The sequence below is a fragment of the Rheinheimera riviphila genome, from assembly GCF_004005945.1.
GTDB lineage: Bacteria > Pseudomonadota > Gammaproteobacteria > Enterobacterales > Alteromonadaceae > Pararheinheimera > Pararheinheimera riviphila.
On the sequence record NZ_SACS01000001.1, the window covers coordinates 1 to 57,671 of the forward strand.

Sequence of the window (57,671 nt, forward strand, 5' to 3'; positions counted from 1 at the left end):
ACCTCACCAACTAGCTAATCCCACGTAGGCGCATCCGATAGCATGTGGCCCGAAGGTCCCACACTTTGGTCCGTAGACATTATGCGGTATTAACAGTCGTTTCCAACTGGTATCCCCCTCTATCGGGTAGCTTCCTACGCATTACTCACCCGTCCGCCGCTAGGTCCGAAAACCCCGCTCGACTTGCATGTGTTAGGCCTGCCGCCAGCGTTCAATCTGAGCCATGATCAAACTCTTCAATTAAAGTTTTTTCTGTCACCGAAATGACATGCTCAGTATTACTGACTAAATATTTTACTATCTGGTCACTCATACTCAGTTAATTCGTTTTGCGAATCTTCTTTCACGAGTGCCCACACAGATGATTGATTGCTAATTGTTAAAGAGCGTGCTTCGACTACGAAGCGGGAGGCGAATAATACACTTCCCAGAATTTAAGTCAAGCAGCAGAATTCACTATTTGAATGAGCTCTGCTGCTCAACCTGACTTACCTTGAAAACCCCGAAGGCTTTTCTGCCTCACTTCGACTTTCGGGTCTTTCAACCCCTCGTCGCTGCGAGGCGGCCATTTTAGTCAGTTTTCAGTTCGTGTCAAGCGTCTTTTTATCGACTATTTTCACTTTCTTCAAACTCACTCAGTTCGCTGCTTTCGCTGCTCACCGTGGCATGGCGCGCATTATAGGGCGTATTTAAAATGGCGCAAGCGGGAATTTGAAGAAATATGACATTTTGAATTCAACCGCACATTAAACAAACAATTTGTATTTTTAACCGGCATTTTCAACACAAAACCCGGTACAAAACTGCAGTTCAGTGAGAAATCCTTTTCTCAGCGCTTTATATAAAGCACAACTTCTCAGCGTAAATTAGGTGCCAGCCACATTTGCGCTTGTTCTTTAGTGAAGTTTTTGCGGGTAGCGTAATCCATCAACTGGTCGTCATCAATTTTACTGACTGCAAAGTACTTACTATCCGGATGGGCAAAATACCAACCTGACACGGCTGCACCTGGCCACATGGCGTAACTCTCAGTCAGTTCTAAACCAATCTCTGGGGTGACGTTGAGCATTTCAAACAAAGTGCCTTTTTCGGTGTGCTCCGGACAGGCCGGATAACCAGGTGCTGGTCGAATCCCCTGATAAGCTTCGCGGATCAACGCTTCGTTATCCAATGTTTCATCAGCGGCATAACCCCAATAGTCTTTACGCACTTGCTGATGCAGATACTCAGCTAACGCTTCGGCCAGACGATCCGCCAGAGCTTTCACCATAATACTGTTGTAGTCATCGTGCGCGGCTGCAAACTCAGCGGCAAACTCATCAGCACCAAAACCGGTGCTGACAGCAAAGGCACCTATATAGTCGGCAATGCCAGAAGCGGCTGGCGCGACAAAATCCCCCAGACAGCTATTCGGTGCATTGTTACGCAGCTGCAGTTGCTGGCGCAGATTATACAAACGGTGTTTTTCGACGCTGCGGCTTTCATCGGTATAGACAATAATGTCGTCACCTTCACTATTGGCAGGGAACAGACCAAAAATGGCCCGCCCTGTAACTTTACGCGAACCAATCATCAGATCCAGCATGTCATTGGCATCTTGGAATAGCTTACGCGCTTCGATACCGACTTCCGGGTGATTCAAAATTGCCGGATACCGACCGGACAACTGCCAGGTTAAAAAGAATGGCGTCCAGTCGATAAACTCGCGCAATCTCTGCAGATCAACATCGTGCCAGATATGAATGCCTGGCTTTTTCGGCGCTGGCGCAACTTTGGTTAAATCCAGTTTGAACTTGTTTTCGCGCGCCTCTGACAACGTTAGCATCTTCTCACCAGGGCGGGCCCGTTGATGTTGTTCTACCGCACGGCGGTATTCGTCATTCACCCGCGCCAGATAATCTGGTTTTTGCGTTGCGCTAATTAAAGATTGCACCACCGAAACACTGCGGGAGGCATTCGGCACATACACCACGCCATGTTGATAATTCGGCGCAATTTTAATAGCGGTGTGGGCTTTTGATGTGGTGGCGCCACCTATTAATAGTGGAATGGTAAAACCAAGCCGCGTCATCTCTTTGGCGACATGTACCATTTCATCCAAGGACGGCGTAATTAAACCCGATAATCCAATGATATCAACGTTCAGCTCTTTGGCTTTTTGCAGCAAGGTCGCACAAGGCACCATCACGCCAAGATCAATCACTTCGTAGTTATTACACTGCAGCACCACACCAACAATATTCTTCCCGATATCGTGCACATCGCCCTTGACGGTCGCCATCAGCACTTTGCCTTGCGCTCTGGCACCGGTACCGGCTTTTTCCAGCTCTATATAAGGTTGCAGATAAGCCACGGCTTTTTTCATTACCCGCGCCGATTTCACCACTTGCGGCAGGAACATCTTGCCTTCACCAAATAAATCGCCGACCACATTCATGCCGTCCATCAGCGGACCTTCAATCACATGTAGTGGCCGTTCGACTTGCAGGCGTGCTTCTTCGGTATCGATATCAATAAAATCGGTAATACCTTTGACCAACGCATGTTCAAGGCGTTTACTGACCGGCCAACTGCGCCAGGCTTCGTCTTCCTTGACAGCAACGCTGCCATCGCCTTTAAACTGCGCGGCAATTTCCAATAAACGTTCAGTGGCATCATCACGACGATTGAGGATCACATCCTCGACCCGCTCCCGCAGCAACTCAGGAATATCGTCATAAACCGCCAATTGACCAGCATTGACAATCCCCATATCCATGCCGGCTTTGATCGCGTGATACAAAAACACTGAGTGAATAGCTTCGCGCACCGGATCGTTGCCGCGAAACGAAAATGAGACGTTGGAGACACCACCAGAGATTTTGGCGTATGGGCAAAGCTTTTTGATTTCACGGGTGGCTTCGATAAAATCGACGGCGTAGTTATTGTGCTCTTCGATGCCTGTCGCAACCGCAAAAATGTTCGGATCGAAGATAATGTCTTGTGGCGGGAAACCAATTTGCTCGACCAGGATTTTGTAGGCGCGTTGGCAAATTTCGACTTTGCGTTTTTGCGTGTCGGCCTGCCCAACTTCGTCAAACGCCATCACCACCACGGCAGCACCGTAACGACGCAGCAATTTCGCCTGATGTAAAAACTGTGCTTCACCTTCTTTGAGTGAAATGGAATTGACCACAGCTTTGCCCTGAATGCATTTCAGCGCAGCTTCAATCACTTCCCATTTCGAGGAATCGACCATAATTGGCACCCGGGAAATATCCGGCTCGGACGCCAGTAAATTCAGGTAACGGACCATGGCGGCTTTGCTGTCGAGCATCGCCTCGTCCATATTGATATCGATAATTTGCGCGCCGCTTTCGACTTGTTGCCGGGCGACCTGCAGTGCGGCTTCATATTTGCCGTCGAGAATAAGTTTTTTAAAACGGGCAGAGCCGGTGACGTTGGTGCGTTCACCAATGTTGATAAATCTGACTTGTTGCATTACCACTCCAACGAAAAGGCTTCAAGGCCGGCCAGATTAAACTGATGCGACACCGCTTTCGGCTGGCGCGGCTTCACGCCAGCAACCACGTCGCTGATGGCTTTAATATGCTCAGGCGTGGTACCGCAACAACCACCGACAATATTTAAGAAACCTTGCGCCGCCCAGTCTTTAATTTCTGCCGCCATCTCAACGGCGCCTAAATCGTATTCACCAAATTCATTCGGTAGTCCAGCATTTGGGTGCACTGAGACATAACATTCTGAAATGCCGGATAAAGTTTCGACATAAGGCCTTAATAAATCCGGGCCTAATGCGCAATTTAAGCCAAAAGTGACAGGCTCCACATGCGCCAGCGAATTGTAAAAGGCTTCGGTGGTTTGGCCGGATAAAGTGCGGCCGGAAGCATCGGTGATAGTACCGGAAATCATCACCGGCAATTTATAGCCAATTTCATCAAACACTTGCAGTACTGCGAACGCCGCAGCTTTAGCATTTAGCGTATCAAAAATGGTTTCCAGCATAATGATGTCGGCACCACCTTCAATTAATGCATGCGTCGACTCAGTGTAAGCAGCAACCAAAGTATCAAAATCGACATTACGATAACCCGGGTCGTTGACGTCTGGCGAAATCGATGCTGTTCTGTTGGTTGGGCCTAACACGCCAGCAACATAACGTGGTTTATCCGGCGTTAAAGCAGTAAATTCATCACAGGCTTTGCGGGCTAAAGCCGCCGATTCGCGGTTAATGCGTGCCGACAGATGCGACATGTCGTAATCAGCCATCGCAATCGGTGTGGCGTTAAAGCTGTTGGTTTCGAGAATGTCTGCACCCGCGGCCAGATACTGGCGATGGATTTCCAGAATCACGTCTGGTTTGCTCAGTACCAATAAATCGTTATTGCCTTTGAGATCGGACGGCCAATCGGCAAATTCTTCGCCGCGATAATCGGCTTCCTGTAACTGATATGACTGGATCATCGTGCCCATGGCGCCATCCAGCACTAAAATTCGTGTCGATAATAAAGTGGAAAGCGCCTGCGGCGTCAATCTGGCTGTTGTTGGCTTACTGCTCATTACACCCGCTCCTGGCCAATTTGTTGGATATCAAATGGCGTTGCCTGATAGACATAATAGTTCAGCCAGTTGCTGAACAATAAAAAGGCATGACTTTGCCACAGTTTCTGCGGGCCTTTTGATGGATCGTTCTGTTTGAAGTAATTTTCAGGAATTTTTGGATCCAGACCAGCACCGACATCGCGTTGATATTCGTCGTTTAAGGTCGTGAGATCATACTCAGGGTGCCCGGTCACAAACACCCGACTGCCACTGCTGTTCTGTAATAAATATGCGCCGGTGACATCGGCTTCCGCCAACACATGAATATCGGCGTGTTGCTGGTATTTTTGTTTTGGGACCTGGGCATACCGTGAATGTGGCACTAAAAACATATCGTCAAAACCGCGCACTAGCGGGCTTAACGGTTGCACTACGTCTTGCCAGTAGACGCCGGATAATTTGTCGCCGCGAATTTCCCGTTGCAAACCATAGTAGTAGTACAAAGCTGCATGCGCCGCCCAGCATAAGAACAAGGTCGAAGTGACATGCCGATCAGCCCAGGCCAGAATTTCTGAAAGCTGTGGCCAGTAACTGACATCTTCATAGTCCACCAACCCCAAAGGTGCGCCGGTAATTATCAGGCCGTCGTAATTTTGCTGCTGCACATCAGAAAAATACTTATAAAAACAATTCAAATGACTTTCCGGCGTGTGTTTACTGACATGATTATCCAGCCGGATCAAGTCGATATCGACTTGCAGCGGACTATTCGCTAACAGCCGTAACAACTGAATTTCGGTGGTCACCTTATTTGGCATTAAATTCAGAATAGCAATTTTCAACGGACGAATATCCTGCTGCGCCGCCCTGCTTTCAGTCATCACAAATACATTTTCCGCAGACAAGGCTTCGACGGCAGGTAATTGATCAATAACTTTAATTGGCATAACAGCTCCACGCAGGATAAAAAGTGCTGCTACTTTGGCGAAAAATGACCAGGAAGTCAACTTCTACACGTTTAGATGGCTAAATAAAAATTGGCAGATAGACAACTCAGCTCTATGCTTTGGACAGGTCATTCAGAGAAAACTATCGATGTCCCATTTTCGTAATAGCTTGGCGATTGCACTGTTTTTTTGGCTGTCTGCAGTTACAGCGACAGAGCAAATCGATATTTATATCCGGGATGATGTGTATGAAGACTATCTAAAATTTGTCGATGGCCGTGATGTGCTGTCGATCACCGAATTTAATAGTCCCTATCTACGGCGGGATGTCGCCGATATGGTCGTGCTGCAACAGGCATTGGCCTTAGGTGGGTTCACAAAAAAATTCAATTATATTCCCGGCAAGGTCAATTTTCGAAATACCAAAATGCTGGAAAATGGCGAGTTGCTGTTAAGTTTTGACAGTTATTGGCTGACTGATGCCAAGGCGATTGCTGACAAAATTTACATCAGCGATCCGGTGATCAAAAAAGGTCAATATCTGGCGGGACTGTTTGCCAGCCCAAACAATAAAAAAGTATTCGCTGTGACATCGGTTGGCCAATTGGCAGAACTGACCGCAGTGTCGACGCCAAAATGGCAAACGGATTGGCAGACATTATCAACCTTGCCTTTAAAGCAGTTGGTCCGTGAAGACGAGTGGTTAAGCCAAGCCAGGATGGTGCATATGCAGTGGGTTGATTTTATGCTGATGCCATTATTTAACGCGCCGAGCGGTCATTATCAGCTGGAAAAAATCCATTTAAAAATGGTGCCAAAACTAGCCGTGCTGTTAAATGACAGCCGTCATTTTGTGATCAGCCGCAACCATCCACAAGGGAAAGCGGCTTTTAGCGCCTTAAATTCTGGCTTAAAACAACTGCGAGCCAGCGGGAAAATAGAGCTGATTTATACCAGAGCCGGTTTTTTAGTGGACCATGCGCAGTACAACATTTTAAATACTCCAAAAACCGTCGACTGACGCTTTAACCGATCTGCACATTTACTCGTATTCAATTTTGCAGAACGTAAAAAAACCAGCCGCAGCTGGTTTTTTATCAAAGGTTAAAGTGTCAGTCCACTGCAACCCAATCCGACCACTGTGATCGCGGCCTAAAAGTTTTTACAGCTCTTCAAACTCTTCAACTTCCGGCGATACTTCTTCAATCACCGCCGCAGTACCTTTTTTCGCAGCTAACAACAAGCGGCTACGTAACTCAGTTTCGATTTCAAGCGCAATGGCTGGGTTGTCTTGCAGGAACTTCATCGAGTTCGCTTTACCCTGGCCAATTTTGTTGCCTTTATAGGCATACCAGGCACCGGCTTTATCAATCAGCTTCTCGTTGACACCTAAGTCAATCAACTCGCCATTTTTGCTGATGCCAGAGCCATATTGAATAATAAATTCGGCTTGTTTAAACGGCGGTGCTACTTTGTTTTTCACCACTTTGACGCGGGTTTCGTTACCCACCACTTCGTCGCCTTCTTTCACCGAACCGATCCGACGGATATCCAGACGCACTGAAGCGTAGAATTTTAAGGCGTTACCGCCGGTGGTGGTTTCTGGTGAACCAAACATCACCCCAATTTTCATCCGGATTTGGTTGATGAAAATAACTAAAGTGTTCGAACGTTTGATATTACCGGTCAATTTACGCAGCGCTTGTGACATTAAACGCGCTTGTAAACCCACGTGGCTGTCGCCCATGTCACCTTCAATTTCTGCTTTTGGTGTCAGTGCAGCCACCGAGTCGACAATAATGACGTCAACTGCGGCAGAACGGACTAACATGTCACAAATTTCCAGCGCCTGTTCACCGGTGTCTGGCTGCGAGACCAGTAAGTCTGCAACATTGACACCTAACTTAGCGGCATACAGTGGATCTAAAGCGTGTTCAGCATCGATAAAAGCACAGGTTTTACCCATTTTTTGCGCTTCAGCGACAACTTGCAATGTTAACGTCGTTTTACCAGAAGATTCAGGGCCATAAATTTCGACGATCCGGCCGCACGGTAAACCGCCAATACCAAGGGCGATATCCAGACCTAACGAACCTGTTGGAATGAAATCGATCTCAAGCGCGGTGCTGTCACCCAACCGCATAATAGAACCTTTACCAAACTGACGTTCAATTTGACCTAAGGCTGCGGCCAGTGCTTTTTGCTTGTTGTCGTCCATCTGAATCTCCGGCTAAAAATCTGAAAAGGCATGAAATGCTGTATGCTCATACAGTAGTTGAATGCGTTTCCTCTGTCAACAATAAAATCAGTTGCTGCAGGGCAAAATCAATCGACTGCTGCCGCACTGCACAACGATCACCGTGAAACAGCATCCGGGTCGTCACGGTGTGACCAAACAAATGAAAGCCAAAACAGACAGTGCCGACCGGTTTTAGCGCACTACCGCCGTCAGGCCCTGCGATGCCAGACACTGCCACCGCCACCTGCGCATTGGCAGCGAGTGCCGCGCCAGTGGCCATTTCGGCGACAGTTTCCAGGCTTACCGCGCCAAACTGCAGCAAAGTCGCGCTTTTAACCGCCAACAATTGTTGTTTGGCTTTATTGCTGTAGGTGATAAAACTGCGATCCAGATAAGCAGAGCTGCCGGCAATGGCGGTCAGGCTATAAGCGATACCACCGCCGGTACAGGATTCAGCAGTGGTGATAGTGGATTTTTTCCGTAATAATAGCTGACCAAGTTCAGTCGCCAATAGCTGGGTTTGGGCAGGAACCGTCATCTTTAGTCCAATGCAGGAATACAGAACCTCATTATGCCGTCAGAACTAAAAACCGAGCAAGCCTCCAGCACATTTCTCCCCGCTCACACGCCGATGATGCAACAGTACCTTGGCCTGAAGGCCGAAAATCCGGACATTCTGCTGTTTTACCGGATGGGTGATTTTTACGAATTATTTTACGATGATGCGAAAAAAGCCTCGGCCTTGCTGGATATTTCGCTAACCAAACGTGGTCAATCGGCAGGCTCGCCGATCCCGATGGCCGGCGTGCCACATCATGCGATGGAAAACTATCTGGCGCGGCTGGTAGCGCTTGGCGAATCGGTGGCGATTTGCGAGCAAGTTGGTGACCCTGCGACCAGTAAAGGCCCGGTCGAACGCAAGGTAGTGCGGATTGTGACGCCAGGTACGGTCACTGACGAAGCCTTATTAAATGAGCGGCAGGATAATTTATTAGCGGCTTTGTATCAGCAGAAAAACCAATTTGGTTTGGCTTATCTTGATTTAACTTCTGGCCGCTTTCTGCTAACCCAAGTGTCACAACTCGATGACTTATATGGCGTATTACAGAGATTAAATCCGGCAGAATTGTTATACAGCGAAGATCATCAGCTGCCGGACAACATTATTAAAGGAAAAGGCGCCAGACGCCGACCACTGTGGGAGTTTGATCTTGCCAGCAGCGAACGGGCGCTTTGCCAGCAGTTTGGCACCCGCGATTTACAAAGTTTCGGTGTGAGCGACGCTCCAGTTGCGTTAATGGCCGCCGGATGCCTGATGCAGTACGTCAAAGATACCCAGCGCAGCGCGTTGCCGCATTTGCGATCGATTGCGTTGGAACGCTCACAAGATCACATCGTGCTTGACGCCGCTACCCGGCGCAATCTGGAACTGACGCAACGCTTAAACGGTCAGTTTGAACAAACGCTGGCTTCGGTACTGGATCAATGTCAAACGGCGATGGGCAGCCGCTTATTAAAACGTTGGATCCATGCGCCGCTGCGGGATCAAGCGCTGGTCACCAAACGTCATCAGTCGGTAGCAGAGCTACAGCAATATTGGCTGGAACTACAACCGCAGTTAAAACAAATCGGCGATATCGAACGGATTGTCGCACGCTTGGCGCTACGTTCAGCCCGGCCGCGTGATTTCGCCCGATTACGCCAGGCGCTGCAGCAATTGCCGCAGTTGCAACAAGCGTTATCGCCACTGCAAGCCAGTTTATTAACGCAAATCCGCCAGCATTGTCAGCCATTACCAGAGCTTTGCACTTTGCTGGAAAGAGCCATTATTGACGCGCCACCGGTATTGATCCGCGACGGCGGCGTGATTGCCGACGGTTATTCAGCAGAATTGGATCAGTGGCGCGCGCTGGCAACCGGTGCCACCGACTATTTAGAACAGCTAGAACAACGCGAAAAAGCCCGTACCGGCATTGCCTCGCTCAAAGTTGGTTTTAACCGGGTTGCTGGTTATTTTATCGAAACCGGTCGTGCCGCCGCCGATGCAGTACCTGCCGACTACATTCGCCGGCAAACGCTGAAAAACAACGAGCGATACATTATTCCGGAACTGAAAGAATACGAAGACAAGGTGCTGGGCAGTCAAAGCAAAGCCTTAGCTTTGGAAAAACAGCTTTATGATCAACTATTTGATTTAACGGCGCCTTATCTTTCTGAATTGCAGCTATTAGCTTCGCAATTATCAGAGCTGGACGTGCTCAGCAATTTTGCCGAGCGCGCTATTACCTTGAATTATCAACAGCCGAAGCTGGTGGCAGCCACCGGATTAAACATCGAAGCTGGCCGCCATCCAGTGGTGGAAACCGTCAGCAGCGAACCTTTTATCGCGAATCCGTTGTCGATGCACGAAAAACGCCGGATGTTATTAGTCACTGGCCCGAATATGGGCGGTAAATCGACCTATATGCGCCAAACCGCATTAATAGTGTTGATGGCTTATATTGGCAGTTATGTGCCGGCGGCCGCTGCAACTTTGGGGCCTATTGATCGCATTTTTACCCGTATCGGTGCTTCAGACGACCTGGCGTCCGGCCGTTCGACCTTTATGGTCGAAATGACCGAAACCGCCACCATTTTGCACCACGCTACGGCACAAAGTTTGGTGCTAATGGACGAAATTGGTAGAGGCACCAGTACTTACGATGGTTTGTCGCTGGCCTGGGCTTGTGCTGATTATCTGGCGACCCGCCTTAAAGCGCTGACGTTATTCGCCACCCACTATTTTGAACTGACCGAACTGGCCAGTTTGTTGCCGGGGGTGGTGAATATTCATCTGGATGCAGTGGAGCACGATGAACATATTGTGTTTATGCATCAAGTACAAGATGGCGCTGCCAGCAAAAGTTATGGCTTGCAGGTGGCGCAGCTCGCTGGTGTGCCGAAAAAAGTGATTGAACAGGCGAAACAAAAGTTGGCACAGCTGGAGCAAGGGACCTCTGCATTGCCTGCTTCATCAGCGCAGCAAACAGCTACCCCGCAACCGCTGCAACAAAGTTTGTTATTGGAAGCGGCTGAACATCCGTTGCTGGAACAATTACGGCAACTGGCGGTGGATGATTTAACCCCGCGACAGGCGCTGGAATTGCTGTATCAGTTGAAACGTCAGATCTGAAGAAAGTTTAAGGCAGTGGCATCACGTCCACTGCCACTTCCAGTAAATGTTCGCCTAGACCCTGCAACACCCCTTTGAGCGGCACCACATCGGCGTAATCGCGGCCGTAAGCCAACGTTAGATGGCGCTCGTCCGGTAATAAATTATTAGTGGGGTCAAAATCGACCCAGCCTAACTCTGGATCATAAACCGCAAACCAGGCGTGGGAAGCATCAGCGCCAACCAAGCGCTCAAAGCCTTCTGGCGGCTGGGTTTCCAGATAACCGCTGACATACCGCGCCGGAATACCCACTGCGCGCAGGCAACTGATCGCAAGCTGGGCAAAATCCTGACAAACACCACGTCGATGCGCCAACACTTCGCTGACTGGTGTAATCACTGAACTGAATTCTGGATCATAACGAAACTCGTTAAAAATCAACGATGTTAATGCTGCAACGTTTTCCAGCACAGTCCGGTGTGGCTGCTGCACTTGCGCCCACAAAGCAGCAGCATCAGGCAGCAACGGGATCATCCGAGTGGCAAAACGACATTGCCGGGCTAATAACAGATCGGTGCTGGCTGGGTTCAGCTCGAGCTGCGACTGGTTAGAAAAACAGTGCTGCAACTGCTCAAAACCCACCCCATTTGCTAACTGTCCGGCTAAATAACGTGGTTGCACTTCCACAATCGAAGACGCCAGCACCGACAATTCCTGATGCGGGCTCTGCAAATGAATAAAATGCCGCACATTGCCAAAACTGTCCTGATGCGAATACAAACCGCTGGCAATGGGAGTGACCTGTATTGAGCTTTGCAGCACCTGTTGATAAGGTAATTGCCGTGGCTGTAGACAGGCCAGATTATAGCTATTTGCAATCGGCTGCTGGTATTGGTAGCGGGTCAGATGGCTAAGCTGGTACTTCATGCACGCTCCGGTTACTGGCTGCTCGCCGCTTCATCTGCTTCTTCAACAAAAGCTTCATCAAAAACTCTGCCAGGCGCTGTGCTGCTGCGCATGATTAAAATACGACAAGGTAATGCTGTCCGACAATTGGCGCAATCGGTGCTGCAACTGATTCAGCAACATGCCAAGCGCCGGTGTAGCCTGCTGTTCACTATCAAACAAACTTTGAGGGTCCGCCAGTTGCAATAGCGACACCAGCTCCAGCGCAATCCGTTGCTCCGGACTAAGCATCGTCGATGCGGCCAGTTGCGGTAATTTGGCACATTGGCGTTGAATGCGGGCACACTGATAACCTACTGATCTTGGAGTACTATCGTCCAGCAATAACAAATCAATAATCGCCAGCGGGTGGAGTTCGCTGCGATAACGCCGCCGGTAGGTCATTAAGGTATCGGCCATCCGCAGCACCGCTTCCATTAAAGCGGCACTAGTGGCTGGTGCTGGTTGCAGCGGCACAAACACCGTTTGCAGTAACGCCGAGGTTTGCAGCGCCCGCTCCAGATGCTGGCCTAAGTCCATCATCCGCAGCGTTTGGGTGCGGCTCATCGTTTCATTGTTCAGGCCATAAATAGCGGTTTGCAGCAGAATGATTTCATCTAATTGGCGCAATAATGCTGCCGGTTGCTGCCATTTTAATTGCTGCGGCCACTGATAAATGGCGCTTTGTAGTTTATCTAATACATACCAGGTATCTTCGCCGAAATACTCCCGCACCGACTGCGCATTAAACAGCAGATGTTTCAGCACCGCGACAATGCCGGTCGAATTTTGTGGCTCGAACATTTGCTCCAGCAAATCCGGCAATGACAAATGCGCTGCAGCGACCAACTGACTGCCATTGGCTTTCAGGCAAAATCTTAATAACGCCAGCGCATCTTCACCCGCTTCCGGCGCATACTGTGAATTGGCCTGTCGATTGGCCTCTGGATTGGCAATAAGTGGCAACGCCGAACGCAGCGCGCGACAAATCAGATTTAACCTTTCGTTGTAACGGCCAAGCCAAAATAGATGGTCAGCCACCCGACTTGGCACCAAACCGCTGTGCCGCGATAACGACAATTGCTGGGCACTGCTTTGCAATAAACTGCTGGTTTGACCGCGATCGGCCAGCACCCAGACATCCTTTACCGTGAGCTCGGCTTGTGGCACTTCGGCGTTTTGTAGTGCTATTGCGTCCAAGGCAAGTCTGGCATAAGCACCCGGCAGTACACTGACTTTGTCCGGCTGCAACAAACTAAATAAACGCAATTGCCCGGCCAGCATTTGTTCGCCCCCGGTCGGATGCCAGCAGGCTAAGGGACTGAGTGGTTGTAATTCGATGGCAATAAAAGCGGCGGGTTGTTGCTGAATTTGGGCTTTAAGTTCAGAGAATGAACCGTCAGAAGCGCTGTCAGCCGCCAGCTGGTTCAGGTGGCCGTTTAGGTGGCAGTTCAGGTGATAGCGCCGCCCATCCCGCTGATCCACCAACCGATAATTCGCCGGTGCCGCCCAAAACTGTTGCAACTGCAGGTCATCACCAAGCCACAACGCCGGCGCCGAAGGCAATAATAGTGGCTCGCCCAATAACGTCTCACACAAGGCTGGCATAAAGGGCAATAACAATCCGCTATCTAGCAAACTGGTACCCGGCGGATTGGCGCAAAATAATTGCTGCTGGCGAATACTTTGCAGTAGTCCGGCGCAGCCACTGCCGGATGCATCCAGTTCCAGCGGATCGGTTTTAGCATCGGCCAGATACCGTAATAAACTCGCCACCGGCTGCAAACCGGTCAGCGTTTTTAGCCAGAGCCGACCATCTTTAAACATCAAATCCGCGCCATGCACCAACGCGATATCCAGATAATTGGCCAGGAATGCCTGTTCAAAATAACCGGCGTTTTTCGCCACCGGCGCCAATAAACCCACCAACGTACTGCGATCGGCAGCCGGTTGTTGTAACAGCTGCAATAACTGGCGAAAAAATCCGGCCAGCTGGGCTTTTGGAAGTGCCGGTAATTGACTGCCGCAATGGTTAAACGCCAGCCGGTGTTCCAATAAATAACCCAAGCCATCCGGCAACTGACTAAAATCAGCCAGCACACAGAATTCACCGGCAGCATTTTTGCCGACATCCGCAGACAATAACGGCAACCAGGCGCAGGGATCAGCTCCTGCATTGGCAACGTTGAATAGTCCACAGGCTGGCAACAGATAATTGCCTGAAAGATAAAGTAAATCCGCTGGGATGATATGGTCTTGCAGCAATTGCTGCGGGCCATATAAATCGGCCAATACCGCCGCCAGCAACCGGTGGCGCTGCGCCAGCCCGTGTTCCAGCTGTTGCCACTGCGCCTCATCTATCAGCCAGGGCGAACCATCCAGCGTCCGGGCGCCACTTTGCCATGGCTCACCGTCAATGCCGTTTTCCCGCAGTTCATGTTGCAGCTGCTGATGGAACTGCAGACGATCCGTTGCGTTCATAGGATGGTTCCTTTTGCGGGCTGATTTGTCGGTCGCTGCTTGTCCGGCAGCATCAGGCCGACTTTTGCTGCGTTTGCGCCGCCAGTGGCGCCTGACATGATGCCTGACATGGCGCCAAAATCGCCTGATGCAAACTGATAATACCGGCCTGAATATGATCAATCAGACTATGCAGCTGCTCGGTCGATAATTCCGACAATGCCTGATGCTGTAATAACGACTGCAACTGATACACCTGTTGTAAAATACTGACACTATGCGGCAAACCACGCGCCGATGCACCGGCTCTGTTCAGACAATAAGCAATGGATCGCGGAAAGTCGGCATAAGTCAGCAGATAATCAATGGCATCCACATCGGCCGCCTGATGCGCCACATAATGTTGATACGACTCCACCCCGCCCAGCGCATTCAAAATCGAGGTCCAGCGAAATTTCGGTCTTTTAATTTGGGTGGGTTGCAACTGCTGCAACACCATCACATCCATAATGCGGGTTGTCATATCAGCGCGTTCAACATGCCGGCCAATATTAAATAAATCAAAGGCTTCACTACGTAGCATGGTGCCGTCTAATACACCAACCACCATCTGACAACGCCGGCTGACTTCACTCATCAGCTGATAACGCTGCTGCCGGCTGACCGCCATACTGCAGTTTTGCTGTAAAAATAAGTCAAGTGCATTGAGCTCTTCCCACATATCACGGGGGATCAGCGGCCGGATGGTGCGCGCATTGTATTTCAGCGCACTACTGGTATACAAAATCGACACCGGGCTGTCGGCAGCGTTAATTAAATACGCCATCACCGCTTTTTCAGTATCAGCGACACTGAGTTTACCCTGCTCGCCTTCCACCGCTGCCGCAGCTGTTCCCAAGATGGCTTTACTGTCCTGCCCCAATACTTCAAGTAAAATCGGCCAGCCAAATTGGGTGTCCTGGTGGCTGTCGATCAGCAAGTGGCTGGTAGCGTTAATCAGCCGGGCGGTGTCATCAAGCCGCTCTAAATACCGACCCAACCAGAAAATATGTTCTACCGATTTTAATAACATAAGTTACACCTCATCATTGATGATCCAGGTATCTTTACTGCCACCGCCCTGCGACGAATTCACCACCAAGGAGCCTTTACGCAGCGCGACCCGGCTTAAGCCGCCGGTGCTGCAATACAAATCCTGGCCTTGCAAAATAAAAGGCCGTAGATCCAAATGCCGAGGCTCCAGTTCGCCGTCACATAAGGTCGGAGCTGTCGATAGCGCCAAGGTTGGCTGGGCGATAAAATTACGTGGGTTGGCGATAATGGCGGCGGCCATATCGTCCCTTTCGACCTGGGTGGAGCGTGGCCCAATCAAAATGCCATAACCACCGGATTCGTTGGCCGGTTTCACCACCAACTGATCTAAGTTCGCCAGTACATAACCGCGCTCTTTTTCATCCGAGCATAAAAACGTTGGTACATTGTCGATCAGTGGTTTTTCACCTAAATAATATTCAATAATTTTAGGCACATAAGCGTAAATCACTTTATCGTCAGCCACACCTGAGCCAGGCGCATTGGCAATCGCCACCTGCCCTTTGGCCCAAGCGTTAAACAAACCCGGCACGCCAAGCACTGAATCTGGCCGGAAAACGGTTGGGTCGAGGAAAATGTCATCAACGCGGCGGTAAATCACATCGACTTTTTTCCGACCATGCAAAGTGCGTAAATACACGCCGTCATCTTCGACGGTTAAATCGGTATTTTCCGCCAGCTCAATGCCCATTTGCTGCGCCAGAAAACTATGTTCAAAATAAGCTGAGTTATAAATACCGGGTGTTAACAACACCATGCAAGGCACATCACCCGGTCTTGGCGAGAGTGAGGCCAGCATTTTCCACAGCTGATGCGGGTAATCGTCGACCGGCACAATGGTCGAATCGGCGAACAATTCCGGAAACACCCGTTTCATCACGGTGCGGTTTTCCAGCATATATGACACACCCGACGGCACCCGCAAATTATCTTCCAGCACCAGAAAACGTCCGCTCTCGTCGCGGACTAAATCAGTACCACAGATATGCGCCCAGACGCCAAAAGGAGGCGACACGCCCCGACATGGTGCAAGAAAATTACGCGAATCGAGCACTAAATCAGCCGGCACAATGCCGTCTTTCAGCACTTTTTGCTCGTGGTATAAATCGTCGATAAACAGGTTCAACGCCTGCAACCGCTGGGTTAAACCGGCGCTGGTTTTGCGCCATTCGGATAGCGGAATGGTGCGTGGCATCACATCCAGCGGCCAGCCACGGTCGATATTCTGGCCTTCGCTATACAAAGTAAAACAAACGCCCATCGCGCTAATCGTCTGATTTAACAGCACTTGACGTGCCAGTAACTCGGCTCGGCCATGTTTATCAATAAAGCGGGCAATTGCCGCCGCCGGTAATCTCGGCTGACCGGTCGCCGCGACCAGCTCGTCATAACAGCCGTCGGTAAAGGGATAACCACTAAAACTGCTGGTGTGTATCGGTGCTGTCATCGGCATCAATCTCCTGATCTTTTTATGCCAGCTACGCACATTCAGGCGAAAGCTGTTTTGGTGCAAAATGCATGGCTATAGGGACATGGAGCAAAGGATGTGCCAGCGGGGATTTTTCAGTTGTTGATGGCCAGCTTGCTATTGCCCGCTTTCAAGTGTCCGCTTTCGGACACCTTGCGTTCGACTACGCACAGTCAGCTCGATTTTCAGCACAACCAAAAATAAATATGTTGATGATTTAATTGAATAAAAATCAATAAATAAAACTGGTGCGCTTCTTGCCATTACCCTACAACTTAATGTCCTTTAGGAAGTTGTATCATGGACCAACCACTTCAACCGCAGCAGCTGCAGCGCCAACGCCGACGCGTGTTTATAACCAGTGCTTTGGTGGTGTTGAGTCTGAGTCTGGCTGGCTGGCTATTACACCGGCTGCTGACTCCGGAACTGCACCGTAGTGAACTGCGTATCGCCACCATTGGCCAGGGTGATATTGCCAATACCATCAATGGCGCTGGTCTGGTGATCCCGGTGCACGAAGCCCAGGTCGCCAGCCCCATCAGCACCCGCGTCAGTAAAATTCATGTCAAACCTGGGCAAACGGTGCAAAAAGATCAGCTGCTGCTGGAACTGGATGATCATGATGTGCAGCTGGCGATTGAAAATCTGCGCGAGCAAATTGCCCAGCAAGACAGCCTGATGCTGAGTCTGACCGTAGGGATGCAGCAACAACTGAAAAAATTACGCAGTGACATCGAATTACTACAACTGGATTTAGCCAGTTCCACAGTACGGTTATCACGTTTTCAGAAACTTGGCGCCCTTGGCATTACTTCGCAGGATGATTTACAAAGTGCCGAGCTCGTGGTGAAACGGGCCGAAGTACAATTAAAACAGCAGCAAGAAGCCATTATCGATACCCAAAAAGCCACCGAAGCCACGCTGGAAAATGCCCGGTTACAACAGTCAATTTACCAAAAACAACTGGCGCAACAGCAAAGAGTGCTGGACCGGACCCAGGTCAAAGCGCCGTTTGCCGGCATGCTCACCTGGTTGCCGACCGACGAAGGTACCGCAATACAGGCTGGCGAATTGGTTGCCAAATTGGCACAGCTGGATAACTACCGGGTGGAAGTGTCGGTGTCGGACTTTTACAGTCGTTATCTGCAGCCGGGTCAACCAGTGCGGCTAACCTACAATCAGGAAACTTTAACCGGTGAAGTGCAAACCATTTTGCCGGAAATCAACAATGGCACGGTGCGGCTGTATGTCAGTCTGCAACAACCCAATCACCCTGCGCTTCGCAATAAACTGCGGATTGAAGCCAATATTATCACCGAACAAAAACAACAGACGTTGATTGTCGAACGGGGGACTGCGATCAAAGGCAGCGGCGCACAGCAGGTATATCTGCTCAAAGACGGTGTCGCCGAAAAAACCATGCTGGAGTTTGGCCTGGCCGACTCCGGGCAAATTGAAGTGCTGAGCGGTGCGACCGCCGGCATGGAACTGATTATTTCCGAACTCGACAGTTATCAGCATTTAACGCAGATCCGGGTTTCAGACTAACGCGAGCATGACCAGCATTGTCATGCCACTAACACTTTTAACAGGGGAACTAACAATGATTAAACTCAGTGCGATCAGTAAAAACTACCAGACCGACAAAGTACAAACGCGGGCGCTGGATAATATCAACCTGCAAGTCCGGGCTGGCGAATTCGTATCCATTATGGGACCAAGCGGCTGCGGTAAAAGTACCTTGCTCAATATCATCGGTTTACTCGACCGGCCGGCATCAGGTCAGATTGAAATTAACGGCCAGCTGCTGGGTAAATACAGCGATAGTCAGGTGGCGAAACTGCGCAACCAGACCTTTGGTTTTATTTTTCAAAGCTTTCATTTAATCAACGAGCTGCGGGTGATCGACAATGTGGAACTCCCCCTGTTGTACCGCAAGATGCCAGCCGCCGAACGTCGCGCCAAAGCCAAAGCGGCGCTGGAAAAAGTCGGTTTAACGGCGCGGATGGAGCATTTCCCGAACCAATTATCCGGCGGTCAACAACAAAGAGTCGCCATTGCCAGAGCGATGGTTGGCGAGCCGCAAATTCTGTTGGCCGATGAACCGACCGGTAATCTGGACAGTCAGATGGGCGCGGAAGTGATGTCACAATTGCTGGCGCTGAATCAGGCAGGCACCACCATCGTGATGGTGACGCACAATGAACAGGAAGCAAAACATTCCAACCGCATCGTGCGGGTATTTGATGGTCAACTGGTGCAATAACGGGAACTATGATGCTAAAAAATTATCTGTTAATTGCCTGGCGCATTGCCCTGCAACGTAAGTTATTTACAGTCATCAATTTGCTCTGTATCAGCCTGACTTTATTGGTGCTACTGGTGGTGACTGCGTTGCTGGAAAACACATTTTCGCCCACCGGCGTCGAAGGCAAAAGTCCACGGATGTTGCAAATCGTCACCATGGTGTCACTGAACGAGGAAAAGGGTAATTTCCGCCATGGCCCGCTGGGTTATAAGGTGATTACCGATTACATCAAACCTTTGCCATCGGCCGAACTGGTGGCTGCGGTCAGTATGCCGGAAAGTACCGCGGTGTATCAGCAAGGCCGGATCACCGATTTGTTGCTGCGCCGGGCTGATGCAGCCTATTGGCAAATTCTGGATTTTGAAGTGCTCGCGGGCCGGGTACCGAACGCTGAAGATGTGGCGGCCGGCCGTTTTGTGCTGGTGCTGAATCAAAGCACGGCAACACAGCTTTTTGGCGAACAAAGCGCTGTTGGCCAGCTGCTGAATGTTGGCGGGCAACAATTTACCGTGATTGGCGTGGTCGCCGATGTGCTGCAGCTGAATTCGTTTGCCGATATGTGGGCACCCGTCAGTACTTATCCGTCGAGCGATTATCAGCATCAGCTGTGGGGCAATTTTTCGGCCTTGATCCTCGCCCGCTCCGCCGCCGATTTTCCGGCGCTGCGCCAGGAGCTCGCCACCGCGATTGACGGCTTTCAGTTTGATGATCCGGTGAAGTGGCAGGAAGTTAACATCTGGGCGGATAGCAAACTGGAATTTTTTGCCCGGATGTTGCTGCAGAATCAGAAACAGCCGGACTCAGGTGCTGCCAGTTTATTGCTGCTGATAAGCTTACTGATGCTGTTATTTATGCTGTTGCCTGCACTGAATCTGGTCAATCTGAATACCGGCCGGATGCTGGAACGTAGCACGGAAATTGGCGTGCGTAAGGCCTTTGGCGCCAGCCGCCAACAGCTGATCTGGCAATTTCTGATCGAAAATTTGTTGTTGTGTAGCATCGGAGGTTTGCTCGGTTTAGTTATGGCCGCCGGCACGCTTGAATTGATTGAACAGTCCGGCGTGATCCCCTATTTACAGGTGGAGATTAACCTGATGGTATTTATGCTTGGCATGGTGATCAGCATGGTTTTCGGATTACTCAGCGGCATTATCCCAGCCTGGCGCATCGCTAAACTGGACCCGGTTCACGCCTTAAAAGGAGCTCGTCGATGATCCATCATATGTTTAAACTGGTGTGGCAACGTAAGTCCCGCCATCTGCTGCTGAGTCTGGAAATTTTACTGGCCTTTTTGGTGGTATTTGCGCTCTGCGCTTCGGCAGGCCGTTATTATCAGCTGTTTCAGTTGCCGACAGGCCTCAACCATCAGGCGCGCTGGCTGGTGTCGATTGAAGGACAGGTTCAAGAGGAACTGACGCCAACCGCCACAGCAGCTACGACCGTCATCAATACCGAGTCGCTGATGTCACAGTATCAACGTGCTTTAAAACAAATTCCAGCGCTGCAACAAGTCAGTTTCACCGATATGCCGTTGTATGACTTGTCACGGCAAAACACCTTGCTGCAGCGCGCTGACACCGGGCAAAGTCTGGAAGTTGACCAGATTTCGGTCAGCGATGACTTTTTCGCCGCCGCCGAACTGCCACTGATTGCCGGTCGTAGCTTTAACCAAACTGACAATGGCGCAGCCCACCAACCAGTGGTCATTGATCAACGTCTAGCCGACACCCTGTTTCCGGGCATTGATCCGATTGGCCAATTGCTGCGCGATGACGCGACCAGTAGTAGCAGCAGTTATCAGATTATCGGCCTGGTAAAAGCATTACGGACTCAGGGCGAACTGATGGCGGTGGCGCCTACCATCATTAGCAGGCTGCCGGAACAAAGTGTGCCGTGGATTCTGCTGCTGCAACTGGCCGCTGGCACCGATCGGGCGATAGAGCAGCAACTGCTGCAACAGCTAAAACAAGTGCGCAGCGACTGGAGTTATAACATTGAACCGCTGACCCAAAAACGCCAATCCATGCTGCGTACCCAGATGATCCCGCTGTTGATTTTGGCGGTGCTGAGCGCCTTTTTGCTGTCAATGGTGGCGTTTGGGTTATTTGGCGTGTTGTGGCAGCACACCAGTCAGCGCATTCCGGAACTGGGTCTACGACGGGCGATTGGCGCCACAGCAGGTAACATTTACTGGCAGATCATCGCCGAGCAGTTAATGTTGAATTTACTGGCGGTCAGCATTGCGCTGTTATTGCTGGTGCAATTGCCACTCACCGGGGTGCTGGGCGAGCATCTGGACTGGCCGTTATTTGGGGTGGCGAGCCTCGGTGCCATTTTGATTATTTGTGTGTTATCAGTGTTATGTGCATTATATCCGGCCTGGCGTGCCAGCCGTTTAACGCCGACTGAGGCGCTGCATTATGAATAACCTGATACGAATCGCTCAGCATGATTAATACTGACTGCTGGCTACGGCAGCCAGCAATAACTTTATCCGGGAAACCAGACTGATGCAGCCAGTGGCGCGCCCTTTGGTGCTAATTGTGGAAGATGATCCAGCGGTGCAAATCTCGTTGGCGCTGTTGTTAAAACAAGCTGGCTACAGCACCTTGCTGGCTGATGACGCCGCGACTGCGCTGGCGCTGCTGACGCAACATCCGGTGCAACTGGTGGTGCAGGATATGAATTTTTCGCTGCAAACCAGCGGCGAAGAAGGCTTGGCGCTGCTCGAACAAATCAGACAGCACTGGCCGATGCTCCCGGTGTTGCTGATGACCGCCTGGGGCTCGATTGCGCTGGCCGTGCGCGGGATGAAACTGGGAGCCGCCGACTTTTTTACCAAGCCATGGGACAATCAGCAGCTGCTGGAGCTGATTCAAACCACACTGGAATTAGCCACGCCGGTGAGCGCGCCCCTCACCGGCCGGGCGCAGCTCGATAGCCAATATGACTTTAGCGCACTGATTGGTGAACATCCGGAATTTGTCCGACAACTCGCGACTATCGCCAGGGTCGCCCGCACCAAAGCGCCGGTGCTGATTTATGGCGAAAGTGGTACCGGTAAAGAGTTAGTCGCCGACGCGATACATCGCAATAGCCCCCGCCAGCTACAGCCGCTGGTCAAAGTAAATATGGGCGCTGTGACCTCATCGTTATTTGAAAGTGAAATGTTCGGCCATGTCCGTGGCGCTTTTACCGACGCCAAGGTCAATCGGGCGGGTCATATCGCGAGCGCCAGCCAGGGCACTTTATTTTTGGATGAGATTGGCGAACTGCAAAAAACCGATCAGGTGAAATTACTGCGGGTGCTGCAGGAGCAGCGTTACCAGCCGGTCGGCGCCAGCCAGAGCGAGCAGGCGGATTTTCGGCTGGTCAGCGCCACCAATCAAGATTTAAGTCAGTTGGTAAGCAGTGGCCTGTTTCGCGAAGATTTATTGTACCGGCTGAACCTGATTTGTATCCGGCTACCGCCCCTGCGCGAACGGCGTTCTGATATTCCACTGCTGGCCAAGGCATTATTGCTGCAATTGGCGCGCGACTATCAGCTGCCCGGCGTGCAACTCACCCAGGGCGCCAGCGATTGGCTGTACGCCCAGCCCTGGCCTGGTAATATCCGCCAGCTGAAGCAAACGCTGGAACGGACTTTATTGCTGGCAAGTGCTGAAGGCGACAAACAGCAATTGGATCAACAGGATTTTATCAGCGCGATGACGGATCCAGCCCCAACTGGCGCCACCACTACGATGCATGGCCGCACCTTGGATGAAGTGGAAAAACAACTGATCGAACAAGCGCTGGCGCAATTTCAGGGTAACCTGAGCCGGGTGGCGAAACAGCTCGGACTCAGTCGCACCGCCTTATACCGCCGGTTGGAAAAGCACCAGTTGAGTGTGCAACGGGACGAGCCTTGAACCAGAGTCTGTATTGATGAAAACCGAATATCGGCTGCGCAGTTATCTGCTGTTTTTACATGGCGTGTTGTTACTCGGCACTGTCAGTTTGTATCAACAACAACCGCTGTTGATGCTGGCGCTAGAACTATTGCTGGCCGCTAGTTTCTGGTTGTGTTGGCGGTTGTGCAGGCAAAGTTTGCAGCCGCTGCGCTACACCGAATGTTTTCAACAGTTATTGTCAGAACAAAGTTACAACCACCGGCTACATGCCAACAGCGACCCACAACTGCAGTCGCTGGTGCAATGTTACAACGATTTATTGGCAAGGTTGCAGCAGGAACGGCTAAGGATTGGCGAACAACAAGGACTGCTGGATCAGTTGCTGGAAGCATCGCCGGTGGCGGTACTGGTATTTGATTTTGACGACCGACTGAGTTTACTCAACGCCAGCGCCCGGCAATTGCTGGGACTCGCCGATCCGCTCAACCGGCCACTCTGTGACTGGATTGACGGCGATGCCACCTTTTTCCCACAATTCAGCCCCATCGAACAACAAAGAGTGCGTAGTTTGCTGCCGCAGTTGCAGCAGCTATTACCGCAGCAAAGCACTTTATGCAGCGACAGCGAAGGCCGGCGTTTTCGCTGTCAGTGCAGTCAGTTTATCGATCGTGGTTTTAGCCGCCGTTTTTTGCTGATTGAAGAGCTGACCGCAGAACTGCATAGTTCAGAAAAATCGACCTTTGATAAATTGGTGCGGGTGATTGCGCATGAGGTGAATAACACAGTGGCCGTGACGGGCTCCGTGTTGCAATCGGTTTGCAATTATCAAAAGCAGTTACAGGCGGACGACCAACAGGATTTTGCCGTTGCCATCGCTGCGGTGCAAAAACGCAATCATAGCCTGGGGCAGTTTATTGACCGCTGTAGTCAGGTGGTTAAAATGCCGGCCGCTGAACCGCAACCCACTGATTTGGTGGTTTTACTCAGCGATGTGATGTATTTATGCCGCGATAATGCGCAAAGCCGTGGTGTGCAGCTGCAATGGCAGTTACCGGCAGATCCGGTGTGGTTGTTGCTGGATCCGGCGTTATTTAGCCAGGCGATACTCAATATTGTCAAAAATGCGCTGGAAGCGGCTGAAACCGGCTTACAACTCCAGCCAACGCGACCTGCTAAAGTACTGCTCAGCCTGGTGCCACAACCACAAGGCTGGCAGTTGTCGGTCACTGATTCCGGTGATTTATTGCGGGATGTCGAAGGTGGCCAATTATTTACGCCATTTTTTACCACCAAAAAAGGCGGTCAGGGCATTGGGCTGGTGTTTGTCCGCGAAGTGCTGCAACGTCACGGCCTGCCCTACCGCCTGGCCAGTACTGACGATCAGCAAAGCTGTTTTGAGATTTGGTTTAGCAGCTTAAAATCAAGCTGAAGCATGCGGCTCGCGACTTAGTTCGGTGACAATTTTGGTATACAAATAAAAATGCCAGTCACTTTAGGCAACTGGCATTTTAAAGGCTTTAGTTTTATTCCTGAAAACTTATTCCTGAAAACTTACTCTTGAAAAAGAGTCTCGATATTCAAGCCCTGATGCGTGACGATTTCCCGTAACCGGCGTAATGCTTCGACCTGAATTTGCCGCACCCGCTCGCGGGTTAAGCCAATTTCGCGGCCGACATCTTCCAGCGTCGACGGCTCGTAGCCAAGCAGCCCAAAACGGCGCGCCAATACTTCCCGTTGTTTTGGATTGAGCTCTTCCAGCCACAACACCAGATGCTGGCGAATATCCGCATCCTGCAGTTCGGTTTCCGGGCCAAGTTCCTTTTCATCGGCTAGAATATCCAGCAGCTGCTTTTCGGAAGAACCGGCGACCGGTGTATCCACTGAGGTGATTTTCTCATTCAGCTTCAGCATCTTACGAACTTCTTCCACCGGCCTGTCGAGCGCAGCGGCAATTTCTTCCGGCGTTGGTTCGTGGTCCAGCCGTTGCGACAATTCACGCGCCGCCCGCAGATAAATATTGAGCTCTTTCACCACGTGGATCGGCAGCCGGATAGTCCGGGTCTGATTCATAATGGCGCGTTCAATGGTCTGGCGGATCCACCAGGTGGCATAAGTTGAAAAGCGAAACCCACGTTCCGGGTCAAATTTTTCCACGGCTCGGATCAGACCCAGGTTGCCTTCTTCAATTAAATCCAGCAAGGCGAGACCACGATTGATGTAACGGCGGGCGATTTTCACCACCAACCTTAAGTTACTTTCAATCATCCGTTTGCGGGCAGCCTGATCACCTTTGAGTGATAAGCGGGAAAAATAGACTTCTTCTTCAGCGGAGAGCAAAGGTGAAAAACCAATCTCACCGAGGTAAATCTGTGTGGCGTCCATCGCACGCGCGCTATCGTCGCGGGTAAAAACGTCTTCTGTGGTGGCTTCTTCATCAACGGCCAGCGCTTCCAAATCCGGCTCGGCGCCTTCATCGTCCAGCGATACAACATCTTCCGTTAAATCAGCTTCTTTAAAATCAACAACTTCATCTTCTTCTTTGTGTCCCATATCCATCTCCCAACCTACCAGGGTAGTTACACCTAACTGCCAGAAATCCTTTCTTTTCGTTATGAGCTTGTGTTTTATTTTAGGTATTTGAGCGGATCAACGGATTGGCCACGAAAACGAATTTCAAAGTGCAGCTGAACGCGATCTGCATCAGTGTTGCCCATTTCTGCAATGAGTTGACCAGCTGACACCGAATCACGCTCTTTGACCAATAATCGATGGTTGTGAGCATAGGCGCTGAGGAAATCATCGTTGTGCTTGATAATCACCAGATTGCCATAACCGCGAAGGGCATTGCCGGCGTAAACTACCTGGCCTGCTGCCGCAGCTTTGATCGGTGTCCCAACAGCACCACCAATGTCCAGGCCTTTGTTACCATGCTCCTGGTGCGAAAATTTCGCTAAAATCGGGCCTTTTACCGGCCACAACCATTGCGATACGTTCCCATTGTTGGTACTCTTGTCGATTTTTTCAGATTCTGTGACCTGTTGATTCTGACCATAGCGCTTTTGATTTTGCTGCGCAACTACTTTAGAGGAATTTAATGGAGTCTTTGATTTAACTGGATTTGAATAATTCTTATTTGCTGAACGGTCGGTTAAAACCGGGCCTCGTACTGCTGTTTTGTAACCGTTGTCTTTGCCAGTCACCAATACCTGACCAACATAAATGGTGTAAGGCTCAGGAATACGATTGAGGCGCGCCAGATTGCGATAATCCATCCCGGCGCGAAAGGCGATCGAAAATAAGGTATCGCCTTTTTTCACCTGATAGGTGTCCGCCTGCAGACTCCCTTTCGCCACTTGCCGGCTTTGGGCATAACTGACCGGCGCCGGCCCCTGACTGCTGGAACAAGCCTGCAACAGTAGACTGCAGACCAGGCCAGCGATCAGACCGTTTTTTTGCAACACCCGATTAGCCATAGACGTAATACAACACCCCGCCCAGTGCAACCGTGCCCCAACCTAACCAGTCGACGATATCACGCAGTTTTTGCTGCATTTTGGCACCGCCCCAGTACATTAAACCCGCCACCAGAAAAAAGCGGCTGGCACGGCCAATCAAAGATGCGATAACAAAGGGTAAAAACGCCATATGCATCAAACCGGCACCGACGGTAAACAATTTATAGGGAATGGGTGAAAAGCCTGCAACAAACACCACCCAGACGCCATATTCAATGAACCAACGCTCGACCAGCGCAAACGTTTCCTGATAGCCCATATATTGGATAAATGGCAGCACCACTGGATCATACAACCACCAGCCCAGCAGATAACCAAACATGCCTCCCAGCACGGAAGCAACCGTCGTTAACGTGGCGTAACGCCAGGCTTTTTCCGGATGCGCCAACGCCATCGGCGCCAGCATCACATCCGGTGGGATCGGGAAAATAACCGATTCAGTAAAACTTAAACCTGCTAAATACCGCTCTGCGTGACGATGTTTAGCCCAGGTCAACGCCTTGTCATACATCCATTGAAAAATCTTCAAACTATGAACCTCAAAATACTAACCTCAAAATATGAACCTCAAACTCGTGTAAAAAATCAGGCAAGCTCGCCGGGAACTAAAGGCACAAACCGGACAGCTTCAACATCTTTTTGCGAAAATTCTTCGCCATTGCGGGTATAAACCCGAAGCACCTGTTCCTGGCTACCAACCGGGATCACCAGTCTTCCGCCATCAGCAAGCTGCTGTAATAAGGCTTCGGGCACTTGCGTCGGTGCGGCGGTGACAATAATGCAATCAAAAGGTGCTTTGGTGGCCCAACCGAGCCAACCATCACCATGCTTCATCGAGACATTATGTAAATCAAGCTGTTGCAGACGACGCTTCGCCTGAAACTGCAGGGTTTTAATCCGTTCCACGGTGCAGATTTGGCTGAACAACCGCGCCAGAATAGCGGTTTGATAACCAGAGCCGGTGCCAATTTCCAGCACCTTTTGTGGTTTCCAGCCTTCGATATCCAGCGGTTCCAGCAATAACTCAGTCATCCGCGCCACGATATAAGGCTGGGAAATCGTTTGCCCCTGACCTATGGGTAACGCGGTGTTTTCATAAGCTTTATGCGCCAGTACCAGTTCCACAAACAAATGCCTTGGGATCTGCGCAATCGCATCCAGCACTTTGGCGTTGCGAATACCGTCCTGCTGAAGTTTTTGTGCCAGCAGCGCGGCGCTGCGAGGAGTTGCCACCGCCATCATCAGAGCTCGATTCCAGCGAGCCAGTCACGTAGCGGTTCAATGCTACGATAAGCGGTCATATCAATTTGTAATGGCGTAATCGAAGCATACCCATTCGCAACCGCATAAAAGTCAGTGCCTTCACCGCCATCGAGTTCTGGCCCAAGCGAGCCATACCAATAAATCGAACGACCCCAGGGATCGGTGGTGCTGGTCATGGTTTCTGCTTTATGCCGCCGACCCAGCCTTGTGACCTGAATGCCTTTAAGCTCGTCGATAGGAATCGCTGGTACATTAATATTCAGAATTTGGTCGGCCGGTAACGGGTGGGATTTGAGTTTTTTAATCACCTGCAAGGTGACATAAGCGGCGGTTTCAAAATGCTCGTCGGTATGACCGGCCAGAGATACTGCAATGGCTGGTAAGCCGAGATGACGGCCTTCAGTGGCGGCGGCGACGGTACCTGAATACAGCACATCGTCACCCATATTGGCACCGTGATTGATGCCAGCGACCACTAAATCCGGCGCTTCGGTACACAACTGGCTGATCGCCAGATGCACGCAGTCAGTCGGCGTGCCGTTCACCGCAATAAAACCATTGTCGAGACGTTGGGTGCGCAGCGGGTTTAATAAAGTTAATGAGTTACTGGCGCCACTACAATTACGATCCGGGCCGACAGTCGTCACCTCGGCAATCGACGTTAAAGCCTGGTGCAACACCATAATTCCTTTGGCATAGACCCCATCATCATTACTTAATAAAATCCGCATTTAACACTCCAACATAACTTGTTCGCGGCCAAGATCCTGATATTTAACCAGTTCACGTAACACCGATGTCGCAAAACAACCGGTCGGTAACGCAAATTGCAGCGCGAGTGTATCATCTTGCCACTGATAACTCAGCGCTTTTGGCACCAGTCGGCAGGAACGCCGTTCGGTATTGACGTTGAGATCACAGAGCGCCTGCACCCAATGTTGATAAGGCGCCAACTGCTGTAATTGCCAGTCCAGCGCAGCGCCGGTTTCCAGCACTTTGCCAATGCCGGGTAAAATAGCCGTTGGATGCAAATCCTGTTCCTGTAAGCGCTGGGAAATTTCGTCGGTGAGTTCCGGCACACTAAATACCGAACCCGAACCATCAAGCTGCACCACGGCACCCGGTAATAAGGTTAAAAACAGCTGCTCACGCACCCGCGCCGACACCTGCTGATTAAACAGCATCGAGCGGCTGGCTGATAATGCTAAACCCCGCAGTTGCCGATCCGGAATACTTTCACCGGCAAATAACCGCGCCGCCAACTGCAGGTTGCCACCAAAATGGCCAAAGCGTTGTTCACCATAATAATTCGGTACACCTTGCTGAATTTGTTGCAGTTTTGCTTCTAATTCTGCTTGGTCACTGACGTTACGTAGTTTGAGCTGAAAATGGTTTTGTTTAATCGAGCCTAATTTTAACCGGCGTTGATGACGCACGGTTTGCAGAATCCGCACCCCTTCGATGTTCCAGTCCTGATAATGCAGCTCTTGTTTAATTGGTACCGGCAAGCAAAACCATTGCCGGGTCACTGCATGGCGATCTTTGAGGCCAGCATAACTGACCAACCGCGCTTTTAAACCGGCGGCAGCGGCAATTTGCTTCGCCACGTATTGCGTGTTCTGACCGATTTTTTCGACCAGTAATAACAAATGTTCGCCATGGCCAGTTGGGGTGAAGCTCAGCTCTTCATCGACGATAAAATCATCGGCTTGAGTACGCAGATTAGCGGTCGCTTGTGGCTCACCATACAAATACGCCAAAGGCGGAAACTGCGGCGCTTCAGCGCGACGGGCTTGTGGGGCATCGGTTGCTTCGGCTGGCAGATCACTTGTTATTTCAAGCGGTTGCGCTGGCAAAATTTCTGAGTGACCGGTCATGCAGTTTTCACCAATAACACCACAGCTTCTACCGCAATCCCTTCTTTACGCCCCACAAAACCGAGTTTTTCGGTGGTGGTGGCTTTGACATTCACTTGCGACAGTTCCGTCTGTAAATCCGCCGCCAGCACTTCACGCATCGCGTTGATATGCGGCGCCATTTTTGGTGCCTGCGCCATAATGGTCACATCCAGATTCCCCAGTTGATAACCCAGCGTTTTTACATCGGCAAATACTTTACGCAATAAAATCCGGCTGTCGATGCCTTTAAAAGCAGCATCGGTATCCGGGAAATGATGGCCAATATCGCCAAGTGCCACCGCGCCTAACAGCGCATCAGACACCGCATGTAACACCACGTCACCATCGGAGTGCGCCAATAAACCTTGGTCATACGCTATTTTGACACCGCCTAAGGTGATAGGGCCATCGCCGCCAAACGCGTGCACATCAAAACCGTGGCCAATCCGAAAAGGGGTCATTGTTGCTCCAGATAAAAACGAGCCAGGGCTAAATCTTCTGGCTGGGTAATTTTAATATTGTCGGCGCGCCCAGGCACTAACAGCACCGGATGTCCGGCCCATTCCAGTGCTGATGCTTCGTCGGTGATGGCAATGCCTGCGGCTAACGCCTGGCTTAAACAGTCACGTAACAGGGCTGTCGGGAAAAGTTGTGGGGTTAAGGCGTGCCATAACTGCTGGCGCGAAACCGTATGGTCAACTTTGGAAAGTGGCGATGCGCCATCACCACGTTTCATGGTGTCACGAACTAAGGTCGCCAGAATTCCGCCGGCTTGTGTTGAAAAGCACTGCTGTAATAAGTTTTCAATATCGGCAATGTGTACCAGCGGACGGGCGGCGTCATGCACCAACACCCATGGAAATTGTTCCGCATCAATCGCATGTAAGGCATTGAGGACTGAGTTGGCGCGTTCAGCACCACCAAGCACCCGGGTTACTTTTGGTTGTTGCGCTAAAGAAGTGGCTTCAAAATAAGGATCTTCAGCAGATAACGCCAGCCAGATCTGGCCAAGTTGCGGCAGTTGTAATAACCGGCCAACCGTATGTTCAAGAATGGTTTTACCAGCGAGTTGCAAATATTGCTTGGGCCGGTCGGCTTGCATCCGTTGCCCGATGCCAGCGGCAGGGATCACCACCGCAACCTTCATTTTTTACCTTGCGCGGTAATTAAGCGGAAAAATACTTCGTCTTGTTTGATTAAGCCCAGCTCGTTGCGGGCACGCTCTTCAATCGAATCGAGGCCTTGTTGTAAATCGGCGACATCGGCCTGCAGCATCTTATTGCGTTTTTCCAGTTCGAGATTGCTGGCCTGATGCGTTTTCAGCTCTTCTTTATGCTGCAGATATTCTTTGACACTGTGCTGACCGAGCCACAGCCGGTATTGCAAAGCACCACAGATAATCAGCAGGATCAGTACTAAAATGCGCATACAGCACCAGAACGGTTGGAATGAGCTTTATTATGAAGGGTCAGGCTGCTGCTGAAAAGCCCTCAAAGGCGCAATTTAGCTGGTGACAGGCAGAAATATTGCGCTAAGCAGGCTGGTCTCTCGCTTATCGCAGATCTTTTTTCGCCGGATGGGGTTTGGCAAAGTTTTGCCAGTTCAAGCGACTTGCCAGCAACATCTCACGCAGACTTAACAAACGCGGTAATTTCCGTTCCTGATTGCGCCACTGATGGCCACAACAAACCGCCACCAACACCGCTTTGCCTGGTTTTAACAACAGCTTTTGCTGATTGTCCGGCTCTTGCGGCCAACCCGCCATTGCAAACCAGCCATGTTCATTACAATGAATACGCTGGCCGTCATGGTCAATTTCATCAATCGAATCGAGGCGGATTTGTTCAAGCTGGTTTTGCTGTGGGTCTTTGATGTACACCGGCACTAACAAACCGAGTTTGGCGTACTTGTGGTAATAGCTGAAAATACTTTCGGATTCATCGACATGCGGCACCGGACAGACCTTGCTCTGGCTATGCAGCCAACAGGCATTCTGGCTGTCGAGGGTCAGTGGTGATGGGTGTTTCAGAATTAACGAAGCGGCTTCACGCACATAAAACGGCAAGCTGGCCAGCCGTTTGGTCAACAGCGGTAGCTGCTCAGACGGCGTCTGCGACAGACGTAATAACTCGCGCTCGTACAAGGTGTTGCACAGCTCAGTGTAAGTCTGTTGATGCTCCGGACTCAACCAGAGTTCGTTTTGCATACTCATGCGCCGATGTTAGCTGTTTTCCGAGCACTGTCAAAGCTGATCCTTGCTCAACGAACGGCAAGACAAGCTTCAAAAAAAGGCCAGACCAATCATTCACATACAAAATGCATGATCAACCGGGCCCTTACGATACACAAATCAGCTAAAAGGCTTATTGGCCTTTAATTTCTACCCGGCCACGGTACGGTGCTTTGGCACCCAGCTCTTGCTCAATCCGCAGTAACTGGTTGTACTTTGACACGCGATCTGAACGGCATAAAGAACCGGTTTTAATTTGACCAGCAGCAGTACCTACCGCTAAATCGGCGATAAACGAGTCTTCAGTTTCACCTGAACGGTGAGAAATGACAGCTGTAAAACCAGCGTCTTTCGCCATTTTGATGGCGGCTAAAGTCTCAGTCAGCGAACCAATCTGGTTGAACTTGATCAGAATCGAGTTACCAATGCCCTGCTCAATACCACGGGTCAGGATTTTGGTGTTGGTCACAAACAGGTCGTCACCCACCAGCTGCACTTTAGTACCGATTTTGTTGGTTAAATCTTTCCAGCCGTCCCAATCTGATTCATCCAGACCATCTTCAATTGAAATGATTGGGAATTTGTCAGCCAATCCTGCCAGGAAGTCGTTGAATTCATAGGAAGTGAATTCTTTGCCTTCGCCAGTCAGTTTGTATTTACCGTCGTGGTAAAACTCTGATGCAGCGCAGTCTAAAGCTAAGGTGATGTCTTTATTCAGCTCGTAACCGGCGGCAGTAACTGCTTTAGAAATCACTGTTAACGCTTCTTCGTTTGATTTTAAATCCGGCGCAAAACCACCTTCATCACCCACCGCTGTATTTAAGCCCTGCGCATGCAGTTCTTTTTTCAGCTGGTGGAAAATCTCAGCGCCCATCCGCAGTGCTTCAGCAAACGTCTTCGCGCCAACTGGCTGCACCATAAATTCCTGGATATCGACGTTGTTGTCAGCATGCTCACCACCGTTGATGATGTTCATCATCGGCACTGGCATTGAATACACACCTGGGGTGCCATTTAAATCAGCAATATGCTGATACAATGGGATTTTTTTATCAGCAGCTGCAGCACGTGCTACTGCTAACGATACCGCCAGAATAGCGTTGGCGCCTAAATTTGATTTAGATTCAGTGCCGTCCAGATCAATCATGATCTGGTCGATGTTGGCTTGCTCATACGCAGATTTACCAACTAAAGCCGCTTTAATCGGACCATCAATATTGGCAACTGCAGTACGAACGCCTTTGCCTAAATAACGGCTTTTGTCGCCATCACGCAGTTCTAACGCTTCACGGGTGCCGGTTGACGCGCCTGAGGGTGCGCAACCCCGGCCCATCACGCCACTTGCTAAAAACACATCGGCTTCAACCGTTGGATTACCACGTGAATCAAGAATTTCACGGGCGACGATATTGATAATTTCAGACATTGTATTCCCCTGTAGACCAAAGCAAAAAGCCGCACCTTATACCCTTCATCCTTGAAGATGCGGGGTTGTTGGCCGCCTTCACGAACCCCAGTCACTTAGAACAGCTAAGCTCCTGGGGCTTCGTTCAGTTGCCGCCTACCCGAATCTTCAATGATTTTGGGTATATAGCACGGCTTCTTCAATTATTTGGTCGTTTGTTGCTTCTGATATTTATATGCTGCTGCGACAAACCCCTGGAACAACGGATGACCGTCGCGTGGCGTCGAGTTAAATTCCGGATGGAATTGCCCGGCCACAAACCAGGGATGGTTCGGTAGTTCAATCATTTCCACGAGCTGATTATCCGCAGATAAACCAGAAATTATCAGGCCAGCCTCTTCAAGTTGCGGAATAAGGTGATTGTTCACTTCATACCGATGGCGGTGACGTTCACTAATGACGTCTGCACCATAAATTTCGCGGGCTTTGGTATTGGCCTTAAGGTTACAGTTTTGGCTACCCAGACGCATGGTACCGCCTAAGTCGGAATCGTCGGAACGTAATTCGACTTGACCTGCACTGTCCAGCCATTCGGTGATCAAACCAACCACCGGGTAAGGCGTGTTCTTATTAAACTCAGTTGAATGCGCATCTTTCATACCTGCCACATTGCGGGCAAACTCAATGAGTGCGACTTGCATACCTAAGCAGATGCCAAGGTATGGAATTTTGCTTTCACGGGCGTATTTGGCGGCAATGATTTTGCCTTCGATGCCACGCTCACCAAAACCACCAGGTACCAGAATACCGTCCAGGCCTGCCAGAATGCCGGGGCCTTTGGTTTCAACATCTTGTGAGTCGATGTATTTGATGGTGACGGTTAAACGGTTTTTCAGACCGGCATGGTTCAGTGCTTCGTTGACTGACTTGTATGCGTCTTTTAATTCAACGTACTTACCGACCATACCGATGGTGACTTCGCCGGTTGGATTGCTTTCCTGATACAACACCTGTTCCCATTCGGCCAAATCGGCTTGTGGGCAATCCAAATGGAAACGACGGACCACTAAATCGTCCAGGCTTTGTGATTTTAACAAGGCCGGAATTTGATAAATGCTGGAAACGTCTTTCAGCGAAATCACCGCCCGCTCTTCCACGTTGGTGAATAAAGCAATTTTGGCTTTTTCGTTGGTTGGAATAGTGCGATCAGAACGGCAAATCAGAATATCCGGCTGAATACCAATCGAGCGCAGCTCTTTCACTGAATGCTGGGTCGGTTTGGTTTTGATTTCGCCTGCAGTGCCTAAATACGGCACCAAGGTTAAATGCATAAACAGTGCGCGTTCGCGGCCAATTTCAGTGCCGAGCTGGCGAATTGCTTCTAAAAATGGCAAGGACTCGATATCACCAACAGTGCCGCCGATTTCGACGATGGCAATGTCATAACCTTCAGCGCCGCTAATGACGCGCGCTTTGATTTCATTGGTAATATGCGGAATGACCTGAATGGTGGCGCCTAAATAATCACCTCGGCGTTCGCGGCGTAAGACTTCAGAGTAAATTTTACCTTGGGTGAAGTTATTCAGTTTGGTCATTTTGGTGCGGATAAACCGCTCGTAATGGCCTAAATCGAGGTCGGTTTCAGCACCGTCTTCGGTGACATAAACTTCACCGTGCTGAATTGGGCTCATGGTTCCCGGATCAACGTTGATATACGGATCCAGTTTCAGGATTGTTACCTTCAGGCCACGTGCTTCTAAAATTGCGGCTAATGAAGCTGCAGCAATACCTTTACCTAAAGATGAGACAACCCCACCCGTCACGAAGATGTATCTTGTAGTCATGAGACCCCTGAGGCACGTTGAGTTTTTGGATATCGACTACCTGAAATTCAATAGCTTAGCGGTGAATGAACACTGCGCTAGGTGGGAATTTCAGATTTGATATCAGGACGGGCGGAAAGTATAGCAAAGCCACCGCCAAGGCTCAATCGAAAGCTGAGTGGTGGCGCTGGTTTTACGTCGCCATCCGTTTGGCCAGCTGCCAGGCGGCTTCCATTTGTTCCAGACTGGCAACTCCGACTGGCGTGCTGGTCTCTGCAAGCTGCTGCTCAACACTTCGAAACCTTCGTTCAAATTTGGCGTTGGCCTGGCGCAAAATACCTTCCGGCTCCAGGCCATGTTTGCGCACCACATTGACCAGCGCAAACATCAAATCACCCAGCTCATCGGCAAGCTCGGCCGAGCCTGGTGCCGTTTGCTCGACTTCTAAGATTTCTTCTTTGACTTTGTCCCAACAACCGTCAACGGATGGCCAGTCAAAACCAACCGTGGCGCAGCGTTTTTGCAATTTATAAGCGCGGCTGAGCGCCGGTAAACTGGCAGGCACGTTATCTAACACACTGTCTAAGCCGGATTTTTTGCGCTCGCTACTCTTTAGCGCTTCCCAGTTTTGCAAAGCGCTGGTTGCATCAGTACCGCCACCAGCGGTTTCAGAGCCAAAAATATGCGGATGACGGCGGGTAAGTTTGTCGCAAATGGCTGCTACACAATCGTTAAATTCAAAGCGGCCTTGCTCAAAGGCCATCTGGCTGTAAAACACCACCTGAAACAGTAAATCGCCGAGCTCGTCTTTTAAATCGTCAAAATCGCCCCGTTCAATGGCGTCCGCCACTTCATAAGCTTCTTCAATGGTGTAAGGCACTATGGTCTGAAAAGTCTGGGCTTTGTCCCAGGCGCAGCCTTGCTGTGGGTGGCGTAAGGTCGCCATAATGGCCAGCAAGTCGTTGATATTGTTTGACATGAACAAGTTCCAAAACTGAGTCAATAACAAGGGGCAATCGCTGCCCCTGTTTTTATAATATTTCGATAGCAAGATGTCGATTAATGCGAACGCTTAGCCTCAATCACATCATCAATCAGACTGACTTTAGTCAGCAATTTATTCAGTGAATCCAGGTTATACAGTTCCAGCGTCATATTAATAATGGCGGTCTGGCGCGCGACATCGGAATTACTGCTCATCCTAAGCACATTGGCTTTTTCGTTGGCCAGGATGCTGGTAATATCGCGCAGTAGACCATTGCGGTCATGCGCCACGATGCGAATTGTCACTTCGTAGCCTGAGGCATATTGATCGCCCCAGGTCGCTTCGACCACCCGTTCCGGATGTTGCTCCTGCAGGTTTTTAAACTGGTCACAATCATCGCGGTGTACCGCAATACCCCGGCCCTGGGTGATATAGCCAACGATGGCATCACCAGGTAATGGCTGACAACAACCCGCCATATGCGTCATCAAATTACCGACGCCCTGCACCACCACATGGCTTTTCGCCGGGGCTGGCGCCATTGGTTTGGTAATCAGCCTTGGATCAATTTCCGGCGGTTCGGCTTTGGCGTATTGGCTTTGGATGTAATGGACGACTTGCGTGACTTTAATCTCGCCGCCACCAATACCAACCAGCAATTCTTCCATCGAATTGACGTTAAAGCGATGAATGACTTTCACCGGTTGATCCAACACCAAATTCAGCCGGTGCAATTCGGTATCCAATAACTCTTTACCAGCCGCGTAGTTTTTATCGCGATCCTGCAGCCGGAACCAATATTGCACCTTAGAGCGGGCGCGACTGGATTTTAAATACCCCTGATTCGGGTTTAACCAATCGCGACTAGGATTGGGCTCACGGCCGGTTAGAATTTCGACCTGATCGCCGGTTTTCAGCTGATAGGTAAAAGGTACGATGCGGCCGGAGATTTTCGCGCCAATACAACGATGGCCAACATTGGAATGCACGTAATAAGCAAAATCGAGTGGCGTCGAGCCGAGCGGTAAATCGACAATGTCGCCTTTGGGGGTAAACACATAAACCCGGTCTTCAGTGACCTGATTGCGCAGCTCTTCCGCCAACGAAGAATCGACCACTTCTTCCTGCCAGGCCAGAATTTTGCGCAGCCAACCAATTTTTTCATCCAGCGCCCCTTCACGGCCAGCCGGACCACCTTCTTTGTAGCGCCAATGCGCCGCGACCCCAAGCTCTGCATCATCGTGCATCTGCCGGGTGCGGATCTGAATCTCAATCGGCCGGCCTTGCGGGCCGAGCACTACGGTATGAATGGACTGGTAACCGTTTTGCTTCGGCGTTGCGATATAGTCGTCGAATTCTTTCGGCAAATGCTGCCAGGAGGTATGCACGATGCCAAGCACTGCATAGCAGTCCTGCACTTTTTCAGTGACGATGCGCACGGCGCGAATATCGTATAGCTGGTCAAAAGCTAAATGCTTTTTCTGCATCTTTTTCCAGATGCTGAAAATATGCTTTGGCCGACCGTAGACTTCAACTTTCAGGTTTTCGTCTTTCATCCGACTTTGGACACTATCGACAAATTCCTGCATATAGTGCTCGCGACCAAGCCGTTTATCTTCAAGCAAAGTCGCGATTTGTTTGTAGGTTTGTGGGTGCAAGTACCGGAAAGCTAAGTCTTCCAACTCCCATTTCAACTGGCCGATACCAAGCCGGTTGGCCAGCGGACCGAAAATGGCGTTGGTTTGCTTTGCTGCCAACACTCTGGTTTCTTCGTCGGCGTTTTTGACATCCCGCAGATAACAAATTTGTGCTGCCAGCTTAATCACCACTGCCCGCACATCTTCAACCATGGTCAGCAGCATTTTCCGTAGATTATCGGCTTGCTGGGCGTTCGGGGTTTGGCTTGGTCCCACCGGAATGGTGCGAATGGCTTCCATTTGTTTGACCGCGGCCAGCATCACTAACACTGGAGGCTCAAACTGGCTGGTCAGGGTGTCGCAGGACAACACATCGGCTTCGACCAGCGGAAATAACAAAGCAGCGGTTAAGGCGTCTTTGTCCATCCGCAAATCGGCCAGAATTTCCACCATTTCCCAGCCGGTGCGCACTTGCGGGCAGGTTTGTTCGGTCAGCGCATGTTGCTGCAGCCATTGTTCGGCTTCGAGCAAACAATTGATTTTTTTCTCCGGCAAACCAAGCGAACTGAGCCAGGCTGTGGTTTCGCCCGGGTTGTATTCAGTACTGTGAGAATGCCGAACCGTGACCATAACTTACTGCCTCGTATGCGAAAATAACGCCATCAATTCCAGATGACTGGTGTAAGGGAACATATCCATCATGCCTAACTTATCGAGCCGGTAACCCTTGGCCAATAACACTTTAGCATCACGGGCAAAGGTTGTCGGGTTACAGGACACATACAATACCTGTGCCGGTTTTAACCGTGCCACTTCATCAATTGCGCCCAGCGCACCAGCGCGTGCCGGGTCCAGCAATACTTTTTGGTACTTCGGCTGATTCCAGTCCGCTTTAGGCCAAGGTAAATGCAAATCGACCTGGGCAAAGTGGGTATTACTCAGACCATTAAAACTGGCGTTCTGACTGGCAGTTGTCACCATTGCAGCCACACCTTCCAAGCCTACCACCATGCCAGCTTGCTTGGCTAATGCCAAACTGAAATTACCTATTCCACAATATAAATCAAGAATTTGATCAGTTTTTGCTGGTGCCAGCCAGGCAAGCGCCTGTGCGACCATCGCCTGATTAACCGCTGCATTCACTTGGATAAAATCGGTGGGCGCGAAGTTCAATTGCAAGCCGTCCGCCAGCTGATAAAACGGCGTCGCAGCCTCCGACCAAAAAATGAATTGGTCTGGTTCAGCCTCGCCAATCCAGCACGCTGCTGGCCAGGCTTGTACTAATTGTTGTTGGTCTGACTGCGGCAGCGGCCGGATATGCCGCACCACCACAAAGGCTTTGCCGTCTGCATCCAACACTTCAACATGGGTAATTGCCGAGCCTTGTTTCAGTTGCGGTAAGACTTTTTGCAACACGCCTAGCACCGGCGCAATCACTGGGCTCAGCACCATGCAGTCCGTTACTTCGGTAATTTCTTTGCCACCGGCTTTTCGAAAACCGACGGTGAAACTATTGGTTTTTTTCTCAAACCAAACGCCGATCCTGGCTTTGCGCCGATAACCGGCATCTTGCCCCGCCAGCACCGGCTGCCATGGCAATTCCGTTAATTTCAACTGATGCTGTAACTGCTGATCCAGTGCTTGTTGCTTTAACATCCGACTATCCGCTGCACTCACATAGTGCAACTGACAACCACCACAACTGCCAAAATAGCGACATTGTGGGGCGATCCGCAGCGGCGAGCTTTGCAAAACTTTGCTGACGCGGCCTTTTAAATACTGCGCTTTTTGTTCAGTTAAGGTGACCTTTACCCGCTCGCCCGGCAAAGCACCTTCAACAAAACAAATTTTTCCCTGATGGTAAGCAATGCTCTGTGCTTCCTGATCCCAACGTTCAATCATCAGCTCCGGATGTTGCGGCGTGGTGACAGCTTTAGCTTTTGATTTATAAATAGATACCATAAAAATTCGGCCTTTGGGTGCACTGTGCTTAACGCTGGATCGCCGGTCGGCGATCGTAGGTTTTTTGCTGTGCTTATGTCATGATGGCAGTTCAGCTGACCATTGTAGCAAGCGGCAGACAAGATGACGAAGATTGGTTTACGCGATTGGATATTACTGATTACTTTAGTCCCGACTTTATTAATCAGCCTCTGCCTGGGTGGGTATTTTAGTCACGCCCGTTATCACGATTTGCAGCTGCACCTCGAAGATCAGGCCAGCAATATTGCCGAGCCTTTGGCCATCGCCAGTGAACAAGGCTTATTGTCCGGCAATACCCAACATCTGCAGCGCCTTTTAAATATCAGCCACCGTAAAAATTCGCCATTGGTGAAAAGCATCGCCATTTTTGACCATGATCACCGCCTCGTCGCCACCTCCAATTTACACAAAGACTTTACTAAATTGACACCACCAGCAGGTTCGGCACCGCTGAGCCAAAGCCTGATTGACGATCATGGCGACTGGTTGATCATTCGGGTGCCGGTGAAGCTGGAAGCCAGCCATATCAACGAACTGGCGCTGAACGCGGCGACGCCTTCCAACGAGCTCGGTCGTATTTTACAAACTGAAGGCCAGCTCGGCACTGTCGTCGTCGAGCTGCAAAAGGACAAAGTGCTGCTGGCCCAACAAACCTCGATGCTGGTTTCACTGCTGATTATTCTGCTGGGGATGAGTATCGGACTGGTGCTGAGCTTGCGGTTGGTAGGCCGGCTGACCTCGCCATTGCAGCAACTGAACAACCAAATCGACAAATTGGCTGAAGGGCGTTTTACCAGCGATCTGGAGCAACCGTTTTTTGGCGAGTTGGATCAGATGCGCCTTGGGATTAATCAACTCGCCATTGAATTAAAACGCTACAAAGATGATGTGCAGCACACTATTGATCAATCCACAAGCGACCTGTTTCACACCATGGAGCAGCTGGAAATGCAAAACGTGGCGCTGGATTTAGCGCGGCGTAAAGCGCAGGAAGACAACAAATTAAAATCAGAATTCCTGGCGAAAATGAGCCACGAACTGCGGACACCGCTGAACGGTGTCATTGGTTTTACCCGGCAACTGCTGAAAACTGAACTGTCGCACCATCAACTCGATTACCTCAATACCATTCAAAAATCAGCCAATAGTTTATTAACGCTGGTCAACGACGTCTTGGACTATTCCAAGCTGGAAGAAGGCCGGATGCCGATCAACCCGGAGCCATTTTCGCTGCGCGATATGGTCAATGATTCGATTGAATTGCTGGCGGCCAATGCCTTTGAAAAACAACTGGAACTGGCGTTGTTGATTGATCCGGCTTGTCCGGACGACATCATTGGCGATCCGCTGCGAATTAATCAGGTGCTGCTGAATATTGCCGGTAATGCGATTAAATTCACCGAACAAGGCAGCATTGTGGTGAAAGTGCTGGCCACCGACCTTAACGACGACAAAGTCACCTTAAAATTTTCGGTGCAAGATACCGGTATTGGTATTCCTGCGGCACAACAAGAGCAGCTGTTTTATGGTTTTTCGCAGGCCGATGGCAGTGTTGGTCGGCGTTATGGCGGCACCGGTTTAGGCTTGTTTATTTCGCAGCGTCTGGTCGAAGCCATGAACGGTACCATTGGCTTTGACAGTCAGCAGGATCAAGGTTCGACCTTCTGGTTTACCGTGGTTTGTCGCCGCCATCCGTTGAGCGTTTCTGAAGCCTTACCAACGGCAGTGCTGCAGCAAAAAACCGTGTTATACATAGAACCACAGCAGTTTTCGCGGGAAAGCACCCTGTCGTTACTCAATAGCTGGGGCATGCAGGTTTCGGCCTGTGCCACGCCAGGACAGCTGCAGCAGGCACTGAGTCAGCGTCAAAAATTTGATATGGCGATTATCGGCCGCGCGGTGTCTTTAGATCAGGTCAATCAATTGGTGGAATTGATCCGGCAGCTCAGTCAGTCTTGCCAACATATTTATTTACTTGTTAATACCTTATCGCCGAATTTGCGCGAAGCTCTGCTACAAAGCGGCGCCCAGGCCTGTTTATCCAAACCGGCGCATCAGCGTAAATTGGCCACGGCGTTGGCGCGGCCTTATCAAAGCCAGTTCCCACTGCCTGTACAAAACATCCCGCTACCACCAAAAAGTCAGCTTAAAGTACTGACGGTGGATGACAACGAAGCCAATCTGAAGCTGATTAATACGCTGCTGCGGGAGCTGGTAGAAAGCATCGATTCCGCCCACAACGGTGCTGAGGCTTGGCAAAAAGCGTCGCAGTCACACTACGATGTGATTTTTATGGATATTAATATGCCGGTGATGGATGGCGTCACGGCAAGTCAGCGGATCCAACAAAGCAGTTTGAATGAAGCGACGCCGATTATTGCCGTCACCGCACATACCTTGGATGGTGAGCGGGAGCGGCTAATGTCTTTGGGTTTCAGCGAGTTTTTAAGTAAACCGCTCGATGAACAAATGCTGCATTTTGCGCTAAAAGAATGTTGCCCACATGTACCGCCGTTACCACAACGGCAGCAGGAACAGCCGCCAGTGCAGACGCTGAATTTGCCACAAAGCCGGCAAATTGACTGGGAACTGGCATTGCACTGCGCCGCCGGAAAAATTGATTTGGCCAAGGAGATGCTGCAGATTTTTCTGCAAAGTTTGCCGCCGACGCTGAGCGAACTGGAATTGCTGGTGCGAACCGATCAAGTGGAGCCGCTCATTCAGTTGGTGCATAAACTACACGGCGCCACTTGTTATGTTGGGGTGCCGCAGTTAAAGCAGTTAACAGAGCTGTTGGAAACCGAGCTGAAACAAGGCAAAACGGTGGATCAGCTGGAGCCGGAATTGTTTGAGTTGCAGGACCGGCTGCAGTCGTTGTTGCTGGAAGCTAAACACTGGGTTTGGTAGAGGCGGGTTTGGTCAATCTGTAGAAAAATGATTTAGCTTTCAAAAATCACTGTCGCACAGGCAAAAGCTTGCTCGTCGGTGATCGACAACCAGGTTTTTTGTGCACCCAGTTGCTCAGCCAAAGTTTTGGCAGCATCGGTTAGCGTCAACACCGGACGGCCAAATTCATCATTGCTGACTTCAAAATGTTGGAACGAAATTCCCCGGCCAATCCCGGTGCCAAGCGCTTTGGACGCCGCTTCTTTGGCGGCAAAACGTTTAGCAAAATAGCGCGCTGGCTGGGCATGCTGCTGGTAAATCGCCTGCTCATTCGCCGTTAACACCCGCTGCACCAACCGCGGTGAACGGGCCAGGCTTTGTTCAATCCGACTAATTTCAACTAAATCGGTACCCAACCCCACAATCGCCATTAGCGACGCGCCTCCACCATCAGTCGTTTCATTTCCGCTACCGCCGGGCCTAAGCCGGTGAAAATGGCCCGCGCTATTAACGCATGACCAATATTCAGTTCATACATTTGCGGAATAGCCGCAATCGCCTGCACATTGTGAAAATGCAAACCATGACCGGCGTTGACGACAATGCCTAAGGATGCGGCATATTCAGCGGCCGCACGAATGCGTTCCAGCTCAGCTTGTTGCGTTTTCGGGCAGGTGGCATCGGCATAAGCGCCGGTATGAATTTCGATATAAGGCGCGCCAGCTTTGGCCACCGCATCAATTTGCTTAAAATCGGCATCAATAAACAATGACACCAGAATATTTTCAGCCGCTAAGGTCTTCACCGCGCTGTCGATTTTGCTGAACTGGCCAACGATATCCAAACCGCCTTCGGTGGTCAGCTCCTGGCGTTTTTCCGGCACCAGACAGCAAAAATGGGGTTTGAGCTTTAACGCAATGCCAAGCATTTCATCGGTGACACCCATTTCAAAATTCAGCCGGGTTTGAATGGTTTCGCGCAGCAAAAATACATCGCGATCCTGAATATGACGGCGATCTTCACGTAAATGCACGGTAATGCCATCGGCGCCGGCTTGCTCGGCGAGTAATGCAGCATGCACTGGCTCCGGATATTGACTGCCACGGGCCTGGCGGACGGTGGCGACATGGTCGATGTTGACGCCTAAATAAATCGGTTGCATCAAAAAAATCTCCGGCTAAAAATTGTATTATCGATGAAATAGCGCTCTGCTGGCTAGCGGCTTATTGCCAAGCAAAGGCTGCATTAAAGTGCGGCTCAGCTGCTTGGCCACGCGCAGTGCATCGTCGTGCCACTGTTGCCGGGCGATTGCCAGCAAACTATCGCCAGACCAACCGGAGCCGGAAATAACCTGACCTACGGCTGCAGTCCCGGTACGAATAAAACCGGCTTCTGGTTGCCATTGGTATAAGGCTTCAGCTTCGAGTGGTTGTTGCAGCGCATCAAATTCTAAATCTACCGGCACACCGAGTTCAGTTAGCAACGCCAGTTCAAAATTACGTAGCACCGGTTGTAGCAAACCCGGATGCGGCTGCGCCGCTTCCAGTGCCTGAATGCTGTGCTGATACAAGGCGAATAACTGATCACTACCAACGTCTTGTGGCCAGATACGGCAAAGCAATTCATTCAGGTACATGGCGCTAAATAAAAAATCGCCCTGAAACTGCAATGCCGGTTGTTGTTCTTCCAAAGCGCGGACTGTTTTGAGCTCACCGCGGCCGGTTAACTGCACCGCAAGTAACGCAAACTGTGGCCAGTGACTGCGCCCGCCTTGTTTTTTACCTGGCCTTCTGGCGACAGCGCGCAGCCTGCCTTGCTCGGGTAATAACAAATCCAGCAACAGCTTATCGTCACGAAAGGCGATGCTGTGCAGCAGATAAGCCGGCGCAAAGCCTTGCAGCATCTTTAGTCTTCGCCGTAACCGAGACTACGTAAGGCGCGTTCATCATCAGCCCAGCCCGATTTCACTTTCACCCACATTTGCAGGAAAACCGGCTGTTCGAACAAATCTTCCATATCTTTACGCGCTTCGGACGCGATGGTTTTAATCCGCTCACCGGCTTTACCAATCACCATCCGTTTTTGGGTATCACGTTCCACCAGAATTAATGCCGCGATGTGGTAGTGTTTTTCTTCCCACTTAAAGCGTTCAATTTCCACGGTCACCGCATACGGCAACTCGTCGCCTAAAAACCGCATCAGCTTTTCACGAACGATTTCGGAAGCCATAAACCGTTGCGAGCGGTCGGTGATGTAATCTTCCGGGAAGAAAAACTCACAAGGTGGCAATTGCTGCTGCACAGTTTCGCGCAGCGCAGTGACATTAGTGCCTTTTTCCGCCGACAACGGGATAATTTGTAAAAATGACAGCTGTGAACTCAGCCACTGCAAATGCGGCAATAACTCTTCTTTGTCTTTGTACAAATCGACTTTATTCACCACCAAAATCACTGGCTTTTTCGCCGCGATCAGCCGGTTGAGCACCATCTGATCGTCTTCGACCCAGCGGGTGCCTTCGACCACAAAAATCACCAGCTCGACGTCCAGAATTGAACTGGCAGCGGCTTTGTTCATCAGGCGATTGATGGCGCGTTTTTCTTCAGTGTGTAAACCCGGCGTATCGACGTAGACCGTTTGGTACTGGCCAACAGTATCAATACCAACTATCCGATGACGGGTAGTTTGTGGTTTTTTCGAGGTGATACTGACTTTTTGACCAATCAACTGGTTTAATAAAGTCGATTTACCGACATTCGGCCTACCAACGATGGCGACCAGTCCGGCGAAGGTTTCACCGCTGGTTTGAGGCATTTCAACTTTCATTTTTTAATTGTTCCAACACCAGCTGAGCACAATCCTGCTCGGCCTTGCGACGAGAACTGCCAGAGGCAATCACAGCGGTCATCCCTTCCACTGAACATTTCACGGTAAAAGTCTGGTCGTGCGCATCACCAAGAATTTCAGTGACTTCATACATCGGCAACGCCAGACGTCGACCTTGCAGAAATTCCTGCAGCAAGGTTTTTGAATCTTTTTGCACCCCAGGCTGAATGCTCAGCAATCGGCTGCCAAACCACTGCAATATCCGCTCGCGACAAGCTTCAGCGCCACCATCCAGATAAATTGCACCTAAAATAGCTTCCACCGCATCGGCCTGGATCGATTCACGTCTGGAACCACCGCTTTTCAGCTCGCCTGGCCCTAATCGCAGAAACTCCTGAATATTCAATTCTTTGGCGATTTCAGCTAGAGTCACGCCTTTGACCAAGGACGCCCGCATCCGGGTTAAATCACCTTCACGGGTTTTTGGAAAATTCTGGTACAAAGCCTCGGCGATCACCAGACTTAAAATGGCGTCGCCTAAAAACTCCAGCCGTTCGTTATGTTGCCCTTTGCAGCTGCGATGGGTTAATGCCTGCTCCAGCAGCGCTTGCTGCTGAAACTGGTAACCCAGCTTTTTTTGCAATGGAACTAAAGATACTTGCATGCCTTTCCTTAAAATGACCCGCCGCAGCAAAACGCTGGCAGCTAGCCCCTTGCCACCAGGTAGCAAAGGTTTTATTGATATTTCTGCACTGTATTTCCGAGAACTGCGGTTGTGCAGTGTTATCAGCGTAGCTGCTGATCTGCTGAAATTCCTGCGAGTTCAGCCACGCGCACTGCGATAAACTTAGTCAGTCCATCAAATACAGCGGCCAGCAGTGCTGGCCGTTGAAAACGAAACTTAAGCTTGATGCTGAATGCTTATTCGATAGCACCCAGGCGTTCAAACCGAACCCCAACCGGTACCCAACCTGGCACCCAACTATTTGGATCTTCAGTGAATTCAAAGCTCATCCATTTTAATACCGCTTTGCCAACCAAAAATTGCTCTGGTACAAAACCCCAGAACCGGCTGTCACGGCTGTTATCACGGTTATCACCCATCACAAAATAATGGCCTTCCGGTACCAGGAACTCGGTGGTCTCGGTCCCTGGCTGGCGATAATAATTGTGAATAGGTTCTGGCAACATGGCATTTTGTAAAATGTCATAGCTGACTGCCGGGCCTTGTTCGGTAAAGCGTTTTAATGGATAAGGTCCTAAAAAGAACTCACCTTCCGATTTTAATTCCTGCCGCATCGGTTCCAGCGTTGGACAAGGCTGTGCGGCCGACTTATCGCAAGCTTTCTGGATATACAACTGTTTGTTTTTATAAACAATCCGGTCACCCGGCAAGCCAATCACCCGTTTGATAAAATCAACAGTCGGCTGCTCCGGATATTTAAACACCGCCACGTCGCCGTGATCAGGCTTACCGGTTTCCAGCAATGTTTTCCGCCAGACCGGGTCTTTGACGTCATACGAATATTTTTCGACCAGAATAAAATCACCAACCAACAAGGTCGGCATCATTGAACCTGATGGAATTTGAAAGGGTTCATACAAAAATGAGCGGAAAATGGTGATGATGGCAATCAGCGGAAAAATCGACTGCGCCGTTTCCGCAAGGTAAGACTGCGGTGCAATCTGCTGTTTCACTTCATCGGTCAGCTTGGCCCCGGCAGCAACTTCTGCCTGCACCAGTTTTACTTTACGTTTTGGTGCCAGGACCACAGCATCAAACAACCAAATCAAACCACTGCCAATGGTCAGTGCGACTAAAAAAATTGCAAAATACCCTGCCATGAAAAATCCAATCCTCGTTACTGTTCAGAAGTTACTGTCTGGAATTCGGGAGCTTACCGCTGATTTGACCTGCGCGCTGCCATCAAGCACGCATTTTATTGTTACCAGCTGTAACCAGACGACAAAGCAACTGCTTTGCCGTCTGTCCGGGTTTATTTACCGACTTTCAGAATGGCTAGGAACGCTTCCTGCGGCACTTCGACGTTGCCGACTTGCTTCATTCGTTTTTTACCATCTTTTTGTTTTTGCAGAAGCTTTTTCTTCCGGCTGATATCGCCACCGTAACATTTCGCTAAAACGTTTTTCCGTAATTGTTTGACGGTGGTCCGTGCAATCACGTGGCTGCCAATCGCGGCCTGGATCGCAATATCAAACATCTGGCGTGGGATCAGTTCTTTCAGCTTTTCAGCCAGTTCGCGACCACGGCCCTGGGCGAAATCTTTATGGCTGATAATCGCCAGTGCATCCACGCGCTCACCGTTGATCAGAATATCAACCCGCGACATATCAGATAACTGGAAGCGTTTAAAAGCGTAATCCAAAGATGCATAACCACGACTGGTTGATTTTAACCGGTCGAAGAAGTCCATCACCACTTCGGCCATTGGCAGTTCATAGACCACCGCGACCTGACGGCCGTGGTAAGTCATATTCATCTGCACGCCACGTTTTTCGATACACAGCGTAATGACGTTGCCTAAGTATTCTTGTGGTACCAGAATGTGCGCCTCAACAATCGGCTCACGAATTTCGTCGATGTTACCCACCGGCGGCAAGTCACTTGGATTGTCGACCATCACCAGCTCGCCAGCTTTGGTCAGGACTTCGTAAACCACGGTTGGCGCTGTGGTAATGAGGTCCAGATCGTATTCACGCTCCAGACGTTCCTGAATGATTTCCATGTGTAACATACCGAGGAAACCAATGCGGAAGCCAAAACCTAAAGCGCTCGAGCTTTCTGGCTCATAAAATAACGAAGAATCGTTCAGACTTAATTTTTCCAGCGCATCGCGGAAATCTTCGTAATCGTCTGAAGACACTGGATAAACGCCGGCATAAACCTGAGGTTTGATCCGTTTAAAGCCAGGCAACACTTCGGTCGCCGGGTTTTTCGACAGCGTTAAAGTATCACCGACCGGCGCGCCTTTAATTTCTTTGATACCGGCAATCACAAAACCAACTTCACCAGTACTCAAAATGCCGGTGTTTTTGGCTTTTGGCGTGAAAATACCGACTTTATCTACTTCATAAACGGCACCGCTCGACATAATTTTGATTTTGTCTTTCGCCTGAATAGTGCCGTGTTTCACCCGCACCAGCGACACTACGCCCTGATAGGGGTCAAACCAGGAGTCAATAATCAGCGCTTGGGTTGGCGCATTGACATCACCTTCCGGGCAAGGAATGCCTTTAACGATGGTTTCCAGCACGTCTTCAATACCAAAACCGGTTTTGGCCGAACATTGCACGGCGCCAATGGCTTCGATACCGATGATGTCTTCAATCTCTTCAGCAACCCGCTCTGGTTCAGCTTGTGGTAAATCAATTTTGTTCAGAACCGGCAGTACTTCCAGGTTCATTTCTAAGGCGGTGTAGCAGTTGGCAACAGTTTGCGCTTCTACGCCCTGACCAGCGTCTACCACCAATAACGCACCTTCACAGGCGGCTAAAGAACGGCTGACTTCATAGGTAAAGTCAACGTGTCCTGGCGTGTCGATAAAATTCAGCTGGTAAGTTTCGCCGTCTTTGGCGGTGTAATTCAGGGTAACGCTTTGCGCTTTGATGGTGATGCCGCGTTCACGCTCCAGATCCATGGAGTCCAGCACCTGTTCCTGCATTTCACGGTCAGATAAACCGCCGCAGAACTGGATCAAACGATCCGATAAAGTCGATTTACCATGGTCAATGTGAGCAATGACCGAGAAATTGCGGATGTGAGATATTTTTGCCATTTTTTCCAATATAAAACTGAGCTGACTGGCCGATCGACGCTGCTGCAAATGCTACTGCACGATCCTGACCACAGATTAAAATTGCCGCGAATTGTACTTGAATTAGTGTTTGGATGCTATGTGTTCTTTGGCTTTGCGCCAGAACAAGGCCGCGCAGTGCATTGTCATTATGGATATGACAAAAATCGGAAGTTGTAACCGGACAACCATGACCAGTGAATTATTGGTTTTGAATAGTCAAATTGGGCAATACCGCCAACAAATGTACTTGTTGCTGCACAGAGCCAATCCCGGAACTGAGTTTGCGGGCTAGCAACATGCCGGCGAATCCACCAACCATAGCCGCCAATAACTGGCCACCTTCGCTCCAGCCGCCATAAAATGCCAATGCCAATGCACCGATAAACAGCACCAGTGGCAATAAATACACCAGTAAAGCCGATTTCACTAACACGTCTTCGGCAATACCGATCCGTACCTGTTGTCCGACCAAGAGCTCCTCATCAGCTTCTGTATGCTGCAGGAAAAACCGGTAGTCACGGCGCGTCATAGCTTTCGCCACCACACCGCTGGTGCAGCTGTCATTGGCGCTGCAGGACTGACAACTACTGACCACTTTGGTTTGTAGCCAGACACCGGCAGGCTCTATTTGCACCACGGTGGCAATTTCTTCTACCATTTTGCGGATCTCCGGAACTGCATTGCCGTATTACATTTTTAGGGTATGTATACCCTAAATCATTGAAGATTCGGGTAGGCGACGAGATCGTGAGACTGGACCGCCAGCCCGGCCCGGAGCATAGTTGTCCTATGTGACTGGGTCGGACTGACGCTTCAGCGAACGAACGAAGGCAACAACCCCGAATCTTTAAGGATGACGGGTATAGCCGCTTATTGTACGGCATCTGCCAGCCGACGTGCCAGCTCGACATCAAGCGGCCCGATCACGGTAATATCAACTTGTTGCTTCGGCTGTACCAAAATGGTCGTAGCGCCATCGCGATAGGCTTGAGTGGGTACACCCGCACCAGGCTGCACAAAGACTGAAATCTGATGCAAACCATCGGTCAATAACCAGGATGCCAACATCTTGCCGTTGTTAGTCATCACCGGCAGTTGCTGACTTAACAGCTGGTACCCATCCGGTAGCCAATTCAGCGCAAACTGATTATTCGTCTGAACCGTTGCTTCAGGTAACATCACCGGTTCACCAGGTAATTCAGCCGTCATCAGCTGCGCAAGTTCCGGCGGTAAGGTTGGCTTGACTTGTAAATGCACCACCATCCAGCGCTCAAGTACCTGATTGTCGACATCGACAGTATCAACACGCAGTGGAAAACCGGTTTCTGCATCCAGCCACAACCAATAACTGAAACGACTGCCCGCCAAAGCGGTTAAACGCAACAATTGAGCGGTGCGGCCCGACAATGACGTGCTACTGCCAGGTACCGCATCGTACAGCTTCATAATCTCAAGTTGATTGTGAAATAAAATGGCCGGAAGTTCTTTGATATAGTGATTCATCGTCACCTGAACCGGGCTATCGGGCGTCGAATAATAAACACGATCACCACGGCGAAAGGTATCGGTACCGGCTAGATCCTGCGGAATGAGTTGTTCGAGTTCAGTTTTTACTGGCAGCGCACCTTCAGCCTGATGCACTCCGTGCAGCCAGCGGTAGGTATTAATTTGATTGGCGCGAACCTGCACAAAGGTCAGGTCGAAGTTAAATTGTCTTACGGCTTGTTGGCTACGTTCGAACTGCAGCCAACCGTCGTTATTTGCGGCTGCTGGCAACGCCAACAGCAGCAAAACGACCCACCAGAAAAATGCTGGCATGAATAGAGCGCACTGACCTTTCTGCGGCGTTATCGCCCGCTCATGTAGAACTACTACAGATCGCGGGCGATGCCTTGCATAAAAGCCAGCCAAACTGCTGCAAAAATATCCACCAATAGTCAACACGCTCTAGTTTCCGTGAGGTTGTTGCTCAACACCTGGCTTGGCTGATTCCGCAGCTTTGCGTTGAGCGGCGGTTTGTTCCATCAACCGGATCTGCTGCTGACGTGCCTGCATCAATTCCTGCAAACGACGTTGCTGTTCAAGCTTTAATTGCTGCTCTTGTGCCGCAAAACGTGAATCAACCGTCGTCTGACTTAAACTCACCGGTGTCGCGACACCGCCAATTGGCCGGGTTTGCAACACGGGCAAAGGTGACGTCAGGGCATCATCAGGTGATTGCTGATTCTGCTGTACACCAACAACCGCAACTAAAGCAACACTGGCGGCAATGGCGCCTTGCATCACTGATTTCATCCACGGCTTGTTGGCCGAAGTTTTGAATCTGTTCCAGCGTGATGTCGAAGTGACCATGACCGGTTGTAACTGAACCTGAACTTCAGGCTGCAACTGATGCGTTTCTTCTTGCTCAAGTAACATTTCAAAACGGTTGGTAAAATCTGTATCAATCTGCTCCGGAAGTTCTTTGCGGATCACGGAACCTATCATCTGGTAGCGTAACCATTGTTGTTGCAAGTCCGGGTCTTGTAACAAAGAGTCGAGCTGTTGCGCACTGATGCCTTGATTATCACTCGCGGCAGAAAGCCAATCTTGTTTTTCAGACGACATACATGTTCCTGTCTTTTATATTGGTCAGCTGATTAAAGGCTTCAGCTGGGTGTCAATTGCTTCACGAGCCCGGAAAATCCGGCTTCGCACTGTGCCTATCGGACATCCCATTACTTCAGCAATCTCTTCGTAACTCAGACCATCCATTTCACGCAAGGTGATTGCTATGCGTAATTCTTCCGGCAGTTTTTCAATCGTATCAAATACCACATGGCGGATTTCTTCGGTTAAGAGTAGCTTCTCCGGAGAATCCTGTACCTTTAATGCATCACTTCCTTCGTAAGAGTCTGCCTCTTCGGCGTCTACGTCGGTGGACGGCGGCTTGCGCCCATTCGCCACCAGATAATTTTTTGCACTGTTCACAGCAATTCGATACAACCAGGTATAAAAGGCGCTGTCACCACGAAATCCGGGCAATGCACGGTAAGCTTTGATAAAGGCTTCTTGTGCTACATCTGCCACGTCGCCATGATTAGAGACGTACCTTGAAATTAAGTTCGCCAACCGGTGCTGATATTTTTTTACCAGCAGATTAAAAGCTGCTTTATCCCCTTGTTGTACGCGCTGGACAATTTGCCAATCCAATTCTTGCTCGCTCATCCGAGCTTGTCCCCTGTTCTGCTTACTGCTTAAAATTGCAACCGGCTCAAGTCAAACGTAACCATATGACGAAGCCGGGATGAAAAAGTTCGGTTTAATAGATAAAAAAGTTACAATAGATTGATCCTGGCCGCACTGAATGTCATAAAGCTGAGGATTACTGCGGGGATCAAGCCGCTCAACCGGACGAAAATTTTGTGAATTCGTCATCGTCAGAACTGGTTTTTGTCGGATAAGTGTATCGCATGCAACAGCAAAAAGAACATCAATGTGACGTTTTAATTATCGGTAGTGGCGCGGCTGGTTTATCACTGGCATTACAGCTGGCCGATCAGCTTCGCGTCATTGTGCTCAGCAAAGGGCCATTGCGCGAAGGCTCCACCTTATACGCACAAGGTGGCATTGCGGCAGTATTTGATGAAAACGACAGTATTGACTCCCACGTCAGCGATACCTTAATTGCCGGCGCCGGCCTTTGTGATGAAGCGGCCGTGCAATTTACCGCTGAACATGCCAAAACCGCGATGGAATGGTTAATCGCACAAGGCGTGCCTTTTGACCAATATCGCGACGAAGATGGTGTACTGAAATACCACTTAACCCGTGAAGGTGGCCATAGCCATCGCCGCATTTTACATGCCGCTGACGCCACCGGCCGCGCGGTGCAAATCACCCTGGTTGACCAGGTGAAATCCCATCCGAATATCCGCTTGCTGGAAAACTACAATGCGGTTGATTTAATCACCGCCGAAAAACTCGGCCTGCCAGGGCAACATTGTCATGGCGCTTATGTCTGGAATCGCAATTCCGAACAAGTTGAAGTGATTGCCGCGCGTTTTGTCGCCCTTGCCACCGGCGGTGCCAGTAAGGTTTATCTGTATACCAGCAATCCGGATGTCGCCAGCGGCGATGGCATTGCTATGGCTTGGCGCGCTGGTTGCCGGGTAGCCAATATGGAATTTAATCAATTCCACCCAACCAGTTTATATCATCCGGAAGCACAGAATTATCTGATCACTGAAGCCATGCGCGGCGAAGGTGCTTATTTGCAGCGACCGGATGGCAGTCGTTTTATGCCGGATTTTGACGAACGCGCCGAACTGGCTCCCCGCGATATTGTCGCCCGCGCCATCGATTTTGAAATGAAACGGTTAGGCGTTGCTTGTGTGTACCTCAATATCAGTCATAAGCCAAAAGACTTTATTATTGAACACTTTCCGACCATTTACGCCAAATGCTTAAGTGTCGGTATTGATATCACCAAACAACCAATCCCGGTGGTGCCCGCAGCGCATTACACCTGTGGCGGCGTGATGACTAACCTGAATGGTCAGACCGATATTGCCAACTTATACGCTATTGGCGAAGTGGCTTATACCGGTTTGCACGGCGCTAACCGAATGGCCAGTAACTCGTTGCTGGAATGTGTGGTGTTTGCGCAAAGTGCTGCGCGGCATATTTTGGCCAATCTCACCGCCAATACCGCCCTGGTGAAGTTGCCACAATGGGACGAAAGTCGGGTCAGCAATTCCGATGAAGAAGTGGTGATCACCCACAACTGGCATGAACTGCGGTTATTTATGTGGGACTTTGTTGGCATCGTCCGCACCACCAAACGACTGGAACGGGCATTACACCGGGTCGAGCTGCTGCAACGCGAAATCGAAGAGTATTACCGTCATTTCCGGGTCAGTAATAACTTGCTGGAACTGCGTAATTTGACGATGGTAGCTGAGCTCATCATCCGCTGCGCGATGGAGCGCAAAGAAAGTCGGGGCTTGCATTACACACTGGATTATCCGGAGCTGGATCCGCTGCCAACACCGACAGTATTAACACCGCCGGTTCGCAGCTAATCGCATCACGCTGCGGTATTTTTCCGATATTTAAAGATCAGAAACACCACATAAATCTGTAATGCTGCAGTGGCCAATTGGCCGATAATCGACTGCAGCTCAGTATATTTTTCAGCATAAACATACAATGACAGGTTACCCACAGCGAATGCCAGCCAGGTAAATGCCGGTACCCCAGCCGAAGTTTTGGTTTTTAATAAATGCCACAGTTGCATCAGAGTTGCCGCTGGAAAAATCACCGCCGGAATATAGCCAATCCATTCAATTAAATTCATCGGAACCACAACATCGCCAGCAATCGCTGGTCATAGAAGGTTAAATTTAGGAAAGCGGAATATAACGATAAGTTTGCAGAACGACAAGGCTTAAACTGAATGCCTAGACTGAATGCCTAAACCGAATGAGTATCCCGCGGTTGCCAGCGGATTAATTGGCAGTGCCTGGCCAACGCCCGAAAATCAGCGACACTGAAATTATCCTGATACAACCAATGTTGTTGAATATTTTGCTGTTCATCCTGCCAATACAACCAAATACCCCAACTACAAACCAGACTTTGCGGTAGCAATATACCCGCTGGTAATTGCTCGCCCAGCCAGCGTAGTTCGCCGCTATTGCCTATTGATAGCATGGTGGGGCTCAGTGGTTGTTGCCACTGTTGCAACAGCCAATAACAGGCCGCCAGCATCGGCAGACTGCTCAGCCATAACCACCCGCCGTTCAGGGGCAACAGGAGCACTGAGGCTAAAATTAATAGTAAACCGCCACTATAAGCGACATGCCGCCAGCGGGACGGTCGAAGCGCCAGACTAGACGCGTACACGCCGGACAATGGTGTCTACCAGACTTTGAATGGCCGGATCGGCCGCTTTGCCATGGCCCATAAACCAGGCAAATAAATCCGGGTCGTCGCTGGCAAGAAGTTGTTCAAATACTTGTTTTTGTTCAAGACTTAGCGCGTCATAACCGTCTTCGACAAAAGGAGCCAACAGGATATCCAGCTCCAGCATGCCACGGCGACAGGCCCAGCGTAATTTCGGTTTGGACATTAATTCTGGCATTACAAACTCTCTTGGTGAACGTCGGATTATTCTAACAAATAACCCGCGCTGGGGTTGTGCTTTTCTATGTTTCCCCCAATGATCTGAATATTTGGTTTGATAGCGAAATACTTTATGCAAAGTTCCTGGATCAGTGCCGATCAATTGGCACAATTATCAAATGACGCCGAGCAGGCATTTATCAGTCCATTACCGGCTTTTAGCGTGATCCGGATCAGCGGCCCGGATCAAAAAAAGTATCTGCAAGGCCAGCTGACTTGTGACGTGAACAGTCTGCAGCCTGAAACCTTTCTGCGTGGCGCGCATTGTGACGCCAAAGGCAAGATGTGGGCGACTTTTCATTTACTGCAAGATGGTGATGATTTGCTGATGCTCGGGTTTCGCGATGAAATTCAGGCATCTTTGCTGCAGTTGAAAAAATTTGGCGTGTTTTCCAAAGTGAGCTTTACCGATACCGCCGACAGTCTGGCGGTGCTTGGCGTCAGTGGACCGGAGGCGGAGCGTTTATTGCCTGCACTCGGAGTGGCGACCACACCGGTTCAGGGTTCTGTCACAGCGCTAACCGGTGGTCATTTGCTGGCGCTGGCACCACAGCATTATCTGCTGGTACTGACGGTAGAAGCCGCGCGTACTTTAATCCAACAGCAAATTACGCTACTTGCCGCCCCTACCCGCTTTTTACAACAGCATATTCTGCATGGTTTGCCCTATCTGGAGCAGGCCATCATCGGCGAATATGTGCCGCAAAACCTGAACTTGCAGGCTATCGACGCTATTAGTTTTAGCAAAGGCTGTTATATCGGGCAGGAAATGGTGGCACGGATGAAATATCTGGGTAAAAATAAACGGGCGACTTATATTCTGACGGCCCAGAGTGAAGAAACTCCGGCAGCAGGCAGCGATATTGAAGTACAATTGGAGCAGAACTGGCGACGCAGCGGTGTTGTCATCAACGCAGTGAATATCCATGGTGAGTTGTCCGTGTTGGCCGTATTGCCAAATGACATCAGTCCGGAAGACCATTTACGGCTGGCCAGTGACCCTGACACACAATTCAGGGTTAACTCCCTCCCTTATTCTTTAAATTAAATTGAGGTTTGCATGACCATTCAATCCGACAAAGTCGTTGCCATGCACTATAGCGTCAGCGACGCTGCAGGCAACGAACTCGACAGCTCTTTTGGCGGCGAGCCATTGGTATTTATTCACGGTAGCGGTTCGCTGATCATTGGCCTGGAAAATGCCCTGGTTGGCAAACAAGCCGGTGACAAATTCGCAGTGGAAGTGCCAGCGTCAGAAGCTTATGGCGATCGCCATGAAGAACTGACCCAAGCCGTACCACGTCAGCTGTTTGAAGGCATGGAAGTAGAGATCGGCATGCGTTTTCGCGCCGCAGGCCCAGATGGTCGTGAGCAATCGGTGATTGTATTAGACGTCACCGACGACGAAGTGGTGGTGGATGGCAATCACCCGTTATCAGGTATCGATTTAACCTTCGCCGTTGAAATTCTGCTGGTGCGTGACGCCACTGAAGATGAGCTGGCACATGGTCATGCTCATGGTATCGATGGTCATGCTGGCCACGGTCACTAATTAAATCTAAGTTAAAAAGGGGGCGGAGCTAATTATCAATAATTAGCTCCGCCCCCTTTTTATTTGCTACTTGGTCTGACCTGTAAAAACTGTTATAAAATCTGTATTGTTGTCGTCTGAGTCAACCCCATGTCTTTTTGTTATTCGCCCCGCATCAGCCAAACACCACAGCAACTGATTGATCGGTCTGGACAACCGCAGTTTGGCATTTTTGAACAGTCGGTCCCAGAATTGAATTTCGGCCAATTTGATTACCGTACTGTATTGGATAAACCAGCCAGTCAGCTGAGCAGACACTTCGCGCAAAAGCAATTTCAGTTTGTCACTGTTTGCGGTGATGGTTGGCTATTGGCTGTGGCGATCGCTGATATTCGTTATGCCAGTTCCGGTTTTGCTTATTTATATCAAACAGATCATCCAACTTTTGAAAAAGGCCTGCTGTTACCGCTGCAGTTGGGTTGTCAGATGAGCGAGTCCCCCATCGCTGGTGTTGCTAAATTGCATTCAGGGAAAACCAGCTGGAGCATCGAGCCTGGCAGCGATCACTGGCAATTAACCATCGATTGTGGTCCATTACAAGCCAGGCTTCAGTTTGATAAAAACCAGCAACCGCCTTTAGCTTTATGCGCACCGACGGGCTAC

At 50.2% G+C, this 57,671-nt stretch carries 49 protein-coding genes, 1 rRNA gene and 1 pseudogene (1 of these 51 running past the window's edge); 13 read left to right on the forward strand and 38 right to left on the reverse strand.

All coding sequences use genetic code 11. From position 1 onward, the window contains the following. The 3 genes and pseudogenes from EOE67_RS00005 to metA all read right to left on the reverse strand — a co-directional run. Positions 1–243 (reverse strand): 16S ribosomal RNA (locus tag EOE67_RS00005); the annotation flags it as partial. Between the two features lie 613 nt (positions 244–856). Continuing rightward, positions 857–4,560, reverse strand: a pseudogene (metH, locus tag EOE67_RS00010) (methionine synthase). Continuing rightward, the gene (gene metA, locus EOE67_RS00020; protein WP_127697025.1) at positions 4,560–5,489 is read right to left on the reverse strand and encodes a homoserine O-acetyltransferase MetA; all 930 of its coding nucleotides are present in this window, start codon (positions 5,487–5,489) and stop codon (positions 4,560–4,562) included. Before metA ends, metH begins: the two are co-directional and overlap by 1 nt. 148 nt (positions 5,490–5,637) lie before the next feature. On the opposite strand from metA, the gene EOE67_RS00025 reads away from it, so the two are divergent. Then, positions 5,638–6,510 (forward strand): hypothetical protein, encoded by an 873-nt coding sequence (locus EOE67_RS00025; protein WP_206099383.1) that lies wholly within the window; start codon positions 5,638–5,640, stop codon positions 6,508–6,510. A 141-nt stretch (positions 6,511–6,651) separates the two neighbouring features. On the opposite strand, the gene recA is transcribed toward EOE67_RS00025, so the two are convergent. Together recA and EOE67_RS00035 are read right to left on the reverse strand one after the other, a co-directional pair. Further along, complete coding sequence (recA, locus tag EOE67_RS00030) at positions 6,652–7,707, reverse strand: recombinase RecA (protein WP_127697026.1); 1,056 nt, start codon at positions 7,705–7,707, stop codon at positions 6,652–6,654. A 46-nt stretch (positions 7,708–7,753) separates the two neighbouring features. Beyond that, positions 7,754–8,266 carry a nicotinamide-nucleotide amidohydrolase family protein gene (locus EOE67_RS00035; protein WP_127697027.1) on the reverse strand — a complete coding sequence of 171 codons (513 nt, stop codon included), beginning with the start codon at positions 8,264–8,266 and terminating at the stop codon, positions 7,754–7,756. A gap of 33 nt (positions 8,267–8,299) precedes the next feature. Here EOE67_RS00035 and mutS point away from each other — a divergent pair, with 33 nt between their 5' ends. After that, positions 8,300–10,900 (forward strand): DNA mismatch repair protein MutS, encoded by a 2,601-nt coding sequence (gene mutS / locus EOE67_RS00040; protein WP_127697028.1) that lies wholly within the window; start codon positions 8,300–8,302, stop codon positions 10,898–10,900. 7 nt (positions 10,901–10,907) lie between these two features. Here mutS and EOE67_RS00045 read toward each other — a convergent pair whose 3' ends face one another. Genes EOE67_RS00045 through EOE67_RS00060 form a run of 4 tightly spaced genes read right to left on the reverse strand, consistent with a single transcriptional unit; the run spans position 10,908 to position 16,824 of the window. Next, positions 10,908–11,807, reverse strand: coding sequence for a transglutaminase family protein (locus tag EOE67_RS00045; RefSeq protein WP_127697029.1), 900 nt, complete (start codon positions 11,805–11,807; stop codon positions 10,908–10,910). Positions 11,808–11,864: 57 nt separating this feature from the next. Further along, a complete protein-coding gene (locus tag EOE67_RS00050) occupies positions 11,865–14,306 on the reverse strand; it encodes a circularly permuted type 2 ATP-grasp protein (RefSeq protein WP_127697030.1) in 2,442 nt (813 codons plus the stop codon). Between the two features lie 52 nt (positions 14,307–14,358). After that, entirely contained in the window at positions 14,359–15,357 is a 999-nt protein-coding gene (locus EOE67_RS00055) for an alpha-E domain-containing protein (RefSeq protein WP_127697031.1), read from the reverse strand. A gap of 3 nt (positions 15,358–15,360) precedes the next feature. After that, positions 15,361–16,824 carry a circularly permuted type 2 ATP-grasp protein gene (locus EOE67_RS00060; protein WP_206099384.1) on the reverse strand — a complete coding sequence of 488 codons (1,464 nt, stop codon included), beginning with the start codon at positions 16,822–16,824 and terminating at the stop codon, positions 15,361–15,363. 321 nt (positions 16,825–17,145) lie between these two features. Here EOE67_RS00060 and EOE67_RS00065 point away from each other — a divergent pair, with 321 nt between their 5' ends. The 6 genes from EOE67_RS00065 (at position 17,146) to EOE67_RS00090 (ending at position 24,475) form a co-directional block, all read left to right on the forward strand. Then, positions 17,146–18,393 (forward strand): efflux RND transporter periplasmic adaptor subunit, encoded by a 1,248-nt coding sequence (locus EOE67_RS00065; RefSeq protein WP_127697032.1) that lies wholly within the window; start codon positions 17,146–17,148, stop codon positions 18,391–18,393. A gap of 55 nt (positions 18,394–18,448) precedes the next feature. After that, on the forward strand, positions 18,449–19,111 hold the full coding sequence (locus EOE67_RS00070; protein WP_127697033.1) for an ABC transporter ATP-binding protein: 663 nt from the start codon (positions 18,449–18,451) through the stop codon (positions 19,109–19,111). Between the two features lie 11 nt (positions 19,112–19,122). Beyond that, positions 19,123–20,367: an ABC transporter permease gene (locus EOE67_RS00075; RefSeq protein WP_127697034.1), complete on the forward strand. Its 1,245-nt coding sequence runs from the start codon at positions 19,123–19,125 to the stop codon at positions 20,365–20,367. After that, positions 20,364–21,581, forward strand: a complete 1,218-nt coding sequence (locus EOE67_RS00080; protein ID WP_127697035.1) for an ABC transporter permease — start codon at positions 20,364–20,366, stop codon at positions 21,579–21,581. The genes EOE67_RS00075 and EOE67_RS00080 overlap by 4 nt, the downstream gene beginning before the upstream one ends. An 82-nt stretch (positions 21,582–21,663) precedes the next feature. Next, a complete protein-coding gene (locus EOE67_RS00085; protein WP_206099385.1) occupies positions 21,664–23,064 on the forward strand; it encodes a sigma-54-dependent transcriptional regulator in 1,401 nt (466 codons plus the stop codon). Between the two features lie 16 nt (positions 23,065–23,080). Beyond that, positions 23,081–24,475, forward strand: coding sequence for a sensor histidine kinase (locus tag EOE67_RS00090; protein WP_127697036.1), 1,395 nt, complete (start codon positions 23,081–23,083; stop codon positions 24,473–24,475). Between the two features lie 122 nt (positions 24,476–24,597). Here EOE67_RS00090 and rpoS read toward each other — a convergent pair whose 3' ends face one another. The 15 genes from rpoS to rlmD all read right to left on the reverse strand — a co-directional run bounded on the left by rpoS (position 24,598) and on the right by rlmD (position 39,764). Beyond that, the gene (rpoS, locus tag EOE67_RS00095; RefSeq protein ID WP_127697037.1) at positions 24,598–25,596 is read right to left on the reverse strand and encodes an RNA polymerase sigma factor RpoS; all 999 of its coding nucleotides are present in this window, start codon (positions 25,594–25,596) and stop codon (positions 24,598–24,600) included. Between the two features lie 74 nt (positions 25,597–25,670). Beyond that, positions 25,671–26,507 carry a peptidoglycan DD-metalloendopeptidase family protein gene (locus EOE67_RS00100; protein ID WP_240652650.1) on the reverse strand — a complete coding sequence of 279 codons (837 nt, stop codon included), beginning with the start codon at positions 26,505–26,507 and terminating at the stop codon, positions 25,671–25,673. Positions 26,508–26,511: 4 nt separating this feature from the next. After that, entirely contained in the window at positions 26,512–27,090 is a 579-nt protein-coding gene (locus tag EOE67_RS00105; protein WP_127697039.1) for a YqaA family protein, read from the reverse strand. 56 nt (positions 27,091–27,146) lie between these two features. Then, positions 27,147–27,800 (reverse strand): protein-L-isoaspartate(D-aspartate) O-methyltransferase, encoded by a 654-nt coding sequence (locus EOE67_RS00110; RefSeq protein ID WP_127697440.1) that lies wholly within the window; start codon positions 27,798–27,800, stop codon positions 27,147–27,149. A gap of 2 nt (positions 27,801–27,802) precedes the next feature. Then, complete coding sequence (surE, locus tag EOE67_RS00115; protein WP_127697040.1) at positions 27,803–28,555, reverse strand: 5'/3'-nucleotidase SurE; 753 nt, start codon at positions 28,553–28,555, stop codon at positions 27,803–27,805. Next, positions 28,556–29,701 carry a tRNA pseudouridine(13) synthase TruD gene (truD, locus tag EOE67_RS00120; RefSeq protein WP_127697041.1) on the reverse strand — a complete coding sequence of 382 codons (1,146 nt, stop codon included), beginning with the start codon at positions 29,699–29,701 and terminating at the stop codon, positions 28,556–28,558. Continuing rightward, positions 29,698–30,183, reverse strand: a complete 486-nt coding sequence (gene ispF, locus EOE67_RS00125) for a 2-C-methyl-D-erythritol 2,4-cyclodiphosphate synthase (protein WP_127697042.1) — start codon at positions 30,181–30,183, stop codon at positions 29,698–29,700. The genes truD and ispF overlap by 4 nt, the downstream gene beginning before the upstream one ends. After that, the gene (gene ispD / locus EOE67_RS00130; protein WP_127697043.1) at positions 30,180–30,869 is read right to left on the reverse strand and encodes a 2-C-methyl-D-erythritol 4-phosphate cytidylyltransferase; all 690 of its coding nucleotides are present in this window, start codon (positions 30,867–30,869) and stop codon (positions 30,180–30,182) included. The genes ispF and ispD overlap by 4 nt, the downstream gene beginning before the upstream one ends. Further along, a complete protein-coding gene (gene ftsB / locus EOE67_RS00135) occupies positions 30,866–31,150 on the reverse strand; it encodes a cell division protein FtsB (RefSeq protein ID WP_068066952.1) in 285 nt (94 codons plus the stop codon). Before ftsB ends, ispD begins: the two co-directional genes overlap by 4 nt. A 124-nt stretch (positions 31,151–31,274) precedes the next feature. After that, a complete protein-coding gene (locus EOE67_RS00140; protein ID WP_240652651.1) occupies positions 31,275–31,928 on the reverse strand; it encodes a hypothetical protein in 654 nt (217 codons plus the stop codon). A 157-nt stretch (positions 31,929–32,085) separates the two neighbouring features. Next, on the reverse strand, positions 32,086–33,378 hold the full coding sequence (eno, locus tag EOE67_RS00145) for a phosphopyruvate hydratase (RefSeq protein ID WP_127697045.1): 1,293 nt from the start codon (positions 33,376–33,378) through the stop codon (positions 32,086–32,088). A gap of 182 nt (positions 33,379–33,560) precedes the next feature. After that, entirely contained in the window at positions 33,561–35,201 is a 1,641-nt protein-coding gene (locus tag EOE67_RS00150) for a CTP synthase (protein WP_127697046.1), read from the reverse strand. 172 nt (positions 35,202–35,373) lie between these two features. Next, entirely contained in the window at positions 35,374–36,159 is a 786-nt protein-coding gene (gene mazG, locus EOE67_RS00155) for a nucleoside triphosphate pyrophosphohydrolase (RefSeq protein WP_127697047.1), read from the reverse strand. Positions 36,160–36,239: 80 nt separating this feature from the next. Continuing rightward, positions 36,240–38,432, reverse strand: coding sequence for a GTP diphosphokinase (gene relA, locus EOE67_RS00160; RefSeq protein WP_127697048.1), 2,193 nt, complete (start codon positions 38,430–38,432; stop codon positions 36,240–36,242). Between the two features lie 3 nt (positions 38,433–38,435). Further along, positions 38,436–39,764, reverse strand: coding sequence for a 23S rRNA (uracil(1939)-C(5))-methyltransferase RlmD (rlmD, locus tag EOE67_RS00165; protein ID WP_127697049.1), 1,329 nt, complete (start codon positions 39,762–39,764; stop codon positions 38,436–38,438). 123 nt (positions 39,765–39,887) lie between these two features. On the opposite strand from rlmD, the gene barA reads away from it, so the two are divergent. Beyond that, the gene (barA, locus tag EOE67_RS00170; RefSeq protein ID WP_127697050.1) at positions 39,888–42,692 is read left to right on the forward strand and encodes a two-component sensor histidine kinase BarA; all 2,805 of its coding nucleotides are present in this window, start codon (positions 39,888–39,890) and stop codon (positions 42,690–42,692) included. Positions 42,693–42,724: 32 nt separating this feature from the next. Here barA and acpS read toward each other — a convergent pair whose 3' ends face one another. The 11 genes from acpS to rpoE form a co-directional block, all read right to left on the reverse strand. Beyond that, a complete protein-coding gene (acpS, locus tag EOE67_RS00175; protein ID WP_127697051.1) occupies positions 42,725–43,102 on the reverse strand; it encodes a holo-ACP synthase in 378 nt (125 codons plus the stop codon). After that, positions 43,102–43,833, reverse strand: coding sequence for a pyridoxine 5'-phosphate synthase (gene pdxJ / locus EOE67_RS00180; protein WP_127697052.1), 732 nt, complete (start codon positions 43,831–43,833; stop codon positions 43,102–43,104). Before pdxJ ends, acpS begins: the two co-directional genes overlap by 1 nt. A 27-nt stretch (positions 43,834–43,860) precedes the next feature. Next, on the reverse strand, positions 43,861–44,574 hold the full coding sequence (recO, locus tag EOE67_RS00185) for a DNA repair protein RecO (protein ID WP_127697053.1): 714 nt from the start codon (positions 44,572–44,574) through the stop codon (positions 43,861–43,863). A gap of 2 nt (positions 44,575–44,576) precedes the next feature. Then, complete coding sequence (era, locus tag EOE67_RS00190; protein WP_068067013.1) at positions 44,577–45,494, reverse strand: GTPase Era; 918 nt, start codon at positions 45,492–45,494, stop codon at positions 44,577–44,579. Next, positions 45,484–46,158 carry a ribonuclease III gene (rnc, locus tag EOE67_RS00195; RefSeq protein ID WP_127697054.1) on the reverse strand — a complete coding sequence of 225 codons (675 nt, stop codon included), beginning with the start codon at positions 46,156–46,158 and terminating at the stop codon, positions 45,484–45,486. The genes era and rnc overlap by 11 nt, the downstream gene beginning before the upstream one ends. 257 nt (positions 46,159–46,415) lie before the next feature. After that, positions 46,416–47,339 (reverse strand): signal peptidase I, encoded by a 924-nt coding sequence (lepB, locus tag EOE67_RS00200; protein ID WP_127697055.1) that lies wholly within the window; start codon positions 47,337–47,339, stop codon positions 46,416–46,418. 152 nt (positions 47,340–47,491) lie between these two features. Beyond that, positions 47,492–49,291, reverse strand: coding sequence for a translation elongation factor 4 (gene lepA / locus EOE67_RS00205; RefSeq protein WP_127697056.1), 1,800 nt, complete (start codon positions 49,289–49,291; stop codon positions 47,492–47,494). A 220-nt stretch (positions 49,292–49,511) separates the two neighbouring features. Next, entirely contained in the window at positions 49,512–49,970 is a 459-nt protein-coding gene (locus tag EOE67_RS00210; protein WP_127697057.1) for a SoxR reducing system RseC family protein, read from the reverse strand. 212 nt (positions 49,971–50,182) lie between these two features. After that, positions 50,183–51,130, reverse strand: a complete 948-nt coding sequence (locus EOE67_RS00215; protein ID WP_127697058.1) for a MucB/RseB C-terminal domain-containing protein — start codon at positions 51,128–51,130, stop codon at positions 50,183–50,185. A 129-nt stretch (positions 51,131–51,259) separates the two neighbouring features. Continuing rightward, positions 51,260–51,919: a sigma-E factor negative regulatory protein gene (locus EOE67_RS00225; protein ID WP_127697059.1), complete on the reverse strand. Its 660-nt coding sequence runs from the start codon at positions 51,917–51,919 to the stop codon at positions 51,260–51,262. 24 nt (positions 51,920–51,943) lie between these two features. After that, complete coding sequence (gene rpoE / locus EOE67_RS00230; RefSeq protein WP_068067028.1) at positions 51,944–52,519, reverse strand: RNA polymerase sigma factor RpoE; 576 nt, start codon at positions 52,517–52,519, stop codon at positions 51,944–51,946. A gap of 245 nt (positions 52,520–52,764) precedes the next feature. On the opposite strand from rpoE, the gene nadB reads away from it, so the two are divergent. Continuing rightward, positions 52,765–54,375 (forward strand): L-aspartate oxidase, encoded by a 1,611-nt coding sequence (gene nadB, locus EOE67_RS00235; RefSeq protein ID WP_127697060.1) that lies wholly within the window; start codon positions 52,765–52,767, stop codon positions 54,373–54,375. A 5-nt stretch (positions 54,376–54,380) separates the two neighbouring features. Here the strand turns inward: nadB and EOE67_RS00240 are convergent, their stop codons facing one another. From EOE67_RS00240 to EOE67_RS00250, 3 genes are all read right to left on the reverse strand, one after another. Further along, complete coding sequence (locus tag EOE67_RS00240) at positions 54,381–54,650, reverse strand: hypothetical protein (protein ID WP_127697061.1); 270 nt, start codon at positions 54,648–54,650, stop codon at positions 54,381–54,383. 116 nt (positions 54,651–54,766) lie between these two features. Continuing rightward, positions 54,767–55,198: a protein YgfX gene (locus EOE67_RS00245; RefSeq protein WP_338069027.1), complete on the reverse strand. Its 432-nt coding sequence runs from the start codon at positions 55,196–55,198 to the stop codon at positions 54,767–54,769. Further along, positions 55,185–55,436, reverse strand: coding sequence for an FAD assembly factor SdhE (locus EOE67_RS00250; RefSeq protein WP_127697063.1), 252 nt, complete (start codon positions 55,434–55,436; stop codon positions 55,185–55,187). The genes EOE67_RS00245 and EOE67_RS00250 overlap by 14 nt, the downstream gene beginning before the upstream one ends. Positions 55,437–55,550: 114 nt before the next feature. On the opposite strand from EOE67_RS00250, the gene ygfZ reads away from it, so the two are divergent. The 3 genes from ygfZ to EOE67_RS00265 form a co-directional block, all read left to right on the forward strand. Beyond that, complete coding sequence (gene ygfZ / locus EOE67_RS00255) at positions 55,551–56,525, forward strand: tRNA-modifying protein YgfZ (protein ID WP_127697064.1); 975 nt, start codon at positions 55,551–55,553, stop codon at positions 56,523–56,525. Positions 56,526–56,537: 12 nt separating this feature from the next. Continuing rightward, positions 56,538–57,029, forward strand: a complete 492-nt coding sequence (locus tag EOE67_RS00260) for an FKBP-type peptidyl-prolyl cis-trans isomerase (RefSeq protein WP_127697065.1) — start codon at positions 56,538–56,540, stop codon at positions 57,027–57,029. A gap of 129 nt (positions 57,030–57,158) precedes the next feature. Continuing rightward, positions 57,159–57,671 carry the 5' portion of a DUF2804 domain-containing protein gene (locus EOE67_RS00265; protein ID WP_127697066.1) on the forward strand. The gene runs 516 nt beyond the window's last position, so 513 of the gene's 1,029 nt are visible here — the first part of the coding sequence; the start codon lies at positions 57,159–57,161; its stop codon lies beyond the right edge, outside the window.

Excerpts from the sequence above, each read along its gene's own strand:
- truD (WP_127697041.1), bottom strand. The coding sequence starts at position 29,701 with ATGACCGGTCACTCAGAAATTTTGCCAGCGCAACCGCTTGAAATAACA.
- EOE67_RS00085 (WP_206099385.1), top strand. The coding sequence starts at position 21,664 with ATGCAGCCAGTGGCGCGCCCTTTGGTGCTAATTGTGGAAGATGATCCA.
- EOE67_RS00080 (WP_127697035.1), top strand. The coding sequence starts at position 20,364 with ATGATCCATCATATGTTTAAACTGGTGTGGCAACGTAAGTCCCGCCAT.
- metA (WP_127697025.1), bottom strand. The coding sequence starts at position 5,489 with ATGCCAATTAAAGTTATTGATCAATTACCTGCCGTCGAAGCCTTGTCT.
- EOE67_RS00150 (WP_127697046.1), bottom strand. The coding sequence starts at position 35,201 with ATGACTACAAGATACATCTTCGTGACGGGTGGGGTTGTCTCATCTTTA.
- EOE67_RS00260 (WP_127697065.1), top strand. The coding sequence starts at position 56,538 with ATGACCATTCAATCCGACAAAGTCGTTGCCATGCACTATAGCGTCAGC.
- nadB (WP_127697060.1), top strand. The coding sequence starts at position 52,765 with ATGCAACAGCAAAAAGAACATCAATGTGACGTTTTAATTATCGGTAGT.
- ygfZ (WP_127697064.1), top strand. The coding sequence starts at position 55,551 with ATGCAAAGTTCCTGGATCAGTGCCGATCAATTGGCACAATTATCAAAT.
- acpS (WP_127697051.1), bottom strand. The coding sequence starts at position 43,102 with ATGGCGATTGTGGGGTTGGGTACCGATTTAGTTGAAATTAGTCGGATT.
- ispF (WP_127697042.1), bottom strand. The coding sequence starts at position 30,183 with ATGACCCCTTTTCGGATTGGCCACGGTTTTGATGTGCACGCGTTTGGC.
- recO (WP_127697053.1), bottom strand. The coding sequence starts at position 44,574 with ATGCTGCAAGGCTTTGCGCCGGCTTATCTGCTGCACAGCATCGCCTTT.
- pdxJ (WP_127697052.1), bottom strand. The coding sequence starts at position 43,833 with ATGCAACCGATTTATTTAGGCGTCAACATCGACCATGTCGCCACCGTC.
- EOE67_RS00140 (WP_240652651.1), bottom strand. The coding sequence starts at position 31,928 with ATGCAAAACGAACTCTGGTTGAGTCCGGAGCATCAACAGACTTACACT.
- relA (WP_127697048.1), bottom strand. The coding sequence starts at position 38,432 with ATGGTCACGGTTCGGCATTCTCACAGTACTGAATACAACCCGGGCGAA.
- EOE67_RS00210 (WP_127697057.1), bottom strand. The coding sequence starts at position 49,970 with ATGGTAGAAGAAATTGCCACCGTGGTGCAAATAGAGCCTGCCGGTGTC.
- EOE67_RS00055 (WP_127697031.1), bottom strand. The coding sequence starts at position 15,357 with ATGTTATTAAAATCGGTAGAACATATTTTCTGGTTGGGTCGGTATTTA.
- mutS (WP_127697028.1), top strand. The coding sequence starts at position 8,300 with ATGCCGTCAGAACTAAAAACCGAGCAAGCCTCCAGCACATTTCTCCCC.
- EOE67_RS00225 (WP_127697059.1), bottom strand. The coding sequence starts at position 51,919 with ATGTCGTCTGAAAAACAAGATTGGCTTTCTGCCGCGAGTGATAATCAA.
- EOE67_RS00240 (WP_127697061.1), bottom strand. The coding sequence starts at position 54,650 with ATGAATTTAATTGAATGGATTGGCTATATTCCGGCGGTGATTTTTCCA.
- eno (WP_127697045.1), bottom strand. The coding sequence starts at position 33,378 with ATGTCTGAAATTATCAATATCGTCGCCCGTGAAATTCTTGATTCACGT.
- EOE67_RS00215 (WP_127697058.1), bottom strand. The coding sequence starts at position 51,130 with ATGCCAGCATTTTTCTGGTGGGTCGTTTTGCTGCTGTTGGCGTTGCCA.
- EOE67_RS00075 (WP_127697034.1), top strand. The coding sequence starts at position 19,123 with ATGCTAAAAAATTATCTGTTAATTGCCTGGCGCATTGCCCTGCAACGT.
- ftsB (WP_068066952.1), bottom strand. The coding sequence starts at position 31,150 with ATGCGCATTTTAGTACTGATCCTGCTGATTATCTGTGGTGCTTTGCAA.
- EOE67_RS00110 (WP_127697440.1), bottom strand. The coding sequence starts at position 27,800 with ATGGCGGTGGCAACTCCTCGCAGCGCCGCGCTGCTGGCACAAAAACTT.
- barA (WP_127697050.1), top strand. The coding sequence starts at position 39,888 with ATGACGAAGATTGGTTTACGCGATTGGATATTACTGATTACTTTAGTC.
- rnc (WP_127697054.1), bottom strand. The coding sequence starts at position 46,158 with ATGCAAGTATCTTTAGTTCCATTGCAAAAAAAGCTGGGTTACCAGTTT.
- lepB (WP_127697055.1), bottom strand. The coding sequence starts at position 47,339 with ATGGCAGGGTATTTTGCAATTTTTTTAGTCGCACTGACCATTGGCAGT.
- recA (WP_127697026.1), bottom strand. The coding sequence starts at position 7,707 with ATGGACGACAACAAGCAAAAAGCACTGGCCGCAGCCTTAGGTCAAATT.
- lepA (WP_127697056.1), bottom strand. The coding sequence starts at position 49,291 with ATGGCAAAAATATCTCACATCCGCAATTTCTCGGTCATTGCTCACATT.
- EOE67_RS00045 (WP_127697029.1), bottom strand. The coding sequence starts at position 11,807 with ATGAAGTACCAGCTTAGCCATCTGACCCGCTACCAATACCAGCAGCCG.
- era (WP_068067013.1), bottom strand. The coding sequence starts at position 45,494 with ATGAAAGTTGAAATGCCTCAAACCAGCGGTGAAACCTTCGCCGGACTG.
- mazG (WP_127697047.1), bottom strand. The coding sequence starts at position 36,159 with ATGTCAAACAATATCAACGACTTGCTGGCCATTATGGCGACCTTACGC.
- EOE67_RS00035 (WP_127697027.1), bottom strand. The coding sequence starts at position 8,266 with ATGACGGTTCCTGCCCAAACCCAGCTATTGGCGACTGAACTTGGTCAG.
- ispD (WP_127697043.1), bottom strand. The coding sequence starts at position 30,869 with ATGAAGGTTGCGGTGGTGATCCCTGCCGCTGGCATCGGGCAACGGATG.
- EOE67_RS00065 (WP_127697032.1), top strand. The coding sequence starts at position 17,146 with ATGGACCAACCACTTCAACCGCAGCAGCTGCAGCGCCAACGCCGACGC.
- EOE67_RS00250 (WP_127697063.1), bottom strand. The coding sequence starts at position 55,436 with ATGCCAGAATTAATGTCCAAACCGAAATTACGCTGGGCCTGTCGCCGT.
- rpoE (WP_068067028.1), bottom strand. The coding sequence starts at position 52,519 with ATGAGCGAGCAAGAATTGGATTGGCAAATTGTCCAGCGCGTACAACAA.
- rlmD (WP_127697049.1), bottom strand. The coding sequence starts at position 39,764 with ATGGTATCTATTTATAAATCAAAAGCTAAAGCTGTCACCACGCCGCAA.
- EOE67_RS00090 (WP_127697036.1), top strand. The coding sequence starts at position 23,081 with ATGAAAACCGAATATCGGCTGCGCAGTTATCTGCTGTTTTTACATGGC.
- EOE67_RS00025 (WP_206099383.1), top strand. The coding sequence starts at position 5,638 with ATGTCCCATTTTCGTAATAGCTTGGCGATTGCACTGTTTTTTTGGCTG.
- EOE67_RS00070 (WP_127697033.1), top strand. The coding sequence starts at position 18,449 with ATGATTAAACTCAGTGCGATCAGTAAAAACTACCAGACCGACAAAGTA.
- surE (WP_127697040.1), bottom strand. The coding sequence starts at position 28,555 with ATGCGGATTTTATTAAGTAATGATGATGGGGTCTATGCCAAAGGAATT.
- EOE67_RS00050 (WP_127697030.1), bottom strand. The coding sequence starts at position 14,306 with ATGAACGCAACGGATCGTCTGCAGTTCCATCAGCAGCTGCAACATGAA.
- rpoS (WP_127697037.1), bottom strand. The coding sequence starts at position 25,596 with ATGGGACACAAAGAAGAAGATGAAGTTGTTGATTTTAAAGAAGCTGAT.
- EOE67_RS00060 (WP_206099384.1), bottom strand. The coding sequence starts at position 16,824 with ATGACAGCACCGATACACACCAGCAGTTTTAGTGGTTATCCCTTTACC.